The organism is Providencia sp. AGC89, assembly GCF_053543535.1.
The window spans coordinates 1-57671 of record NZ_JBIXLP010000001.1 but is presented as its reverse complement, the minus strand read 5'-3'; the positions used below and the strand labels follow the sequence as shown (position 1 = coordinate 57671).

Annotated in this window: 49 protein-coding genes and 1 pseudogene; 34 read left to right on the top strand and 16 right to left on the bottom strand. The window is 40.3% G+C overall.

Annotated features, from left to right (window positions below):
• Positions 1 to 345: 345 nt before the first annotated feature.
• From ACIPUA_RS00250 to ACIPUA_RS00235, 4 genes are read left to right on the top strand one after another with little or no spacing between them, the layout of a single operon-like run.
• Positions 346 to 645, top strand: coding sequence for a YtcA family lipoprotein (locus ACIPUA_RS00250; RefSeq protein ID WP_208291984.1), 300 nt, complete (start codon positions 346 to 348; stop codon positions 643 to 645).
• A gap of 3 nt (positions 646 to 648) precedes the next feature.
• The gene (gene mdtN / locus ACIPUA_RS00245; RefSeq protein WP_042846146.1) at positions 649 to 1689 is read left to right on the top strand and encodes a multidrug transporter subunit MdtN; all 1041 of its coding nucleotides are present in this window, start codon (positions 649 to 651) and stop codon (positions 1687 to 1689) included.
• Positions 1676 to 3544: an FUSC family protein gene (locus tag ACIPUA_RS00240; RefSeq protein ID WP_166685118.1), complete on the top strand. Its 1869-nt coding sequence runs from the start codon at positions 1676 to 1678 to the stop codon at positions 3542 to 3544. The genes mdtN and ACIPUA_RS00240 overlap by 14 nt, the downstream gene beginning before the upstream one ends.
• Before the next feature lie 2 nt (positions 3545 to 3546).
• A complete protein-coding gene (locus ACIPUA_RS00235) occupies positions 3547 to 5028 on the top strand; it encodes a TolC family protein (protein WP_449059182.1) in 1482 nt (493 codons plus the stop codon).
• A gap of 55 nt (positions 5029 to 5083) precedes the next feature.
• Here ACIPUA_RS00235 and ACIPUA_RS00230 read toward each other — a convergent pair whose 3' ends face one another.
• The 4 genes from ACIPUA_RS00230 to ACIPUA_RS00215 all read right to left on the bottom strand — a co-directional run bounded on the left by ACIPUA_RS00230 (position 5084) and on the right by ACIPUA_RS00215 (position 11726).
• Positions 5084 to 6100: a linear amide C-N hydrolase gene (locus ACIPUA_RS00230; RefSeq protein ID WP_449059181.1), complete on the bottom strand. Its 1017-nt coding sequence runs from the start codon at positions 6098 to 6100 to the stop codon at positions 5084 to 5086.
• Positions 6101 to 6505: 405 nt separating this feature from the next.
• Positions 6506 to 8053 carry a sulfatase family protein gene (locus ACIPUA_RS00225; RefSeq protein ID WP_052219337.1) on the bottom strand — a complete coding sequence of 516 codons (1548 nt, stop codon included), beginning with the start codon at positions 8051 to 8053 and terminating at the stop codon, positions 6506 to 6508.
• Between the two features lie 254 nt (positions 8054 to 8307).
• The gene (locus ACIPUA_RS00220; protein ID WP_042846141.1) at positions 8308 to 9789 is read right to left on the bottom strand and encodes a glycoside hydrolase family 1 protein; all 1482 of its coding nucleotides are present in this window, start codon (positions 9787 to 9789) and stop codon (positions 8308 to 8310) included.
• Positions 9790 to 9806: 17 nt separating this feature from the next.
• Positions 9807 to 11726 carry a beta-glucoside-specific PTS transporter subunit IIABC gene (locus ACIPUA_RS00215; protein ID WP_071548601.1) on the bottom strand — a complete coding sequence of 640 codons (1920 nt, stop codon included), beginning with the start codon at positions 11724 to 11726 and terminating at the stop codon, positions 9807 to 9809.
• A 714-nt stretch (positions 11727 to 12440) separates the two neighbouring features.
• Here ACIPUA_RS00215 and ACIPUA_RS00210 point away from each other — a divergent pair.
• Both ACIPUA_RS00210 and yidA read left to right on the top strand, forming a co-directional pair.
• A complete protein-coding gene (locus tag ACIPUA_RS00210) occupies positions 12441 to 13268 on the top strand; it encodes a PRD domain-containing protein (RefSeq protein ID WP_042846138.1) in 828 nt (275 codons plus the stop codon).
• Positions 13269 to 13343: 75 nt separating this feature from the next.
• A complete protein-coding gene (gene yidA / locus ACIPUA_RS00205; RefSeq protein WP_225833052.1) occupies positions 13344 to 14204 on the top strand; it encodes a sugar-phosphatase in 861 nt (286 codons plus the stop codon).
• A gap of 72 nt (positions 14205 to 14276) precedes the next feature.
• Here the strand turns inward: yidA and ACIPUA_RS00200 are convergent, their stop codons facing one another.
• The 3 genes from ACIPUA_RS00200 to ACIPUA_RS00190 are packed head-to-tail and all read right to left on the bottom strand — an operon-like array spanning position 14277 to position 17737.
• Positions 14277 to 15455 (bottom strand): anaerobic sulfatase maturase, encoded by a 1179-nt coding sequence (locus ACIPUA_RS00200; protein ID WP_449059180.1) that lies wholly within the window; start codon positions 15453 to 15455, stop codon positions 14277 to 14279.
• Positions 15456 to 15487: 32 nt separating this feature from the next.
• Positions 15488 to 16369: a 5'/3'-nucleotidase SurE gene (gene surE, locus ACIPUA_RS00195; protein WP_042846133.1), complete on the bottom strand. Its 882-nt coding sequence runs from the start codon at positions 16367 to 16369 to the stop codon at positions 15488 to 15490.
• 27 nt (positions 16370 to 16396) lie between these two features.
• Positions 16397 to 17737, bottom strand: a complete 1341-nt coding sequence (locus tag ACIPUA_RS00190) for a hypothetical protein (RefSeq protein WP_042846131.1) — start codon at positions 17735 to 17737, stop codon at positions 16397 to 16399.
• 634 nt (positions 17738 to 18371) lie between these two features.
• Between ACIPUA_RS00190 and ACIPUA_RS00185 the strand changes: the two genes are divergently transcribed.
• From ACIPUA_RS00185 to hypE, 13 genes are all read left to right on the top strand, one after another.
• Entirely contained in the window at positions 18372 to 20171 is a 1800-nt protein-coding gene (locus ACIPUA_RS00185; RefSeq protein ID WP_449059179.1) for an arylsulfatase, read from the top strand.
• Between the two features lie 165 nt (positions 20172 to 20336).
• Positions 20337 to 22613: a carbamoyltransferase HypF gene (gene hypF / locus ACIPUA_RS00180; RefSeq protein ID WP_048606205.1), complete on the top strand. Its 2277-nt coding sequence runs from the start codon at positions 20337 to 20339 to the stop codon at positions 22611 to 22613.
• Positions 22614 to 23218: 605 nt separating this feature from the next.
• A complete protein-coding gene (hybO, locus tag ACIPUA_RS00175) occupies positions 23219 to 24337 on the top strand; it encodes a hydrogenase 2 small subunit (RefSeq protein WP_042846126.1) in 1119 nt (372 codons plus the stop codon).
• Between the two features lie 2 nt (positions 24338 to 24339).
• Positions 24340 to 25326, top strand: coding sequence for a hydrogenase 2 operon protein HybA (gene hybA, locus ACIPUA_RS00170; RefSeq protein WP_048606208.1), 987 nt, complete (start codon positions 24340 to 24342; stop codon positions 25324 to 25326).
• On the top strand, positions 25310 to 26497 hold the full coding sequence (gene hybB, locus ACIPUA_RS00165) for a Ni/Fe-hydrogenase cytochrome b subunit (RefSeq protein WP_042846124.1): 1188 nt from the start codon (positions 25310 to 25312) through the stop codon (positions 26495 to 26497). Before hybA ends, hybB begins: the two co-directional genes overlap by 17 nt.
• Positions 26494 to 28197, top strand: coding sequence for a hydrogenase 2 large subunit (gene hybC, locus ACIPUA_RS00160; protein WP_449059178.1), 1704 nt, complete (start codon positions 26494 to 26496; stop codon positions 28195 to 28197). The genes hybB and hybC overlap by 4 nt, the downstream gene beginning before the upstream one ends.
• Entirely contained in the window at positions 28197 to 28691 is a 495-nt protein-coding gene (locus tag ACIPUA_RS00155; protein ID WP_042846121.1) for a HyaD/HybD family hydrogenase maturation endopeptidase, read from the top strand. The genes hybC and ACIPUA_RS00155 overlap by 1 nt, the downstream gene beginning before the upstream one ends.
• A complete protein-coding gene (gene hybE, locus ACIPUA_RS00150; RefSeq protein WP_048606210.1) occupies positions 28684 to 29169 on the top strand; it encodes a hydrogenase-2 assembly chaperone in 486 nt (161 codons plus the stop codon). The genes ACIPUA_RS00155 and hybE overlap by 8 nt, the downstream gene beginning before the upstream one ends.
• The gene (hypA, locus tag ACIPUA_RS00145) at positions 29169 to 29510 is read left to right on the top strand and encodes a hydrogenase maturation nickel metallochaperone HypA (protein ID WP_042846119.1); all 342 of its coding nucleotides are present in this window, start codon (positions 29169 to 29171) and stop codon (positions 29508 to 29510) included. The genes hybE and hypA overlap by 1 nt, the downstream gene beginning before the upstream one ends.
• A 90-nt stretch (positions 29511 to 29600) precedes the next feature.
• Positions 29601 to 30653, top strand: coding sequence for a hydrogenase nickel incorporation protein HypB (hypB, locus tag ACIPUA_RS00140; RefSeq protein ID WP_042846118.1), 1053 nt, complete (start codon positions 29601 to 29603; stop codon positions 30651 to 30653).
• The gene (hybG, locus tag ACIPUA_RS00135) at positions 30644 to 30940 is read left to right on the top strand and encodes a hydrogenase maturation factor HybG (protein ID WP_042846117.1); all 297 of its coding nucleotides are present in this window, start codon (positions 30644 to 30646) and stop codon (positions 30938 to 30940) included. The genes hypB and hybG overlap by 10 nt, the downstream gene beginning before the upstream one ends.
• Positions 30924 to 32036: a hydrogenase formation protein HypD gene (gene hypD, locus ACIPUA_RS00130; protein ID WP_071548597.1), complete on the top strand. Its 1113-nt coding sequence runs from the start codon at positions 30924 to 30926 to the stop codon at positions 32034 to 32036. Before hybG ends, hypD begins: the two co-directional genes overlap by 17 nt.
• A complete protein-coding gene (hypE, locus tag ACIPUA_RS00125; RefSeq protein WP_072065734.1) occupies positions 32037 to 33062 on the top strand; it encodes a hydrogenase expression/formation protein HypE in 1026 nt (341 codons plus the stop codon).
• 43 nt (positions 33063 to 33105) lie between these two features.
• Here hypE and ureG read toward each other — a convergent pair whose 3' ends face one another.
• From ureG to ACIPUA_RS00090, 7 genes are read right to left on the bottom strand one after another with little or no spacing between them, the layout of a single operon-like run.
• Positions 33106 to 33723, bottom strand: coding sequence for an urease accessory protein UreG (ureG, locus tag ACIPUA_RS00120; protein WP_449059177.1), 618 nt, complete (start codon positions 33721 to 33723; stop codon positions 33106 to 33108).
• 10 nt (positions 33724 to 33733) lie between these two features.
• Positions 33734 to 34399 (bottom strand): urease accessory protein UreF, encoded by a 666-nt coding sequence (locus ACIPUA_RS00115; protein WP_449059176.1) that lies wholly within the window; start codon positions 34397 to 34399, stop codon positions 33734 to 33736.
• A gap of 21 nt (positions 34400 to 34420) precedes the next feature.
• On the bottom strand, positions 34421 to 34906 hold the full coding sequence (gene ureE / locus ACIPUA_RS00110) for an urease accessory protein UreE (protein WP_449059175.1): 486 nt from the start codon (positions 34904 to 34906) through the stop codon (positions 34421 to 34423).
• A gap of 22 nt (positions 34907 to 34928) precedes the next feature.
• Positions 34929 to 36632 carry an urease subunit alpha gene (ureC, locus tag ACIPUA_RS00105; RefSeq protein WP_048606220.1) on the bottom strand — a complete coding sequence of 568 codons (1704 nt, stop codon included), beginning with the start codon at positions 36630 to 36632 and terminating at the stop codon, positions 34929 to 34931.
• A 2-nt stretch (positions 36633 to 36634) separates the two neighbouring features.
• Positions 36635 to 36958 (bottom strand): urease subunit beta, encoded by a 324-nt coding sequence (locus ACIPUA_RS00100; protein WP_042846109.1) that lies wholly within the window; start codon positions 36956 to 36958, stop codon positions 36635 to 36637.
• Positions 36959 to 36966: 8 nt separating this feature from the next.
• Positions 36967 to 37269, bottom strand: coding sequence for an urease subunit gamma (locus tag ACIPUA_RS00095; RefSeq protein WP_042846107.1), 303 nt, complete (start codon positions 37267 to 37269; stop codon positions 36967 to 36969).
• 21 nt (positions 37270 to 37290) lie between these two features.
• Positions 37291 to 38127 (bottom strand): urease accessory protein UreD, encoded by an 837-nt coding sequence (locus ACIPUA_RS00090; protein WP_042846104.1) that lies wholly within the window; start codon positions 38125 to 38127, stop codon positions 37291 to 37293.
• A gap of 597 nt (positions 38128 to 38724) precedes the next feature.
• Here ACIPUA_RS00090 and ACIPUA_RS00085 point away from each other — a divergent pair.
• The 6 genes from ACIPUA_RS00085 (at position 38725) to ACIPUA_RS00060 (ending at position 44543) form a co-directional block, all read left to right on the top strand.
• The gene (locus ACIPUA_RS00085) at positions 38725 to 39582 is read left to right on the top strand and encodes a helix-turn-helix transcriptional regulator (protein ID WP_261984862.1); all 858 of its coding nucleotides are present in this window, start codon (positions 38725 to 38727) and stop codon (positions 39580 to 39582) included.
• A 219-nt stretch (positions 39583 to 39801) separates the two neighbouring features.
• Positions 39802 to 41379 carry an ABC transporter substrate-binding protein gene (locus ACIPUA_RS00080; RefSeq protein WP_071548593.1) on the top strand — a complete coding sequence of 526 codons (1578 nt, stop codon included), beginning with the start codon at positions 39802 to 39804 and terminating at the stop codon, positions 41377 to 41379.
• Positions 41364 to 42347: an ABC transporter permease gene (locus tag ACIPUA_RS00075; protein WP_410054833.1), complete on the top strand. Its 984-nt coding sequence runs from the start codon at positions 41364 to 41366 to the stop codon at positions 42345 to 42347. The genes ACIPUA_RS00080 and ACIPUA_RS00075 overlap by 16 nt, the downstream gene beginning before the upstream one ends.
• Positions 42344 to 43156 carry an ABC transporter permease gene (locus tag ACIPUA_RS00070; protein ID WP_449059174.1) on the top strand — a complete coding sequence of 271 codons (813 nt, stop codon included), beginning with the start codon at positions 42344 to 42346 and terminating at the stop codon, positions 43154 to 43156. The genes ACIPUA_RS00075 and ACIPUA_RS00070 overlap by 4 nt, the downstream gene beginning before the upstream one ends.
• The gene (locus tag ACIPUA_RS00065) at positions 43150 to 43926 is read left to right on the top strand and encodes an ATP-binding cassette domain-containing protein (protein WP_042846095.1); all 777 of its coding nucleotides are present in this window, start codon (positions 43150 to 43152) and stop codon (positions 43924 to 43926) included. Before ACIPUA_RS00070 ends, ACIPUA_RS00065 begins: the two co-directional genes overlap by 7 nt.
• Positions 43923 to 44543: an ATP-binding cassette domain-containing protein gene (locus ACIPUA_RS00060; protein WP_048606227.1), complete on the top strand. Its 621-nt coding sequence runs from the start codon at positions 43923 to 43925 to the stop codon at positions 44541 to 44543. The genes ACIPUA_RS00065 and ACIPUA_RS00060 overlap by 4 nt, the downstream gene beginning before the upstream one ends.
• 9 nt (positions 44544 to 44552) lie before the next feature.
• On the opposite strand, the gene ACIPUA_RS00055 is transcribed toward ACIPUA_RS00060, so the two are convergent.
• Positions 44553 to 46115, bottom strand: coding sequence for a S8 family serine peptidase (locus ACIPUA_RS00055; RefSeq protein ID WP_449059173.1), 1563 nt, complete (start codon positions 46113 to 46115; stop codon positions 44553 to 44555).
• A 238-nt stretch (positions 46116 to 46353) separates the two neighbouring features.
• On the opposite strand from ACIPUA_RS00055, the gene ACIPUA_RS00050 reads away from it, so the two are divergent.
• A complete protein-coding gene (locus ACIPUA_RS00050; RefSeq protein WP_181468740.1) occupies positions 46354 to 48414 on the top strand; it encodes a TonB-dependent receptor family protein in 2061 nt (686 codons plus the stop codon).
• Between the two features lie 39 nt (positions 48415 to 48453).
• On the opposite strand, the gene ACIPUA_RS00045 is transcribed toward ACIPUA_RS00050, so the two are convergent.
• On the bottom strand, positions 48454 to 49170 hold the full coding sequence (locus tag ACIPUA_RS00045; RefSeq protein WP_071548590.1) for a Crp/Fnr family transcriptional regulator: 717 nt from the start codon (positions 49168 to 49170) through the stop codon (positions 48454 to 48456).
• 95 nt (positions 49171 to 49265) lie between these two features.
• On the opposite strand from ACIPUA_RS00045, the gene ACIPUA_RS00040 reads away from it, so the two are divergent.
• The 8 genes and pseudogenes from ACIPUA_RS00040 to ACIPUA_RS00005 all read left to right on the top strand — a co-directional run.
• On the top strand, positions 49266 to 50354 hold the full coding sequence (locus ACIPUA_RS00040) for an ABC transporter substrate-binding protein (protein WP_181468739.1): 1089 nt from the start codon (positions 49266 to 49268) through the stop codon (positions 50352 to 50354).
• Positions 50347 to 51366, top strand: a complete 1020-nt coding sequence (locus tag ACIPUA_RS00035) for a FecCD family ABC transporter permease (RefSeq protein ID WP_042846086.1) — start codon at positions 50347 to 50349, stop codon at positions 51364 to 51366. The genes ACIPUA_RS00040 and ACIPUA_RS00035 overlap by 8 nt, the downstream gene beginning before the upstream one ends.
• Positions 51363 to 52103: an ABC transporter ATP-binding protein gene (locus ACIPUA_RS00030; protein WP_449059172.1), complete on the top strand. Its 741-nt coding sequence runs from the start codon at positions 51363 to 51365 to the stop codon at positions 52101 to 52103. The genes ACIPUA_RS00035 and ACIPUA_RS00030 overlap by 4 nt, the downstream gene beginning before the upstream one ends.
• Positions 52104 to 52150: 47 nt before the next feature.
• A complete protein-coding gene (locus tag ACIPUA_RS00025; protein WP_042846082.1) occupies positions 52151 to 52501 on the top strand; it encodes a cupin domain-containing protein in 351 nt (116 codons plus the stop codon).
• A gap of 13 nt (positions 52502 to 52514) precedes the next feature.
• Positions 52515 to 53285, top strand: coding sequence for a class I SAM-dependent methyltransferase (locus ACIPUA_RS00020; RefSeq protein WP_449059171.1), 771 nt, complete (start codon positions 52515 to 52517; stop codon positions 53283 to 53285).
• Positions 53286 to 53513: 228 nt separating this feature from the next.
• The gene (locus ACIPUA_RS00015) at positions 53514 to 55715 is read left to right on the top strand and encodes a TonB-dependent siderophore receptor (protein ID WP_449059170.1); all 2202 of its coding nucleotides are present in this window, start codon (positions 53514 to 53516) and stop codon (positions 55713 to 55715) included.
• Positions 55716 to 55790: 75 nt separating this feature from the next.
• The gene (locus ACIPUA_RS00010) at positions 55791 to 56891 is read left to right on the top strand and encodes an ABC transporter substrate-binding protein (protein WP_042846076.1); all 1101 of its coding nucleotides are present in this window, start codon (positions 55791 to 55793) and stop codon (positions 56889 to 56891) included.
• A 589-nt stretch (positions 56892 to 57480) separates the two neighbouring features.
• Positions 57481 to 57671 (top strand): annotated as a pseudogene (locus ACIPUA_RS00005) (DUF3304 domain-containing protein); the annotation flags it as partial.

The window sequence follows — 57671 nt, the reverse complement described above, 5'->3', positions numbered from 1 at the left end:
TGTTTTAAATTTCTAGTGTTAAATCATATCGAGATAGTTAAATTAGTTCATATTTCCGTTTAATAGGCTTAGTTAATCAGTTTAAGCGGTTAATTTGATATTGAACTTTGCATAATATTGTACTTGTTCAACATTATAACCAGTATGGTCTTATACTGATTTGATTAATATATATGTTTATTAATCAATGTGTTGGGTTGTTATTGAGCTTTTTTTTGACGGGTGGGGTGTCGGTGAAACTCAGTTAATAAAAAATAAAACCAATGTTTATCTAGTTGAAATTTATTTATTTTATAATCATAAAAAAAACGCTATAGTAATAAGCAATCAATTAATAATCATATAATGATAGGTAATATTGATGTGAACTTGCTTAAAAAATATTGTCATCATTTTAGCATTAGCTTGCTAGCTTTTTTATTAGTAGGCTGTACACAGGGAAACTCCCCACTATTTCCCATGCTAGGTGCTTATTTTCCTTATTGGATGTTGTGTGTCTTAATTGGACTAATAGGCGCAGTGTTATTACGTGTTCTTCTGGTCCGCTTAGAAATCGATGATAAGTTACCGTTGCCCTTGCTGTTTTACTTTGGTGTCTTGCTATCGATTGCCATTACAATATCTTTACTTTATTTCTCTCATTAAATTATGAATACAGAAAATAAAAAAAAGCTCGCAATCATTATCACAATCGGTGTGTTTGTGGCTCTATTGCTTTTGCTATGGAAAAGCCTGCAATCATCAGTTTTGAACCCATTAAGTGAAGATGCGGTGATTGAGGCAAATAAAATCAATATATCTTCTGTGGTACCTGGGCGGATCAGCCAATTTCATGTTAAAGAAAACATGGAGGTCAAGGAAGGTGACCTATTATTTACGATCGACCCTACCATGTACCAGTTGCGAGTGGATCAAGCTCGAGCTGAATTACTTGTTGCAGAAGCAGCCCTCAGTAATAAAAAGAGGATCATCGTTGCTGAAACTTCAAATTCTGAAGTAGCAGAAGAACAAATCAAACGTGCACAAGTTAATCTTGCTCTTGCCACACAGTCATTAAAACGTTTAGAGCCTTTATTAGCTAAAGGTTTCGTGACTGCTCAACAGGTTGATGATGCACGTACTTTAAAACGTGATGCAGAAGTCAGCTTAAAACAAGCCCAAAAACAAAATGTAGCTTCTGAAGCATTAATTAATAATACCAAATCCGAAGAGGCTCTCGTTCAGTCATTAAAAATGTCATTGGCTATGGCGGAGTGGGAATTAAGTAATACGGAAATCAAAGCACCGAGTAATGGTTATATCGTCGGGTTAACCATGTCTGCTGGTGAGTTTGTGTTATCAGGCCAGTCTATATTTACATTAATAGATACTGATACATGGTTTGCATCTGCTTACTTTAAAGAAACGGAGTTAGGCAATATTCAGATGGGGAGCTGTGCAGTAGTTTACTCTATGATCAATAATAAGCAGCCAATTAAAGGTAAAGTGCAAGGTACAGGTTGGGGGGTTATGTCTACTGATTTGCTCAATATTCCTAGGGATTTGCCTTATGTGCCTAAATCACTAAATTGGGTACGAGTCGAACAACGTTTTCCTGTCAGGGTGATTTTAAATAATCCACCTAAGGAATTAATGCGAATAGGTGCCACAGCTACTGTTAATATAGTATCTAAAGATGATGACTGCTAAAACTTCACTAGTTTTTCAACAAATAAAGCAGGATTTGTTGCCATTCGAGTTTCGGTTTTCGACGGCGTGGCGTATTTCTCTACTCTGCGCATTAATGGCAGGTATTGCCATGTTATACGAAATACCAGAGTCGGCGATCAGTTGTTACCTGATTATTTACCTTGTTAAGTCTGACGCAGTTGAAAACATACTATTGTGTATCGGTGTCATAGTCTTATGCAGTATTGCTGTTTGTGTGATTTTTATATTATTTAACTTAACCATTCAAAATGTGATGTTACGCTTTTTCTTTATGGCGTTATTTTCTGGCTTATTTATGTATTTATCTTCTGCCAGTAGTTTGGGCGATATTGGTAATTTAATCGCGCTTGTGATCGCATTTTTAATGACATTAATTGATGATATTCCTTTTGGCGATGCTGCAACTAGGGGGCTGCTGTATGCTCTCTTAATGGCAGTATCACCTATGTTACTGGTTATTATCTTTAATTATTTTTTTGGTATTAGCCCAAGAAAATTATTACTCAATAAATTGTCAGAGCGCTTTTTAAGTGCGCATCAATTTTTTTTAGGGGATAAGCTCCAGCCAATTAAAATAACCGAAGCTTTAGCTACTCAGTCTGAATGCAAACGTTATTTAATGTTTATTAAGCTTTTTTTCCTAAAAGGGAAAAAAGAAATACAATGGCTAGATAGCATGATTGATAATTCCTATGAAATACTGATCATGTCTTTGAATTTACCGGATGATACATCATCAGCAGTGCGTATTGAGCTATCAGAAAAATGCCAATTTATTGCACAGTGTTTATCTACAAATCAACTTGAACAGTTAGAAAACCTTAAAGATAGCAAACCAACTAATAAGAGCAATCAACAGTTATTGGATGATTTCCTAAATATTTTATTTAAGAATAAAACATTCAGTGACCCAAAAACGAAAATGCCGTTTTTTGTTGAGGATGCTTTTACTAATCCTAATCATAAATATTTTGCAATAAAAACCACTTGCGCAGCACTGATATGTTACGTTCTTTATGACTTTTTTGAATGGCAAGGCATCCATACGGCGATGATCACTTGCTATGTTGTCGCATTAACATCAGTTGGTGAAACTGTGCATAAACTGACACTGCGTATCACGGGGTGTTTAATTGGTGCACTGATTGGGATTATTTCGTTACTTTATATTATTCCTCATTTATCCGATATTTTTAGCTTAATGGTATTGATTTTCTTCTGTATTTTACCCGCAGCATGGGTGGCTGCCGGTAATGAGCGTATTTCCTATGCAGGAGTCCAAGTTGGACTTGCATTTTTGCTAACGGTATTACATGGGTTTAAACCTAGTTTTGATATGGATGTCGCTTCCGATAGGATTTTAGGCATCTTATTAGGCAATATAGTGATGTATATTATGTTCACTAAAGTGTGGCCCGTATCCATCATGACCACGATTAATAAGCAAATTAAGAATATCTTAGATAGTTATGCGGCACTTAAATTAGGCAATTATGAGAATAATGTGCAAGCGCTCAGTTTAGTCTCAACAATTAATGAAGGCGTAATAAAAGCAAAAGATGATATAGACTTGTTAATCTTTGAAACTCACTCTAAAGATAAAGGTGATGCTTTAACTCGCTTCTTTAAACAGCTGTTAGCTGAAGCCTCAGTGGACAGTTATCAAAATTATGCTTCTAAATTTATCTATTTTAATCATAAAGATAATTTAGATCCCCATGCATGCGCTAAATCAATTAGTGACTTTAAACGTGATGTATTAAATTCGCTACCGATAATATTATCAGCTCAAGAAAAAGAGCAAGTCATGCAAGAACTCATTAGTGAGAAGTAATAATGACGGCACAATTAACAAAAAGTAAAAACAAACAGTATTTGCTCACTACTTTTCTGAGCGTATTTCTTATCGGATGTGTCGATACCAGCCGCTCATTTATGGAAAAAGCCCAGCAGCCGCTACGATATGAATCCGAAAAATACCTTTCTTCTCCTGAAGAGAATTTGTATGCCGAACATAATGAAACACTTAAAGAGCAGTATGACTTGGCTGATCTTATCGATATTGCGCAAAAAAATAACCCTGAAACACGTATTGCTTGGGAATTAGCCAAAAAGGCGGCGGTTGATGTTGGAATGGTTGAAAGCACCTATTTGCCTGTTATTACAGCAACAGCATTAAGTGGTTATCAACGAGGGACTGTAAAGCTTCCGCATAATGATCTTGTTGATAAAATCGATGTTTCTAACCATGTTTTTATCCCAGCGGTGACGTTTCAGTGGTTGTTGTTTGATTTCGGTAAGCGTGAATCTCTCGCGAATGCAGCAAAACATGCGGCTCTAGCTTCCGATTTGAACTTTAATTTACTTCATCAAAAGGTCATTCATGATGTTACTACGGCTTACTATACTTACGGAGCCGCACAGAAAAAAAACAAAATTACTGCTGAATCCTTAGCGCGCAGTAAAAATGTCCTTTATGCGGTGGAACAGAAAAAGGCGCGAGGTCTTGCGACCGTGCTTGATGTTGCATTAGCTAAGCAACAGGTTGCTCAATTAGAATTCCAAAGCGTATTAGCCGCAGGGAAAGAAAAAGACCAGTACCAATTATTGCTATCATCCATTGGTATGTCTCCACTTCAGTCTATCAACATCCAATATAGTGACAAAGATGTTCTCCCTGATGATATCGCGCCATTGACCCATGAAAGGATCAGGAATGCATTAGCTCAACGCCCTGATGTACTTTCTAATTATGAGCTTATGCAAGCAGCGATGAAAACGACTCAATCCGTTGAGTCTGATTATTTTCCTAAAGTCTATTTGGCCGGCGCTGTTGCTGGGGGAAATAGTAGCTTAGATGTACAGGGGTTACCCGGTATCAATCAAAGTACTTCCTCTTCAAATATTTTACTTGGAGTGAGTATTCCGCTTTATGAAGGGGGGATCAGGCAAGCCCGTATGAAGAATGCACAATCAGATATTCTGATTGCTCAAGAAAATTTACGAAAAAGCCAAGAGTTAGCGATCCGAGAAATGAGCTTAACTGAGAACGCGTTAAAATCAGCATTGGAAGCGCATAAAGCGGCAAAAAATTTAGTTGAAACAACTCAGTTAAGTTATACCGCAAGCGTTGATTTTTATCATAATGGGCTAGGCACGGTGACTGAAATTAATGCGGCAGAAATAGCATTATTTACAGCAGAACTTGCCCGTATTGATGCTTATACTGGCTCAGTTATTGCTGCTGTTGATTTAGCTTTTTCATTAGGGGAAATAGAAAAAGCATTACCTCGTTATGAACAGGCTAAAGCTAAATAAATAGTTTTAAATTGTAGAAGATAGGGATTACTATCTTCTACAATTGGTGATTAAATTAATAAATATCGAGTTGTTTAAAAATAGCTTTACCTTCATGGCTAAATTGGTCAATCGAATATTGAGTATAATTCATTTCACCATACCCTCTAATATAGATAGTTCCATTAGATAAATCAGATAAGCAAGTCCAGACAGTATATTCAGACAGTAAAATATCACCTTTCCCTTCACCTTCTCCGATATTATCAACAGTGATATTTTTAGTGCGATCAAAGTTATTCATTATATGGGCAAGGGTATTTATTGCCTCTTTTGCATTATTAGCTTGCGGTGCGTAAGTACTATAAAAAACGGCACGAACAAAACGCCCAACCGAGGTATCTGAAGAAGGGAGGTTTGCAGTTGCAATTCCGCTATCTGGCTGAGTCACTCGGATATTACCTAATAGATTGGTTGACTTATCAAGGTTAGATAATTGGCTATAATTATTGAGGTTTTTTAAATGCCATTGAAAATCAGGCCCATTAGTCATTACACGAGTTGGGTTATCAAAGACTTGTAATTTGCCGTTAACAGCTTCAACGACGATACTGCCACCTTGTTTATCATAAAAAGCATAATGGAATGGTGATTTTAAATTCCTAAAGTTGACGAGGATTGGGGACCAAAAGAAGCCACTTTCAATAGCTTTTTTCACTTCGTTAACATTGCTAAAACTAGATAAAGCCCATTCACCTATCGAGGTGACAGGTAATGACTTGGAATAATTTTCAGGTTCAATCGGTGAGAGTTCTGCTTCTGTGATCATATTGGCACTAAAAGTTAACCCCTCACTATTTAAACCTTGAAACATATTATGGTTATCACCATCAAAATAAATTTCAGTTGTTATAGCAAGAATGTCGAATTTAGATGTATAACTAATACCATTTTGACCATCAGGTGATTTTTTCTGAAAGAAGGTATTTACTGGGTAATATGTTATCCAAGAAGGTAAGTTTTCAGTTAATTCTAGTGTTCGTCCTTGGTAAATATGATTTTGACTATCTACTATTGATAAGCTTGTGCACATTTTATTAGTCTCTTATTGATAACATGTCAGTAAATTAGTAAATAATAATGACGTATACTATAAACTTATATTAGCTTCACTGAATAAACAATAATAATCATTAAAATATCTGACTTAGGCTTAATCTAATAAAATAGGTGAGTTTATAGGTAGGGGAATTATTAAATAATTGAACTGGACTTATTTCTAGATTAATGTCAGTAAAAAATGATTGAGAACACTCAGAATATTAAATAATAAAGTCATTGTATGGCATGAAGATCTAGTACAGAGAATAGGGGAGAATGTCAGTATTTTTGTAACCCCCTACATACTTTTCAATAACTTATATTACTATGAAGGGGGATGGTTTTGGCTAAATTGTCTATTTTGACTAATTAATAATATATTAAAGCGTTAGTGTTATTAGCTTCGTTTACCATAATTAGCGAAGTCTTCAGGCTTAGGAAATCCATAACTAGGGTCACTATTACGAGTCGGAAGGCGCTTTTTCATACTCGCTACTATTTCTGGTTGCTGGCTTGCTATATTATTACTTTCATTCGGATCTTCTTGAAGATCAAATAGGACAATGGGGCGCTTGGTACCTTTAGGCACGCTACCATAGCTTTTCATTAAGGATGGGTCAAAGCCCTCAATGAGTTTATAACGTTTATCTCGTACCATACGCCAATTAAGTAGGCCAGAAGTTACATATTCTCGGTGATCATTGGTTCTGCCTTCCAATAAAGGCCTAAAAGAGAGGGCTGTCATGCCGTCAGGGATCTCTGCCTTAGCATAATCTAAAAATGTTGCGGCAATATCAATAAGGCTAACTAATGCATCACTAGTGCGGTGTTGAATATTAGGCCCTGCAACGACTAATGGAACACCAACAGATGCATCATAAGGGACGTTTTTACCCCATCGGTTATGATCACCGAGCATTTCTCCATGATCACTTGAAAATACAATGATTGTATTTTCAAGTTCCCCCCTTTGTTTTAACTCATCAAGGTAGATCCCTAACCAGCGATCAATATTTTCTACCATTGCAGTGTAATTTTGTCGAATAGCTTCATGTTGTTCTGGATCGAGTTGGGTTGAATTAAAGGGTTGAGGAAATTTACGTCCGCGAACAGTTTTTTCCATTCTTTGAGTGATATCCTCAGGGTCATGAGGGCCTGCAAAATTTACTACCATATGCCATGGCCGATCTTTAGGAAAACGGCGTATCATTTCAATTCCAGTACGTCCAATCCAGTTATCAGCATAGTCTTCATCGTCAATAGGTGTCGGGTAAGTTTTTGCGTACGCTTCTGGACCTTTTGCTCGTCCACCTCCTCGAGAGGTGATATCTGCAGCATGAATATCTGCAACACCACGCTTAAGCATGTAAGCCATGTAAGGTTCAAATGGTGTTTTAAATTTATCCCATTCTAATACGGCATCACCTTTACCTGCACAGTTCACCATGTCTGAAAAGCCCCACTCGGACATATGGTTGCGGCCATCAATACCGTTATCAAATGTCGGTTTCGCGAGATCTAATTTCCCACAAGCCCCTACGTAATAGCCGGCATCGCGTAGTTTTTCATAATAGGTCGCTTGTGTTGTTGGATAAACAGTAAAGTTATCACCTACGCCACACCGGTCGTACTCACGACCAGAGGCAAGGCAAGCACGAGAAGGGCCACACACAGGGGAAGGAACAAACGCTTGCTGAAAGCGTGTTCCCCGAGCAATTAATGAATCTAAATTGGGGGTTTTAACTTCGAGGTTAGGGTTTGCGCCTATCCAGTCAAAGCGGTGTTGGTCTGGTAGAATAAATAAAAAATTAGGACGTTTATTGTTCGACGTGGTCCCTTGCGCTTGAGCTGAAGTAATTGACCCCATTACTGCAGGAGCTATCATGGGCGTTAAGACAGTCGCTAATAGGAAATCTCGGCGTGTCAATTCATTAATTTTACTCATAGACATGCTTCCTCATTGATCGAAAATAGTTCACTTATAATAAGAATGTAAAATCGATCTCACCTTGTGGAGACAGAGAAACTGATCAATTGGCAACATTCTTGATTCGCTTTCTTAATAGGCAACTACCTGAAAAATAAATGCGTATAACTTGAATTCTTATGATTTTTAAAACTCATGGCTTATAAAAGTAAGAGTGCACCTTAATTGTTATCACTAATGATTTAAGGTGCATTTATATTTCAATTTATTGATTAATCAAGATTTTCTCCATTTGAAGCGATCACGCGTTGATACCAATAGAATGATTCTTTCGGAATACGTTTTAGCGAACCATGACCTTCATCGTCTTGTTCTACATAGATGAAACCGTAACGCTTGGTCATTTGTGATGTTCCACAACTAATCAGGTCAATACAGCCCCATGTGGTGTATCCGATTAAATCAACGCCATCACGAATTGCTTCTTTCATCGCTATAACGTGCTCTTTAATATAGTCAATACGGTATGGGTCAGAAATCGTACCGTCTGGATTGAGCGTATCACGAGCTCCTAAACCATTTTCTACAACAAACAGGGGGATACCATAGCGATCCCACAGCTTATTCAGTGTGATGCGTAATCCCGTTGGGTCAATTGGCCAGCCCCACTCAGATTGTTTTAAGTATGGGTTTTTGATTTTACTCACTAAGTGACCTGATAATTCTTTTGCATCAGGTCCGCCTTTGGTGACATAAGTCATGTAATAGCTTAGCGAGATAAAATCTGCTACACCTTCTTTAAGCACTTTGAAATCTTCCGGTTCTACCTGAATATGAATATTATTTTCTTCAAAATAACGCAGCATATAAGTCGGATATACACCTCGGACGCTGACATCTGGATAGAACAGATTGATTTGGTCTTCTTTCAATGCTTGTAATTGGTCTTCTGGATTACAACTTTCTGCATAAGTTTCTAGTCGGCAAATCATGCAACCAATTTTTGCGTTAGGCATCATTTGTTTGCCTAGCTTAATAGAAATTGCACTGGCGACGAACTGGTTATGAGAGGCTTGGTATGCCGCTTGTTCGACATTTTTGACTGTGTCTGGTAGCGTACCTGCACCGGTATATAAACTATTGAGGTTCATGTTCATTTCGTTGAACGTGATCCAATATTTAACCTTCGATTTGTAGCGTTTATAGCAAGTTGTGGCAAATTTAACGAATAAGTCGATTAATCTGCGATCTTGCCAACCGTTGAATTTTTGCGTTAGCGTTAATGGCATTTCATAGTGAGATAGCGTAACAAGTGGTTCGATACCATATTTTGCTAACTCATCAAAAACGCGATCATAAAATGCTAAGCCTTCTTCATTGGCTTGCTCATCAATACCATTTGGAAATATACGCGCCCAAGAGATAGATAAGCGAAATACTTTAAAGCCCATTTCAGCAAATAATGCGATATCTTCTTCATAACGATGATAAAAATCGATACCCCAACGTTTAGGGAATAACGCTTTACATTCAGGTTTTAAATACTCTTCAAGTTCTTTTGATGTGACGTTAAAAGTAAAGTTATTGACTCCGCCATCTGCATAAGGGTCTTTATAAGCGGCAACATCTGAAGTAGAAAGCCCTTTTCCACCAAGGTCAAAAGCCCCTTCAATTTGGTTTGCAGCAGTAGCACCGCCCCATAAAAATCCTTCAGGAAAGCCAATTGTACTTGTGTTTTTAGTATTTAATTTCATAATTTCCTCTTTCTAAATCAATTAACGGTGAGCAGTGTGGTTTTATTACTCGTGACATATGGTTGATTTATCACTTGTAATTCACTGAATTCGTCAAAGTTGGTTATCAAAACCGGGGTGATTGTTGATAATGAATGTTTAGTTATATTTTCAATATCGAACTCGATGAGTAGGTCACCGGATTTAACGCTATCCTTTTCATTAACATGGAGGGTGAATCCTTCACCATTTAATGAAACAGTATCAATGCCTACATGAATAAGGATGTCTAACCCATCTGGGGTTGTAATTCCGATGGCGTGTTTACTTGGCGTGACCATTGAAATGGTGCCATCGATAGGTGCATAAACTTTGTTATCTGAAGGGATGATGGCAACGCCATCACCAATGATTTTATTGGCAAAAACGGTATCGGGAACTTGTTCAAGCGGTAAAGTTTCCCCGGAAATTGGCGCGAATAAACATAAATGTGGTGGTTGTTTATTATGGTTTGTTTCTTTTGATTGTGTTTTTTCTGGTATTTCTTGATGAGGTGGCGTGTTGTCGCGGCAAGTTGGCAAACTATCTTTACTCGGCTCAAGTCCTGACTCATCTAGTTTTAGAAATAGGGTGATAATAAAGGCCAAAGTAAAGCTAGATATCACCGCAAGGCAGATAAACATGAAGTTATTCGTGCCTGCTTCAACATAGGTTGGCAAGGCAGTGATCCCCGGAATACTAAACGCAAAGGCTTTTACGGCGAATGAGCCTATGATTCCGCCCCCTACTGCGCCACCAATTAATGCCGCGTAAAAAGGTTTCTTCAAGCACATGGTGACACCATAAATTGCAGGTTCAGTGATACCAAAAATGGCTGAAAGGGAAGAGGAATACGCAATAGATTTCAATTTTGTGTTTTTACTTTTGATAGCGACAGCCAGTGTTGCCCCTGCTTGGGCTAGGTTACTGGATAGGCTAATAGGTAATAAAACAAAGTCGTAACCTAATGTTTTAAAATTGGAAAATGTGGCCGGGAAAAAGGCATAGTGCATACCAGTTATCACTAATAATGATAAACAGCCCCCCATAATAAAGCCTGCGACAGGGCCTGCGATATTAAATAAAGCTGAGAATGTTTGCTGTAAATATTCACCAACGTAATAGCCTAACGGTGCGAGTAGTGAAAGGGTGATAATTGAAGAGATTATCAGCACCAATAGCGGCACAAAAATAATTTTAATACTCGCGGGGATGATTTTTTCAACCCATCGATTGATATAGCTTAATAACCAAACCCCAAGAATAATTGGAATAACAGTAAAGTTATAAGTAATGTTAGGAATAGTAATACCAAAGAAAGACAGCGTAGGTTCACCTTGGAATATAGGGTAAACCAGAATGAAGGCTAGGGTTACGGCAATATATTCATTGGTTTTAAATTTCCGAGCAACGGAAAAAGCCAGCAAAATAGGTAAAAAATAGAAGGCCGAGTCTGAAATGGTGTAAAGGATTCGGTACTCTGAGCTCCCATTTGGAATAAGGCCGGACATATCAAATAGAGCTAGCAACCCTTTGAGTAACCCCGTTCCAATGATAGCCGGTAATATTGGGGTAAAAATACCCGACAGAAAATCAAAAAATGTATTAACAATATTTTGTTTAGTCTCTGATATTTCTGGTGGTGACGCCTCATTGGTTATTGCTGAGCCATGAGGTTCAACTATTTTATGTAGCTCAGTGAAAACATGTGTAACGTGGCTGCCTAAGATAACTTGTAACTGATTACCTAGGAAATTAACACCTAGTACCCATGGGATGTCACGGAGTTTATCTACATTAACTAATTCATTGTTATGAAGATTGAAACGCAAGCGTGTAATACAATGCCAATGTTGACTGATATTATTTTTCCCACCGATAAGAGTGATAATTTGTTCTGCGACTTGTCTACTTTCCATAAGTATACCTATAAAAAAACCTGAACAACGGCCTCCAATTTAATTTTGGAAGTGTTGTTCAGGTTAATGCCTAGTCTTGCCAGTTACACACCTGTTATATTTCAAGCCGAAGTTTATGCCTGACTTATTTTGTTTTATTTTATAAATAATCCAATGAGTAATGCTAAAATCATTGATGAATAATAATACGTTTTTACATATAAAAGCATTATTATTCACGATTCCAGAGTCTGTAACTCAAAATGTAGACATAAAAAAACCTGAAACTATTGAATAATAAAATTCAATACATTTCAGGTTATTGCCTAGTCGAACTAGTTACAGACCTACCATTACTTTATAGAATTTTTATACCTGAAAGACAATGTGAGAATAATGGATTTGTGATCTGTACGACAGAGATATACATTTGCCTTAAGTTTGCGTTATCATTTTGATTCAAGAAATAAAAAATTATTTAGTTTTTATTTTATTCAAAAATGAAGTGCTATTAAAATAATCGCCGTTCTTGAGAGCAAGAAGAACCGATTGCTTACTTCGGTATTGATCACAAAAAATAGGCATAAATCTTGCCTTTTTTGTAGAAAAGATATATCTATATCAATTGGTGTGTTACTAGCTAGACTAGGCAAAAACCTGAAAATGCTGAAGTATTACTTCATGTCATTTCAGGTTTTTTTTCGTTTATAACGTATAATAATGGAAGTCGCCTATATGTACCTAATAAAAAAAGTTATAAATAATAATGTGATACTTGTAGACAACGAAGCCCAACAAGAGGTTGTTATTATTGGTAAAGGCATAGGCTTTAACTCTAAAGCAGGTCAAAACTACCATTGTAATGAAAGCGATGAGCTTTTTATCAAGCCTCAAGACCATGATATCCATAATTTTCTTGATAATATTCCTATTGATATTATCAAATTGACTATTGAAGTTATCAATAAATGTAAGCCCATTTTAAATGCGGATTTAAGTGATAGCTTAGTTATTACACTCTCTGAACATATAACTTTTGCCATTGAGAGAAGCAAAAGTCGGGAAATGAATGTTTCTCTGTATGAAGTGCCTTATTTATATCATCTTGAATTTATTGCAGGAAAGGTTGCAGTTGATTATATTAATGAAAAATTTGATGTAAGTTTACCAGCAAGTGAAGCATCTCTTATTGCACTTCATTTTGTTAATGCAAAATTAAATAACAAAAGTGTTGGAGATACACTCAGGTTTACACAGATAGTTTATAAAATTGTTAATATTGTAAATTACTCATTTCATATCCAAGTCAATACTGAGTCGGATATTTTCTCTAGATTTATTAATCATTTAAAATATTTATTGATCCGCTGTCAGGCAAATCATGACAAAAGTAGTCAATTTAATTCTATTCTTGAAGAGTTGGTAGAGAAAGAATTAATGAAAAATTTTGTATGTGCAAAAAAAATAGCGGAATTGATACAATCTGAATATAACCTTCCAGTTTCTCGTGAGGAAATTATTTATTTAGCATTACATATAGAAAGACTTTTAAATGCAGTTTAGGGCTGAATTTTAACTATTATTTAGCATGGGTGTGTCACTAGCAAAACTAGGCATTAACCTAATTGGAATTATCCCTTGGCAAAACTTTTATTGCCATTAAAAATGGGAATAAAAAAGGAAAATTGTATGGCGATAAAGCTCATTGCTATCGATCTTGATGGCACGTTATTAAATACTCATCATCAAATTAGTGATAATGTTCAAAATGTTCTTCAACAAGCTCAAAGAAATAATATACATATTATCCTTGCATCAGGCAGGCCTTACTCAGGAATACAACCTTATTTACAACAGTTAGCTTTAGATAAGCCTGGTAACTACTGTATTAGTAACAATGGTAGTGTTATTCACGATGCTTCTAACGGTAACCACCTTATCGATTTTTTATTAGATATTGATGATTATAAAAAAATTTATGCTCAAACTGAAGAGTTAGATCTTTCATTACATGCTCTTGGAGATAATAAAATCTTCACTGCAAATAAGATTATTGGTTTTTATACGACACATGAAGCTTATCTTTCGAATACGTTAATCCATTATGTCCCAATGAATGAAATGCCTACTAATATCTTATTTACTAAATTGATGATTTCTTCTGAAGAGAACTATTTATCGAGTATTATCAAAAAAATACCATCTTCTTATTTTCAACAGTACACTTTAGTCAGAAGTACCCCGTATTTTTTAGAAGTGTTAAATAAAAATGCGAATAAGGGCTTGGCAATACAAGCACTGGCACAACAATTGGATTTACATAAGTATGAAATTATGTGCATTGGTGATCAAAATAATGATCTGCCTATGTTTGATGTGGCTGGAACTTGTATTGCGATGGAAAATGCAACCGATGAATTAAAGTCACGGGCTACTGGTGTGACAAGCTGTAATGATACTGATGGGGTTGCAAGGGCGATAGAAAAATATGCCCTATAAGGTTTCTTTTTCATTAAAAACCGAGTTTAGCGTTGCCACTCGGTTTTTAATTTTACTCTAATTTATTATTTCTTAATTTCCATGAATTTCTTTTAGTATCCCTTTCATTTTCCCTAACGAATGCGATAGGTGAATTTTATAGGCATCACAAAAATAGTTTTTTCGAGGAAGCCCTTTCGAGTCAATTAAAAAACGATGCTTTGGGCAACCGCCATGGCATAGTGGCTTAAACTTACAGGTTAAACAGTCTTGGCTGATCTTCTCTTTTTTTAGCGATGAAAAACGTTGATGATTTTCTGATCCCAACATATGAGAAATGCTATCGACCATCAAGTTGCCAATTTTATTTTCAGGATAAACAAAGTGATCACAAGAATAAATATCGCCATTGGCCTCGACAATTAAATTTGCTCCGCAAGTTTCACTCGTGACACAGCTGCTTGGGAATCCAAGGCTTTGGCTCATAGTCTGTTCAAAATTCATGACAAAGACTTTACCAATGTCATTTTTTTGCCAGTGGTCAAACAGGGTATTTAAAAAATGGCCATATTCTGCGGCGTTGACTGACCAGTCTGTCACTTCCGCATTTCCTGTAAATTCAGGGGAAATGAGTGATAGCCCTTCCGTCGTTGTTTGTTGTGCCTGCCGTTCAACTACTGGGATAAACTGCATGTAATAGCTGCCAATACTCTTTAAAAACTCATAAATTTCAATCGGCTTTTTTACGTTATAGTTATTTACAACGGTTAGCGTATTAAAGTCCACCCGGTATTTATTGAGTCTCTCGATACTGGCAATTAAGCGATCAAACGTGCTTTTTGCTGATCGTGTTAGTCGGTATTGATCGTTACAAGATTGATCGCCATCGATGGAAACCCCTAATAAGAAATTATGCTGTTTAAAGAATTGGCACCAGTCATCATCAAGGTTTAAAGCATTTGTTTGAAATGAATTATTGATCCTTTTCTTACCTGCATAATTTTGCTGAAGTGCAACAGCTTTTTTGTAGAACCCTAGTCCAAGTAAAGTCGGCTCGCCACCTTGCCAAATAAAATCAATTACATCAGTAGGTTGCTGCTCAATATTAGTGCGAATGTATTGATCTAGAACCTCATCATTCATTCGCCATTGGTTTTTTCTATTAGGATAAAGTTTTGATTTTTCTAAATAGAAGCAATAAGTACAATCAATATTGCACACTGAACCAGAAGGTTTAGCCATTAATTGGAAATTTGGGTTTGCATTACTCATGCCTTACGCCTCTACTTATTAAAATGATAAGATTATTTTTTGTTGAGAATATTTTTATATTCTTTCACTTTTTCTTCAGGTGCATTCCAATCACCATCGAATACAGTATAGGTAATATAGCCTTTATCAAGGTATCCAGTATCAGAATTATCATTTCTCATTTTTAATGCTTCAGGGTTAATAACTTGTTTAGCTTTTCCTTCAGCAGTTATTTCATATAAAATTTGTGGTGAAACCGCATACTCGTTTTCAACAAATTTTACGCCTTTAATTTTATCTTTAGGTAATGCGGGGTAATTAATACTCAACCCAGATCTAATGGGTAGCACTGTCTCACCAGGTATCCATTTTTTATTTAAATCATCAACTAGCTCAACAACATAAGTGACTGAATCAGGCCAATACTTCTGAGTGCTAGGCCAACCTGATTTCATTTCTTCTTCAGTCATGATGTAGCCAATACTAGCCGCAATGGCTGGGTAGCCTAAGCGTACGGCACGCGATGCAGCTGATACCGTTCCTGAATTTAATTGTGATGTTCCCGTGTTTGGCCCATCATTAACCCCTGAAATAACTAAGTCAGGCGGTGTTTCTCGTAATAACGCCTGTAAACCAAAATCCAGTGAATCAGCAGGTGTACCAGGGAAACAATAAGTGCGCTCATTTATTTTTTTTATATCGAACTCTTTGCCTGCTTTAAATGTAATTGCAGTACCAATTCCGCTTTGGTTGGTCGAAGGGCCAACTAGCCAAACATCATAACCTTTTGCATCTAATTGCGATTTTAATTCAGTGAGACCAAATGCTTCACATCCGTCGTCATTAACTAATAGAATACGCATTTTATCGTTACTAGCTTGGGCTTGAAGTCCAAATAAAGATAATAGGCTAATAGCTAAAATTGTTTTTTTCATTTTTACCTCTATGTGTGTTCAGCAGTACTAAAATATATTAAATTTATAGTCAAAAATAATATCTACGGCGATAGCATTTCTACGAATATAGTGCCCGTTATCATCAAAAACAGGTTGAACTCTATTTCCTTCAGCTTGGTATAGCCAAGCTTTAGTTAATTTAGTAAATACCGTAAAGTTTTTTAAACTCGGATCATTCGGTTGCCATGCATTAATAAGATTAAGCTCACCAGTTTTAATTTTGTTATTTTTAAAATCAAACTGGCCGTAATTTAATTGTATTGCAGAATAAAAATCTTCAGCATATTTATAGTCAATGAGGCCAGTGAGGGCGAGTTCACCATCTCGCTGGTAATGATAAGCGGCTGAAGACATAGGGTCTAAACGCCAACGAGCGTTTTTAACTGGATGCCTGTCAAAATAACCAAGCGAACCATTATTTTTAGCCGCATCGGTGTATCCAACACCAACTTTCATGCCTAGGCTGTCATATTGCCATTTGACGGTTCCTTCATATACCCACGAGCTGCCATTTGCAGCTTGTCGTGATGCCGGCATATTTTTATACATTTCCTGAGGGACATTACCAACGGCTCGAAAACCAAGAGTAATGTCGGAATATGGCATATAGTTAAAATCAATAAAATGGCGATCGATATAGTCTTTAGCATATCCGTAATTATAGGTCGCTTTCAGTGCTTTAGTTTTATAGTTGAGGCCACCTGCTGCAATATACTCAACAGATTCATTATTTCTGCTACGAAGATTTTCTTTGTTAGGAGAAAAACGTTCCATAACACTATCAACGTACAATGTATCGATTGAGAAATCATGGTAAGTAAGCGTGCCCGTATAACCTAAATAGCTATTTTGTGCCGATTCATAAGGGCTTTTTAATACCGTATACATATGTGCGGGTTGCCAGCCATATCTTGCTTTATAATTTATCCCTTGTTCATCACCTAAATGCAACTTGATATTGCGCTTATTAAATTTTGTGAAACCTTTGGCATTTGATGATTTAAATCCAGGGCCATCATTCCATAATAGGTCGCGGCTAGCAAAATAATCACTGGCTCCTAATTTAGTCACAGTAGTGTAGGAAATATCGAAACCCAGAGTTTCCTTCCATAAGCCTGATTCATAATTTAGCCCGATGGTTTGAGCCCAAGCTGTATGAATATACGTTGGACCAACTTCGTTTTCATTCAGATATTTTAGTCTATTCCGAAGGAATAACTCTAGTTTGCTATCTTTTATTAATGGTTCATTTAGGGTATCAGCCAGCTTATATTCCTGGGCTTTTAATACTGAGGAAAATAATATAGGGATGAGTAGTGAGCCTTTTAGTAGTCGACTTATTTTCATATACCAACCTTTATTTATTAGTATTTAATTTTTATTGTTAATTTTATTTTTATAGATTAATTGACATTGAGTTACTGAGCAGAAATTTTAGGTAAAAAAAAACCTGAATTTTTATACGTTTTAAAGACGCATAAAAATTCAGGTTCTTGCCTAGTCAAGCTAGTAACACACCATTCGCTATATATTTAAAACGGGTTGATTTTTTTTACAATATTAATTTATGAGAACTGTGATCTGATACCTGTTTTTATAAATATATCTGCTATGTTAAATCTGCAGTAATTTAATTGTAACTACATGAATTTATTTTTTATATTTAATTATTTTCATTTTTTTTATATTCGTTTCTAGGTAAATAGTAGGTTTTATTTGACACTAATCACAATTATTCTTATTTAAATAATTTGGTTATATGAGACCTTGATGTTGTTCACAAAAACCTAAATTATAGATTGTGAATTTAATTTATTTTGATTAGATAGATATACTTTGGGTGTGTTACTAGCTTGACTAGGCAAAAACCTGAGACTTATAGCGTTGCAGTTATAGGTCTCAGGTTTTTTTGTTTTTATACCTTTCATTAAAAATATAAGTTAGCACTTTTCGTTAGCGAATGTCTTATAAGCGAGGTTTTATGTTTAACAAAGAAAAAAGAAAAATTAAGAAACAGTTTCTTTCGCGGCTACCACATAAGCACAAAATACTTAGTCAGTGTGTGAGTGCTGCATTTGGTGGTGCATTGCTACTGTCAACATCAGTTACTGCCAGCGCTGCTACGGATAACGTTGTGGCGGCTAAAAAGCAGCCGAACGTGATTCTAATTGTGCTTGATGATGTTGGGTTTGCTGATTTTGGGGCATTTGGTTCAGAGATTAAAACGCCAAATATTGATGCATTAGCTGAATCTGGGGTTCGTTACAACCGTTTTGATACCAGTGCTATCAGTGCTCCAACACGAGCAGCTATTGTGACTGGGCGTAATAACCAAACCGTTAATATGGAAGATTTACCGCCTGATAACGTCAATGCACCATCGAAAGAAACACCTAAAGGTTCAGGACCTGCCACCAGTGGGGAAATTCCTGAAAATGCACAAAACATTGCACAAGCGCTGAAGTCTGCGGGTTACGATACCTATGCGCTAGGCAAGTGGCATTTAGCACCAAACTATAAAGATGATTTAGCGCGTAGTCAAAGTTTTTGGCCAAGGCAGCGGGGATTTGATTATTTTTATGGTTTTTTAAGTGGCCATACAAATCAGTATAAACCAGCACTAGTTGAAAATAATCAAAAGATTACACCACCTAATAACCCTGAATATCATTTGTCGGTTGATTTAGTTGATCATGCGATTCAACGTATTGACCAAAAATCAGAGCAGCCGAAGTTTATTTATTTGGCTTTAGGAGCCGCTCACTCACCTTATCATGTACCAAAATCATATATCCAAGACTACAATGGCAAGTATGATCAAGGGTGGGATAAGCTACGTTTAGACCGTTTTGAGAAACAGAAAAAACTCGGTGTTATCCCGGCAAATACAATTTTGCCGTCAAGGGAAAAAGGGGATGCCGCATGGGATTCATTAAATGCTGAGCAGAAAAAAGTCTATGCGAGGTTTATGGAAACCTATGCAGGTTTCATGACGCATACGGATGAACAAATTGGCCGTTTAGTGGGTCACTTAAAAGAAACAGGTCAATACGATGATACGCTAATTATTCTATTATCTGACAATGGAGCCGCACCAGAAGGCGGAGTTAATGGCGGTTTTAGAACAGCATATATGGATAAAACCACGGTTAAGGAAATGTATGATAACCTTAACGATGCGGGTGGACCAAAAACGGATATGTTGTATCAACGCCCATGGGCATATGCGGGTGCCACGCCATTTAAGCGTTATAAATTGTGGCCTTATTTAGGAGGGGTTCGCACACCTCTGATTGTTTCATGGCCAAGTCAGATCCAAGAACCAAATAGTATTCGTTCCCAATATGTCAGTGTGATTGACATTGCGCCTACTATTTTAGACGCTGCTGGAACCTCGTTTGCCACTGAAATTGATGGCGTTAAACAAGTTCCTGTTGCTGGAAAATCATTCTTAGCTACATTGAATTCTGCTGATGCAAAAACACGTGATGTTCAGTATTTCCAATTACGTAGTCAAAGAGCGATCACCCAAGGTGACTGGCGTGCAGTTGCATTACACCGCTATAACACTAGCTACGATGATGACCAATGGCAGTTGTTTAATACAGCTGAAGATTTTTCTGAATCAACCGACTTAGCGAAAAAGTACCCAGAAAAATTGAAAGAGTTACAGCAATTATGGTGGGATGAAGCGAGAAAATACAGTGATCCTGCTGTTGTCGACCCATCCGAGTTTTTCTATAACTTCAACCGTATGGAAGATGGTTTTATCAGCGATTAAATAAGTAAACTCATTTTTTAGCTAAAATAGCCACAAAAGTTGTTTTGTGGCTATTTCTATTGAGCGTGTATTGTTAATATTTTCCTATACTTTTTTGATCTTAAGTGAAGTTTTCTTTAACTATTAGCGTGAAAATATACCCTTAGTAATAAAGAGGGTGTGTAAGTGGAAAACGGAATACAGCTTCGTATAAAAGGTAAGGTTCAGGGGGTAGGGTTTCGGCCATATATTTGGCAACTTGCTCATCAATGCCATCTTTATGGTGATGTTTGTAATGACGGTGAAGGGGTGCTAGTTCGTTTATGTGCAGGCACTAATTTAAGCGAGTTCATACAATTACTACATCAACACTGCCCGCCTTTAGCACACATTGAAAGCGTACAATCAAGTTCATTTCAATGGCAGATATTACCTGAGAGCTTTACTATTCGCCGTAGTGGCGAAGGTCGAATGGATACACAAGTGATCCCCGATGCGGCAACTTGTGATGCGTGCTTGCAAGAACTTTTTACTCCCTCAAATAGGCGTTTTCATTACCCATTTACTAACTGCACCCATTGTGGTCCAAGGTTTACCATTATCCGCCATATGCCGTACGACCGACCAAACACGGCAATGGCTAACTTCCCATTATGCGCACATTGTTTATCTGAATATCAATCACCAGCCGATAGGCGCTTTCATGCTCAACCCAATGCTTGTGCGCAGTGTGGTCCAGAAATTAAGCTTTGCGATGGTTTAGGGCAAACTTTAGCGCAAAAAGAGGATGCTCTGTTATTGGCAACGGAGCAAATATTGCTTGGCAAAATTATTGCAATAAAGGGGTTAGGCGGTTTTCATCTAGCTTGTGATGCGACGAACGATGACGCGGTGAAACAATTACGCCAACGTAAGCGGCGGCCTACAAAACCGTTTGCAGTGATGGTCCCGTCCATAGGTTGGCTAGAGGATGAAAATATAAAGGTTAACAATGGGTTAAAGGCATTATTAAAAAGTCCTGCGGCACCTATTGTCTTAATTCATAAATGGGCGAATAACTCACTGAGTGCAGCGGTTGCTCCTGAACTGACAGAGTTAGGTGTGATGTTACCTTCCAACCCTTTACAGCACCTATTGATGGCAAAAGTGAAACGGCCATTAATTATGACTTCTGGTAATGCCTCTGGAAAACCCCCCGTATTAACTGAGGCAGATGCATTTACTGATTTAGCGAATGTCGCTGACTTTTGGTTGACACATAACCGAGACATTGTGCAGCGAGCTGATGACTCCTTAGTCCGTTACCACGATGGGCAGGCTGAAATGTTAAGGCGTGCAAGGGGTTATGTCCCTGATGCATTGGCCTTACCTAAAGGGTTTGAAAATGCGCCCTCAATACTCGGTTTAGGTGCGGATCTAAAAAATACTTTTTGCTTGTTGCGGGGCAATAGTGCAGTGATGAGCCAGCATTTTGGCGATCTTGATGACATGGATATTTGCCAACAATATCAAGATACGATTACTTTATTTGAGTCAATTTATCGCTTTATACCGAGTGTCATTGTGGGGGATATGCACCCAAACTATGTGAGTTACCGTTACGGAGAAACATTGGCGCAACAACGACAAATTCCCTTCATTAAGGTACAGCATCACCATGCTCATATCGCTGCTGTAATGGTAGAACATGGCTTGCCGTTAGATGGTAGTAAAGTGATTGGCTTAGCCCTAGATGGCTTAGGTTATGGCGATGATAATCGACTATGGGGAGGGGAATGTTTATTAGTCGATTACAACACTAGCCAGCATTTAGGGGGGCTACCGCCAGTAGCGCTACCCGGAGGTGAATTAGCATCGCGGCAGCCTTGGCGCAATTTATTGGCCCATTGGTTACAGTTTGTTCCACAGTGGCAGCAACAGGAAATGGCATTGCAGTTAAAGGAATTTCCTTGGCAGGGTTTGCAAAAAGCGATTCAACGAGGAGTTAACAGCCCCGTAGCTTCATCGGTAGGTCGGTTGTTTGATGCAGTTGCCGCTGCGTTAGGGATTTGTACGGCGGCGACCAGTTGGGAAGGGGAAGCTGCGTGTCAGCTCGAAGCATTAGCTTCGCAATGTGATGTTATGACGCACCCAGTCAGTATGCCTTTAATTGGCCAGCAATTGGATTTAAAAACGTTTTGGCAACAATGGGTTGCTTATCAAGCCCCTAAAGTGCAGCGTGCCCATGCATTTCATGTTGCTCTAGCACAAGGTTTTGCCGAACTTGCTAGAAAGTCAGCTCACCAATATGGTATTCACCGGATAGTGCTGTCTGGAGGGGTTATTCATAATCAGTTATTAAGGCGGTTGCTGGTCAGTAATTTGAACGAATTTGATGTACTGTATGCTAAACAATTACCCATGGGGGATGGGGGGTTATCATTAGGGCAAGTAGCTATTGCAGCAGCAAGATTAAAAGTTTAATTTAATATAGATACGATGATAATGAAATTATATAAGTGGATGGTAATATCTTCTTATACACCCATATTCTATTATTATCTTTATTATTTTTTGATATTGATTCTTATTTACTTTATTTCTCTGTATTAAAAATAGGCTTTTTATTAATACGCAAATTTCGGTTAATTAATTTAATTTAAAATAATGGTTTTCATTATCCTTATGAAAATAAATAAATTTTATATTTAAATTAATGTGATATGTAGCGCAATATTGAATTAAACAGACTATTTGTTTCTATGGTTATATTTTTTAATCCTCACGAACTGAATCGATTTTTCTAACAAATATATAAAAAAGATAAATTTTCTTATTACCTCTTGATAAAGATCAAGCGATAAAAAGCAAGTAGGAATAGGATCTTGTTTTATATTTATGCATCAGGTTACTTAAATAAGAACTTATTTCATTAGGCATGGTTTTATTTTCAATCTTACGGTAACAATACTAGCCAAAGGCGTATGCACATTAGGGCATAGGCGTGGTGGTATTTATAACCTCAAGATAATAAAAAAAATTTGCCTAATGAATAGGTTCTAAGCCACCCATAATAATAGGAAAAAAGAATGATAGGAGATAACTCTATTATTTCTTCTCATGGTATAAACCGCCGTGATTTTATGAAGTTATGTACAGCATTGGCAGCAACAATGGGGCTAAGCGCGAATGCGGCCGCTCAAATTGCTGAATCTATTAGTGACCCATCACGTCCCCCCGTTATTTGGATTGGGGCTCAAGAGTGTACGGGCTGCACAGAGTCTTTGCTGTGTTCTACTCACCCCACCTTGGAAAACTTAATTCTTGATACGATTTCACTGGAATACCATGAGGTATTGTCCGCCGCTTTTGGAGAACAGGTCGAACAGAACAAGCATGCTGCGATAGAGAAGTATAAAGGCAAGTATGTATTAGTCGTTGATGGTTCTATCCCATTGAAAGATGGTGGTATTTACTGCATGGTTGCAGGAAAACCGATTGTTGAGCATATCCGTGAAGTGGCTGAACATGCGGCGGCGGTAATTGCTATTGGTTCTTGTGCATCATGGGGCGGTGTTGCGGCTGCTGGGGATAACCCAACAGGTGCAGTTGGCCTCAACCAAGTAATTAAAGATAAAACGGTTATTAATATCCCTGGTTGCCCACCAAACCCACATAACTTCCTTGCGACAGTTGCTCATTTAATTACCTTTAACAGACCTCCAAAACTAGACAGTAAAAATCGCCCAATGTTCGCGTACGGTCGATTAATTCATGAACACTGTGAACGTCGTCCTCACTTTGATGCGGGACGCTTCGCAAAAGAGTTCGGGGATGATGGTCACCGTGAAGGTTGGTGTTTATACCATTTAGGTTGTAAAGGGCCCGAAACTTACGGTAATTGCTCCACATTACAATTTTGTGATGTCGGTGGCGTGTGGCCAGTGGCAATTGGTCATCCTTGCTATGGTTGTAATGAGGAAAATGTGGGTTTTCATAAAGCTATCCACCAACTTGCGAGTGTTGAAAACCCAACACCGCGTGCGGACAAGCCTGATGTGAATAACCGTGAAGGTGGGCAAATATCATCAACCGCAGTGGGGTTAATTGGTGGCGTTGTAGGGCTAGTGGCTGGTGTGAGTGTGATGGCTGTGCGTGAATTAGGTCGTCAAAAACGCCAACAAGATACTGACTCACGGGGAGAATAACCGTGAATAGACGAAATTTTCTTAAACTCTCCGCTGGGGGAGCACTATTAGCTGGTAGCTCGCCTAGTTTAGCTGGGGCAGAGAACCGGCCGCCAATTCCGAATTCTCTTGGCATGCTGTATGACTCGACGCTATGCATTGGTTGTCAGGCTTGTGTCACTAAGTGCCAAGATATTAACCACCCTGAGCGCAACCCTGTTGGGGAGCAAACGTGGTCAAATAACGACAAACTGACCCCTTATACCAATAATATTATTCAGGTCTGGAGTAGCGGGACTGGGGTTAATAAAGATCAGGAAAAAGACGGCTACGCTTACATCAAAAAACAATGCATGCATTGCGTTGACCCTAATTGTGTGTCGGTTTGTCCTGTTCAAGCATTAAAGAAAGATCCGAAAACAGGCATTGTCCATTACGACGCTAGTGTGTGTACCGGTTGCCGTTATTGCATGGTGGCATGTCCATTCAATATTCCTAAATATGCCTACGATGACAAATTTGGTGCAATTCATAAATGTGAGCTATGTAACCAAAAAGGTGTAGAGCGTTTAGATAAAGGGGGGTTACCGGGGTGTGTAGAGGTTTGCCCTACAGGAGCAGTGATTTTCGGTACGCGTGAAGAACTGCTGGCAGAAGCAAAAAAACGTTTAACACTCAAAGCAGGGGATGAATACGGTTACCCTCGCCAAACTTTGCATAGTAATGACCCGAATGTCATTAAAGTACCTAAATATGAGTCGCACATATATGGCGAGCTTGAAGGTGGCGGTACGCAGGTGATAGTGCTTTCAGGGGTGCCTTATCAGAATCTTGGGTTACCTGAACTAGACCAGCTTTCTACCGGCGCTCGCTCTGAATATGTGCAGCATACCCTTTATAAAGGCATGGTGTTGCCATTAGCCGCACTAGCAGGGCTGAGCTTCTTGGTATACCGCAATACCAAGAATGACAAACACGAAGGAGATGACTCAAATGACGACGCATCATAAAGAACAGCCGCTCGGTGGGCGTTTAGTCAGTTGGCCAATAATGGTCTTTGGGCCGTTGGTTCTAATTTGTGTCATTCTGATTATAAAACGTCTGGTTTTTGGACTCGGTTCCGTTTCTGACTTAAATGGCGGCTATCCATGGGGAATTTGGATTGCTTTTGATCTGCTGATTGGTACAGGGTTTGCTTGTGGCGGTTGGGCACTGGCTTGGGCAGTGTACGTATTTAATCGCGGAGAATATCATCCGTTGGTACGTCCTGCATTACTCGCTAGTTTGTTCGGTTATTCGCTTGGTGGTTTATCGATAACTATCGATGTGGGGCGTTACTGGAACTTACCTTATTTCTATATTCCCGGCTTCTTCAATACCAATTCGGTGCTGTTTGAAACGGCAGTATGCATGACGATTTATATCGGGGTCATGGCCTTAGAGTTTGCCCCAGCATTGTGTGAGCGTTTTGGTTGGAAGGTCTCGTTAAAACGCTTGAATAAAGTCATGTTTTTCATTATTGCATTAGGAGCCTTGTTACCCATGATGCACCAATCCTCAATGGGGTCATTGATGATTTCTGCGGGATATAAAGTTCATCCTATTTGGCAAAGTTATGAAATGCTGCCGCTGCTCTCGCTGTTGACCGCGTTCATTATGGGTTTTTCGATTGTTATTTTTGAAGGTTCATTGCTGCAAGCTGCCTTAAAGGGGCAGGGGGCTGACGAACGACCATTATTTGTGCGATTAACGCAAATTCTGCAAGTGCTCTTGATATTGTTCTTAGCCTGCCGATTTGGTGAGTTGATTTACCGCGAAAAATTACATCACATTTTTAATGGCGATTTTTACGCCATGATGTTCTGGATAGAAACCGTGTTAATGGTGATCCCTCTGGTTATTTTCCGTATTCCATCGCTGAGAAATGACTCGCGTTGGTTATATATCAGTGGGTTGAGCATGTTAATCGGGGCGGCAATGTGGCGGATGAGCTACTCCCTTGTCGCGTTCAATCCGGGGGGCGGTTACGACTACTTCCCAACAACAGAAGAACTTTTAATTTCAATAGGTTTTGTGGCAATTGAGGTATGCGCTTATATCTTATTGGTCCGCTTACTACCTGTTATCCCAGCATTGAAAAAAACAACGATGAGCCATTCACAGGCCCGAGGTAAAGCATGAGCCAATGTATAACAATAGATCCAGTCACTCGTATCGAAGGTCACTTACGCATTGATTGTGAAATTGAAGATGGAAAGGTCACTAAGGCTTGGGCTTCAGGCACTATGTGGCGCGGTATGGAGGAAATCGTCAAAGGGAAAGACCCTCGTGATGCATGGATGATCATGCAGCGTATTTGCGGGGTTTGTACGACTGTCCACGGTATTGTATCTGTCCGCACGATTGAAAGCGCTTTGAATATTGATGTACCTGTTAATGCGCAGTACATCCGTAATATGATTTTAGCCGCGCATACTATTCAAGACCATATTGTCCATTTTTATCAGTTATCTGCATTAGATTGGGTGGATATCACCTCCGCATTAAATGCCGACCCAAATAAAGCCGCTGAAATCTTAAGCGGTATTTCAACTTGGCCGCTCAATAGCGCCGCAGAATTTACACGCGTGCAAGATAAAATTAAAAAATTAGTCGCAAGTGGTCAATTAGGCATTTTTGCTAATGGTTATTGGGGGCACCCAGCGATGAAATTGTCGCCAGAGGTAAACTTAATTGCGGTGGCTCACTATTTACAAGCCCTTGAGTGCCAAAGGGATGCAAACCGTATTGTGGCATTGTTAGGGGGGAAAACACCGCATATTCAAAACCTTGCTGTTGGTGGTGTGGCAAACCCAATCAACCTTGATGGGGTTGGTGTACTTAACCTTGAACGCTTGATGTATGTGAAATCTTTTATCGATCGTTTGGGGGATTTTATTGAGCAAGTGTACAAAATCGATGCGGCTGTTATTGCTGCGGGTTATCCAGAGTGGTTAGAAGTTGGTCAAGGTGCTCAAAATTATATGTGTATGCCTGAAATGCCAATGGATGGTAAAAATGGTAGCTTCTTATTGCCCGGTGGTTACTTAGAAAATAGTGACTTTAGTACTTATCGCCCAATTACCAGCCATACAGATGAGTATTTGATCAATGGTATTAAAGAAAGTAGCAAACATGCATGGTACAAAGAAAACGAACCACAAGCGCCATGGGAAGGAACCACTAACCCTGACTACACTGGTTGGGATGATGACGGTAAATATTCATGGGTAAAAGCACCGACTTTCTACGATAAAACTGTTGAAGTGGGACCGTTGGCAGACTTACTGTGCAAACTGGCAGCAAAACATGAGCCAACGGAAAAACATTTTAACGATGTAGTGAACCTGTACCAAACTCTGTCAGGTAACAGTATTAGCATCGACCAACTGCATTCCACATTAGGTCGTATTATTGGTCGTAGCGTGCGTTGCTGTGTATTGAATGAAACGTTGTCGATTCAGTGGCAAGCGCTGGTGGATAACATCGGCAAAGGGGACTTTACCACCTTTGTTAAACCGAACTTCCCAGAAAATGCCACCATCAAAGGGGTTGGCTTTGGGGAAGTACCTCGTGGGCTACTTTCCCACTGGGTGGTTATCAAAGACGGTAAAATTGAAAATTACCAAGCCGTTGTGCCATCGACATGGAACTCAGGCCCACGTAACTTTAACGATGAACCGGGTCCGTACGAACAAGCCCTTGTGGGAACACCCGTTGCTGACCCAACAAAACCTTTAGAAGTAGTCAGGACCATTCACTCCTTTGACCCTTGTATGTCTTGTGCTGTACATATTGTGGACACTGAAGGTGGTGAAGTCACTAAGGTTAAGGTGCTGTAATGCGTATTTTAGTCTTGGGTGTTGGCAATATCTTATTGAGTGACGAAGGGATAGGTGTGCGTATAGTGGAAGCGTTAGAAGAACGTTATCACTTGCCCGAATGTGTAGAAGTGCTAGATGGTGGTACTGCTGGTATGGAATTGATCGGCCCAATGGCCGACCGTGACCATTTGATTATTGCGGATGTGGTGTTATCGAGCCAGCAGGCTGGCTCAATTTTAGTACTACGCGATGACGAAGTGCCCGCATTATTTACCCGAAAAATTTCCCCTCATCAACTTGGCCTATCAGATGTGCTATCGGCTTTGCATTTAACGGATGAATTCCCCCAACGTCTAACCTTAGTCGGTGTGGTACCTGAATCCCTTGAACCGCATATTGGCTTAACGTTAACGGGGCAAGCTGCCCTTGAGCCCGCGTTGAGAAAAGTGGTTGAAGTGCTGCGCAGCGAAGGCCTAGAGGTGATTGCCAAAGAAGAGAGTTTACATGTCTGATGATATTAAAGGCTATGAAGCCAATCCCCGGCCTCTTGTTGAGGCCGCATTTCAGCGTGTTGTAGAGCAATCGATGCATGATTTATCTTTTTTACATCCGACTATGCCTGTTTACGCCAGTGATTTTGTCTTGTTTGAACATCAATGGGTAGGCGTTGTTATCACTCCATGGATGTTAAGCGCTGTTATTTTGCCCGGCCCTGAACAATATTGGCAGCGGCGTAGTGTGGGGGACAAATTAGGGTTAATTCTGCCTTACGGTGAAATGACTTACACCGTAGGGGAACTTGAGGGGTTAACGCAATATTTGGCTTGCTCTTTAATGTCACCATTAGATAAAGGCTTGAGCATTGAGCAAGGTATTCACCTTGTGGATGATTGCCGCCGGATTTTGCTGTCATTGCCTGTTAGCGACCCAAATATTCCGCAATCACCTGCACGTCGCGCTTTATTTGCTCGTCATTTGAAGGGGGCATAATGCATGAGGTTGCTCTGTGCCAAAGCACAGTAGACATTATTGAGCAGCAAGCCAAGCTAAATGCGGTAACACGAGTTTCAGGGGTTTGGTTAGAAATTGGAGCGCTCTCTTGTATTGAAGAGGGGGCTTTTCGCTTTTGTTTTGATATTGCTTGCCGCGGTACGGTGGCGGAGGGGTGTCAACTTCATGTTATCCATACTCCTGCGCAGGCTTGGTGTTGGGATTGCAGTAAAATGGTGGAAGTCGAAAGCCACCAATCAGGCTGCCCGCAATGTCAGAGTTTTAATTTAAAGGTTGAGAATGGCGACAGTTTACGCATCAAAGAGCTCGAAGTTGAATAGTTTTTCAGGTTGGGCTTGAGGTGCATCAACCAGTCTCAATGGATTATGTATTAACCTAATTTAACAATCTCATTGTTGGGAGTGAAACTTATGTGTAGTACTTGTGGGTGTGCTTCAGGGGAGCGCAAGATCGAGGGCGATGACCCTCATCACGACCATAATCATCACCATGACCACCCTCATGATCATCATCACGACAATGATCACCATCATGGACACGATCATCATGATCATGGGCTTTCGCACCAAGACGATAACCAAGGGCAAACGGTTATTATCCATCATCATTATTACCATCAAGGTGATGTGCATAATCACTATCACCAATATGAACCGGCTCCCGTCGAGGCGAAATCAAAAAAACATAAACATAAGCATAAGCACAAACATGTTTATCAAACTCTAGAATCAAGCTTTAAACCTGCGGGGGAGCATCACGATCTGGATTATGGCCACGGGGAGGCAGGGACTCATGCACCGGGGATTAGTCAAAAACGCATGCTGCAAATCGAAATGGATGTATTAGATAAAAACAATCATCTTGCAGAGCATAACCGTGATGGGTTTAACCAAAAAAATATTTTAGCGTTAAATTTAGTTTCCAGCCCCGGTTCGGGTAAAACAACGTTATTAACTGAAACCCTATTAAAAATGCGGGGTAAAGTAAATTGCGCAGTCATCGAGGGGGATCAGCAAACCACCAATGATGCGCAGCGTATCCGTGAAACGGGAGTACCTGCTATTCAAGTGAATACAGGTAAAGGTTGCCATTTAGATGCACAAATGGTGCATGATGCGGCCGCACGTTTAGGTCTAGAAGATAATAGTTTGTTATTTATTGAAAATGTGGGGAATTTAGTATGCCCTGCAAGTTTTGATTTAGGGGAACGTCATAAAGTCGCAGTGCTTTCGGTAACGGAAGGGGAAGATAAACCCTTAAAATACCCACATATGTTTGCGGCTGCAGACATTATGTTACTGAATAAAATCGACTTACTGCCTTATTTACATTTTGATGTGGACGCTTGTATTGCCAATGCCAAACAAGTGAATCCAAACATCCAAGTGATCCAAGTCTCTGCGACGCAAGGAGATGGTATGGACGCATGGCTAGCGTGGCTGGAGACTCAGTTATGTGCTTAGGCATTCCGGGAAAAATTGTCGCAGTGGGTGAAGATATTCACCAATTGGCGCAAGTGGATGTGTGTGGTGTAAAGCGGGACGTTAATATTGGTTTAATTTGTGAAGGGGAAACTTCAGATTTATTAGGCCAATGGGTATTAGTACACGTCGGCTTTGCCATGAGTATCATTAATGAAGAAGAAGCACAATCGACGTTAGATGCGTTAACGGCAATGAGCCAATTAGATCATGAAGTGAGCGATTTTAGTGGGTTAACAGTAGGAGACTCTGATGCAGTACGTCGATGAGTTTCGAGACCCAACGTTAGCGCAGGCATTATTAAGCCATATCCGTAAACGAGTGAGTGACATTCCACAAGCGAAGTTCCGCCCATTACAACTCATGGAAGTGTGCGGCGGCCATACCCATGCTATTTTCAAATTTGGTATTGACCAACTTTTACCTGATGAAATTGAATTTGTGCATGGGCCGGGCTGCCCTGTCTGCGTATTACCGATGGGGCGTATCGATGGCTGCATTGAAATTGCGGAGCGCCCAGAAGTGATTTTTTGTACTTATGGGGATGCCATGCGAGTGCCTGGTCAAAAAGGCTCATTATTAGATGCCAAAAGACGTGGGGCTGATGTACGTATTGTTTATTCTCCTCTTGATGCGCTAGCGTTAGCTGAACAGCAGCCTGAACGCCAAGTGGTTTTCTTTGGCTTAGGCTTTGAAACCACCATGCCGAGTACGGCGATCACCTTGCAGCAGGCAAAACGCCGTCAGCTCAATAATTTTACGGTATTTTGTCAACATATTACTATTATCCCAACGCTTAAAAGCCTGTTAGAACAACCTGATGTACGTATTGATGGCTTTTTAGCACCGGGGCATGTCAGCATGGTGATTGGCTCTCAGCCTTATCAATTTATTACGGATGACTTTCATAAACCGCTGGTGGTAACGGGGTTTGAACCACTTGATATTCTGCAATCCATAGCGATGCTTGTTGACCAACTTGCAGATGGCCGCTGTGAAGTAGAAAACCAATATAAGCGTATTGTATCTGATCATGGCAATATGTTGGCATTAAAAGCATTGGGTGATGTTTTTGAATTAAAAACAACGAGCGAATGGCGTGGACTTGGGGAGATTGCGGGTTCAGGTGTTCAGCTCTCGAAAGCTTATCAAAGTTTTGATGCAGAATTACGTTTCCAAATACAGCCTCATCAAGTGGCTGATGACCCGCAAGCTCGTTGTGGTGATGTCTTAACGGGGCGTTGTAAACCGAATGAATGTGCTCTATTTGGCAAACGTTGCACGCCTCAAACAGCATTTGGTGCATTAATGGTTTCTTCAGAAGGCGCTTGTGCGGCTTATTATCAATATCGTCGGGAGGCATAAATGAGTCGTGATGCTAACAATGTGGTGACGATGGCACATGGGAGCGGCGGGCAGGCTATGCAGCAACTGATAGAACAGTTGTTTTTGCAGGCATTTGCCAATCAAGCACTTAATGAAAGGGAGGACCAAGCGCGGTTATCATTGGCGGAGTTAACGGCTTTAGGTGACCGTTTAGCTTTTAGTACTGACAGCTATGTGATTGATCCTATATTTTTCCCTGGTGGCAATATTGGTAAGCTTGCCGTGTGTGGTACGGTTAATGACGTAGCGGTGAGTGGCGCTATTCCTAAATATCTTTCTTGCGGTTTTATATTGGAAGAAGGTTTCCTTCTATCTGAATTACAAACTATTGTTGAATCCATGGCAGCAACAGCTGCCGCCGCAGGCGTAGAGATTGTGACCGGAGATACTAAAGTGGTGCAGCGTGGAGCTGCCGATAAAGTCTTTATTAACACTGCTGGTATTGGGGTGATCCCAAGTGAGATCCGTTGGGGGGCCCAGCAAATTCAAGCGGGTGACAAGGTAATAGTGAGTGGCACTTTGGGCGATCACGGCGCAACCATCTTAAACTTACGAGAACAGCTTGGTTTGGAAGCTGAGCTAAATAGTGATTGCGCGGTATTAACGCCATTGATTGAACCACTGCGCAATATTGAGGGGGTTCGTGCATTACGGGATGCCACCCGTGGCGGGGTTACTGCTATTTTGCATGAATTTTCACAGGCCAGTGGGTGCGGAATCGCGGTGAATGAAGGGGATTTACCCGTTTCTTCTGCTGTTAGAGGGGTTTGTGAGCTATTAGGTTTAGAGCCACTTAACTTCGCTAATGAAGGTAAATTGGTGATTGTGGTTAAACCTGACGCAGAAAGTGCAGTACTCGGCGCGTTGCGCAGCCATCCATTAGGCGAAAATGCTGCTACCATTGGTTGTGTCACAGAGCAAAAACAAGTGAAATTAGTCGGGGTTTTTGGTGCCTCAAGGCTGTTAGATTTACCACACAGTGAGCCATTACCACGTATTTGTTAATCAGATGCCCTATAGGCAAAAAACTATAGGGCAAACTAACAGACTAACGCCTTAGCATACCTTTATCGATAATAAACTCGATAATGGTCTCTAAGCCTACTTTTTTCTTCAAGTTGGTGAAAACATAAGGTTTGATTGGGCGCATTCTTGCGGTATCTGCTTCCATAACCTCTAATGATGCCCCAACATACGGAGCGAGGTCTATTTTATTGATCACCAATAAATCAGAATGGGTAATACCCGGGTCGCCCTTACGTGGGATTTTTTCCCCTTCAGCGACATCAATAACATAGATCGTTAAATCGGCGAGCTCAGGGCTAAAAGTTGCACTTAGATTGTCGCCACCGCTTTCCACAAATACGACATCGAGGTTTTTGTGGCGCATTGCCAGTTCCTCAATTGCCGCAAGGTTCATGGAGGCATCTTCACGAATGGCAGTGTGAGGGCAACCGCCTGTTTCTACGCCGATAATGCGGTCAGCGTCTAAGGCTTCTGCACGCGTGAGTATTTTTGCATCTTCTTGGGTATAAATATCATTGGTGACGACCGCAATTTGGTAGGTATCGCGCATCGCTTTGCATAAAACTTCGAGTAATGCCGTTTTTCCTGAGCCTACTGGCCCACCGACACCAATTCGTAGGGGTTGGTTATATTCTTGCATTGTATATTTCTCATGAACGAAAAAGTCGTGTGTATTGGGTTTCATGCTGACTACTGGCAATAATTTGGGCAGGAGTAAAACTGCCGATATCTTCTAAAGGCCAAGTGGCTGATTGCGCGACAATGGTTGGGATGCGTTCTGTCAGGGTAAATAGGATGTTCTGTCCAGCACTTTGCCCAAGAGGGATTAGCTTAACACCAGACATGACGGTGTTTTCCAGCCAACCCCATGCATAGGCACTGCACAGCTTTTCAATATCAATATTCCAACTGACTGCCGCAAGAGCAAACGCCATTAACTGTGTTTGCTTAACGCAGGTCTGTGTGGTTGTATCAAGCTCAATCCCTAGCTGAGGTAGCAAGCGGGCGAAAGCAATACCTCGCTGGCGCTCCTCTAAGCGTAGCTCCTTCGTTTCACGGCTGGCGATCATAAAATCACACCAATAGGTGACTTTTTCTATATCGGAACATAGCAAATGTGTATGAATTTGCCGCAAAACAGGAAGTTCTAATGTCGCAATTGCGTGGGTCATTTGTGCTGTTAACCAGCTTGCAAGAGTATCCGGCGTGGTGACCCAGCCGTTTTCAATCGCCCATTCCAAGCCTTGGGAATAAGTGAATGACCCAACAGGTAAAGAGGGACTGACAAGTTGATATAAGCGCAAATCTGCTAACATGGATAAACTTCCCCAGTGTTATTAATGGTGGTGATGTTCATCGTAGTCATGTTGATGGTGATGATGCCCACCGGATGACCCACCATAAGCCCCCGGCTCAGGTTGGTATTTTTCCAGCCCCACACTGACCGTTGCACCTAATCCACGGGCCATATCATCTAACACATGGTCGTGAAAATAACGGCACCAACCCGCTTCAATTTGCAGAGGAACGTGGCGGTTGCCTAAGTGATAGCAAACACGCGCCAACAGCAGTGGGTCATCACTGTAAACCGTCGAAACTTGCTCTTTTGCGGCTTCGATAGTGACGAATTCCCCAGTTTCCGTGGCTAATACATCACCTTCCTTAAGTATTGTTCCACGGGGAAGGAACAACCCCGCTTCTTGTCCATCACTTAAGGTGACTTTTAAACGGCTCTTAGTGCGCTCATCCATGGTTAAACACAATGATAATAAATGCATATCAGGTGCCTCATGGTTATCTATAACTTTAATAAATTTTTTCATGCACTGGCTCTTCAATTAGGGGTCAGAATAAAAAGTAACGTTGTGCCATGGGGAGTTCAGTGGCTGGCTCACAAACCAATGGAATACCATCAGCTTTGACAATGTAAGTTTGTGGGTCGAGCTCAATATGAGGCACATAGTTATTGTGGATCATGGATGCTTTGGTGATGTTACGGCAGCCCTCAACTCGGCCAATTTGACTTTGTAAGCCTAGTTTCTCAGGCACGCCTGCATCGATACCGGCTTTCGACATAAAAATCATCGAAGTGTGGTATTTGGCTTTACCTAATGCGCCAAACATTGGGCGGTAATGGACAGGTTGAGGCGTTGGAATAGCCGCATTAATATCCCCCATAGGGGCATAAGCCACCATGCCACCCTTCATAATCAAGGCCGGTTTAATGGCAAAAAAGGCAGGGTCCCACAACACGATATCCGCGAGTTTACCTTTTTCAATCGACCCGACTTCATGGGCAATGCCATGGGCGATAGCGGGGTTAATTGTGTATTTAGCGACATAGCGTTTAATTCGGTTATTGTCACTTTCCGGTGTATCCCCTTCTAGGGTGCCACGCTGCAATTTCATTTTATGAGCGCATTGCCAAGTGCGAATGATAACCTCGCCAACACGCCCCATTGCTTGCGAATCAGAGGACATGACAGAAATTGCTCCCATGTCATGCAAAATATCTTCTGCTGCAATGGTTTCACGCCGAATTCGCGACTCGGCAAAAGCGACATCTTCAGGAATAGAAGGGTCGAGATGATGGCAAACCATCAACATATCCAAATGTTCGTCCACCGTGTTGATGGTATACGGCATAGTTGGGTTGGTTGAAGCGGGTAGAATATTGGGCTCACCCACAGATTTGATCACATCAGGGGCATGACCACCCCCAGCACCTTCAGTATGGAATACGTGGATCACTCGTCCAGCAATGGCTTTGACGGTTTCCTCATAAAACCCACCTTCATTTAAGGTATCTGAGTGGATAGCGACTTGCACATCCATTTCATCTGCGACATTTAGGCAGTTATCAATTGCCATTGGGGTTGCGCCCCAGTCCTCATGGATTTTAAGGCCAATTGCACCTGCTTCGATTTGTTCGCGGATAGCTTCAGGTTTGCTTACGCAGCCTTTACCAAACAGGCCCACATTGATGGGTAACTCGTCTACTGCTTCTAACATGCGGTACATGTTCCAGATACCGGGCGTTACTGTCGTCGCATTGGTACCAGCTACAGGGCCCGTTCCACCGCCTATAAATGTAGTAACTCCAGATACCAAACCTTCTTCTGCTTGCTGTGGGCAAATGAAGTGAATATGGGTATCGACACCGCCTGCGGTAATAATTTTACCTTCACCGGCAACCACTTCTGTTCCCGGGCCAATAACAATATCTACGTTGGGTTGAACGTCAGGGTTACCTGCTTTACCAATACCGGCAATACGGCCATTTTTAATACCGATATCTGCTTTGACTATCCCCCAATGGTCTAAAATAATGGCGTTGGTGATTAGGACATCAACACATTGGTCACTCGTGACTTGGCTTTGCCCCATGCCGTCACGGATGACTTTACCACCGCCAAATTTAACTTCCTCACCGTAAGTGGTGAAATCTTTTTCGATCTCTAAAAATAACTCGGTATCTGCTAAGCGTAAGCGGTCACCTGTTGTTGGACCAAACATATCAGCGTAAGCTTGCCGTGAGATAGTTTTCATTATTAATTCTCACTCTTTAACTTGCCCATGACTTTGCCATGGAAGCCATAAATTTCTCTTTTGCCACTAAATGCGACTAACTCAACCGTACGGCTTTGGCCTGGTTCAAAACGAACGGCCATACCCGCAGGGATATTTAAACGAAAGCCTAACGTCGCTTCCCGCTCAAATTTAAGGGCGTCGTTCACTTCATAAAAATGGTAATGAGAGCCAATCTGAATAGGGCGATCACCATGGTTAGCGACTTGGACGGTTTGGGTTTCTCGACCTGCATTGAGTACGATGTCACCTAAAGCTGAGTTAACTTTAATTTCACCGGGGATCATATTGCTACCTATACAATTGGGTCATGAATGGAAACAAGTTTAGTGCCGTCAGGGAATGTGCATTCCACTTGGACGTCTTTGATCATTTCGGGGACACCTTCCATGACTTGATCGGCGGTTAAGATGGTACGGCCTTCACTCATTAATTGTGCGACGGTTTTACCATCGCGAGCGCCTTCCATAATCTCACAACTGATCAACGCAACCGCTTCTGGATAGTTGAGTTTTAATCCACGATCTAAGCGCTTTTGCGCAACAAGCCCGGCGGTAAAAAGCAATAATTTATCTTTCTCTCTTGGTGTTAGTTCCATTTTTGCTCCTAAAAATAACGTTTAAGTTGCCCAAATTCGTGGTGGTTCAGGGCAATAACCTAGCCAGTGCTGCCTTGTTGCTTGCCAAATTTGCACAAAGCAAGCCATCATAGGTTCAGTTTGAGAACCTAATAACCGCAATACTAAAATGCCATCAACATCCGTTAAGCCATATTCGATAGGTTTATTCTTTGAAACGAAAAGCGGGTTTAAACTTTGATGAATAACTTCTTTCAATTCATCCGTTGCGGGGTATATATATAATGAACCGAGCATTGGATATTCATGCATTATCGCTAATTGGTTTTGTAGACCATTGATCCATAAGGATTCAGTTAGCGTTAGTTTGTTATCAATATAGAAATTTAGTCGCCCTCTGATATCGCCATCTTCAAACCACTCATTTAATACTGGTCGCCCTAGGCATTGCATTTCCCAACCAATAAACCTTGCCTGTAAACCAAGGTGAATATGGGTTTCTAGCCGAGCTTGGGCTTTCGGGAAAAAAATATTTTCCTGCGGTAACCATTCAAGAAAACCATCGTTGGCGACAGTTAGCGTCTGTACTTGACGCGCAACGCCACCAGCACTACGGTAAAATTTTGTCGCTCCAGGTGTTGTAAGTAGTGCATGAGCATTGGGTTGAACATCAATATTGATAAGTAGTTTATCCCCCCCGACGACACCTCCTGGGGGATGAAGTAAATACGTGTGTGCAATCCCTTGCTCGGGATAGAATGGCCGCTGTACCATTAAAGGGCCGATATGTTGTTTATCCGTTAAACGGGTTATTCCACGTTTTAATTCATATCGTAAAAAAATTTCAGCTAACCAGCCTGATCCTGAAAAATCAGACATACTTTCTCCTGCAAATCAGCCAACTAAAAATACGCGAACATGTTTAGCTATACCCCTAATCTCAAGGATTGGTGTATATGAAGTATATACTCGTGATACTGCAAGCCTGAGCGTCGTTAACGAGGTACTTTTGCCCTTGTCACACACTTAAGTATGCGACGAAAAGCCTGTTCGCTTGTCATCTAGCTACAACTTGGATCATTAAGAATATAAGCTAATGCAAGTAGGGTAGGGTGTGAATAAACGCCAGAAAAGTGATTCTTTAAACCGGAGTAGATTCATCTGCCGCGCGATTTTACACCTTATAGTGAAAATTACCTTTCAATTAAATAGCAATTTATTTAGAAAAAGTAACAAGCATAAAAATAACAGTAAAAAATGAACGTATATCTATATTGCGATTTTTCAGCAACAGGACTATATTCTGAGCCGCAAGCAGGTAGGGTATGTGTACAATCAATTTATGGCGTTTTACTGTTCATCAAAAATGTTATGTTCTGACTTATTCAATCGCTCCTTTTTCTAGGGATATTTTTCACATGTTGACTGCAGTGTATTGAGATTATGGAATACAAGTATTTTCTTTCAGAGAGCCAAATGGTGCTAAAAGCGTTTTATATTGAAAGCGCGATGATTGCCATGCTGTGTGGCGCGAAAGGGAATGTGGTGATCAATGGGCAATCTATTGATATTTCATCGGATATCACATTAATTATGCCTAAATACAGCCAAGTTTCTTGTAATATTGTTTGTAACACTGTGAATCAACCGATTGAAATTCATACTCTATCGATGACAGAGTTTGAGTTACAAGCCGTTTTTTTATTACTGATCACCTTGATGAAGTCTAGTGCACCGTTGACGAGCCATCAGCCAATTTACCATGTTTCACCCCCTGAAACTGTCAGAGATAACTTTAGTTTATTAAAACAATGCTTACCATTGAAAAAACAAAGTGAATCTCAAGAAGCGCTGTTGATGAAGCAAAGCCTATATTTTATTTTAATGGCGATATATCAAGAGGGTGTTGATATCCTTACTATTTTTCGTTTCAATTATGATGAACCGAAAAACCAAGCAATTACCCATTTGATCACCCAAGAACCCCAGAAGAAATGGAGTTTGGATGATGTTGCAAAGGCGTTATTTACAACCCCTTCAACTTTACGCCGTCATTTAAACCGTGAAGGTGTGTCATTTCGCCAATTATTATTAGATGTTCGAATGGGGATGGCTCTTAATTATTTAACGTTTTCGAATTACTCTGTATATCAAATTAGCCATCGTTGCGGGTTTGGTAGTAATGCCTATTTTTGTGATGTATTTAAGAGAAAATATAATATGACGCCTTCTCAATTTCGTTTGCAATCAAGGCAATCTAATGACCCAGCTTTTATTACTACCTTATTGTCGAGTTCAAATCCTATTGAATTTGATAAAGAAATTGAAGAATAGCCATTACCGAATTTATTCGGCATAGCCAAGGTGTGTTACCGTTTTAATAAGTTTTTCATTAAATTCGAAGTTCTCTTGATATAGAACGTAGAAAATAATGGCTTTAAATTTAATATGACTCACTACACACAGTGAATATCTCACCAATAGCAATAATTAATGAAATAAAGCTCATTAATTGTATGAAATAAAAAATAAAACCAGTCTATAGAGGGATGTATGATTAAAAATATCATTGCAGCAATGTGCCTTATGGGGCTAAGCCTGCAAGTCCAAGCCGCAGAACCTATTCACTCGCAAACCTTACGTTTAGCAATCGGTGCTGAACCCACAGAAGGTTTTGACCCAATGTTGGGGTGGAGTCACGGTAGCTACCTCTTACTGCATAGCCCGTTATTAAAACAAAAAGCAGACCTTTCATGGCATAGCTATATGCTTGAAAGCTATCAACATAATGCTGATGGTAAACAATGGACGCTAAAACTAAAAAAAGATTTAAAATTTTCTGATGGCTCACCGTTAACAGCTAAAGATGTGGTATTTACCTATAATAATGCGGCGGCAAGTGGGGGTAAGGTGGATATGGGGAATTTTGCTCAAGCAGAAGAAATTGACCCATTAACCGTCAAAATTACCTTATCTTCTCCCCAAAGCACTTTTGTTAACGTCCTCGGTTCATTAGGGATTGTTTGTGCCGATAAATATGATGCGAAAACCTATGCTCATAACCCAATTGGGGCAGGTCCTTATCGCTTGGTTGCGTTCCAACCGGGTCAGCAGTTGATTGTTGAACGAAACCCATACTATGCGGGGCCAAAAAATGATTTTGGCAAAATGGTATTTGTGTTCCTTGATGAAGATGCTGCGTTTGCTGCTGCACAAAGTAATCAATTAGACATTGTCCGTATTCCTGCTGCGGTTGCTACGAATGCGAATAACGTAAAAAACATGAAACTGATTGAGCGCTATAGTGTGGAAAATAGGGGGATTTCCTTCCCAATTCCACCAGGAGGTGAAAAAGATGCCCAAGGTAACCCTATAGGTAACGATATTACGTCAGATATCGCAATTCGTAGGGCTATAAACTATGCCCTTGATCGTAAATTATTAGCAGAGTCTGTACTTGAAGGGTTTGCTGTGCCGGCTTATACCGGTGTTGCGGGTTTACCTTGGAATAACCCAGACTCAGCATTTAAAGACGGTGATTTAGCAAAGGCTAAGTCGATTCTAGAAGCCGCAGGTTGGTCACTAAATAAAGATGGCTTAAGAGAAAAAGACGGTAAGGTTGCTAAATTGACTTTATGGTATGCCAGTGGCGATACCACACGCCGTGATTTAGCGCAGGCTATTCGTTCAAGTTTGAAACCACTCGGTATTGAAATGGATTTAAAATCAGGTAGCTGGGAAACTGTTGAACGTTATATGCACGCTAACCCGACTTTATTTGGGTGGGGGAGTTTAGACCCTATGGAATTGGTGCATAATTACAGCAGTAAAGCGGCGGGTGTTGGGTTTTATAACCCAGGTTATTATAAAAACAGCGCAGTTGATGAGCTGATTGAAGACGCGCTTCGTCAACCTGACCAAACAGCCGCTATCCCTCTTTGGCAAAAAGTTGACTGGAATGGCACGACAGGAGTGGGGGTTAAAGGGGACGCAGCTTGGGCTTGGTTAATGAATCTACAACATATTTACTTGCTGAATAATTGTGTGGATTTAGGCGCGAGTGCACCCGAAATTCACGGTTCTTGGTCAGTATTAAATAACGTTGATGAATGGGCATGGACTTGCCAGTAATGCGAACCACACTTGGGCTTTTATTGCGGTTTATTTGTTTGTTAACCGTCACTGCAGCGGGGATTTTTATCCTACTGAGTTACTCGCCTATTGACCCAATAAAAGCCTATATTGGCAATGATTTGATGCATGTCCCCCCTGAACAATATGCGTTAATTGCAGCTCGTTGGGGGCTAGATCAACCATTATGGCTGCAATTTTGGCGCTGGTTTTCGCAAATGTTACAAGGGGATATGGGGTATTCCATGCTTTATAATACCCCTGTTGTCCAAGTGATATCAGACCGCCTTGTGCCTTCCCTTGCCCTTCTAATTTGTGCTTGGCTTTTTTCTGGGGTTGTGGGTTTTGCTTTAGGGGTTATTGCAGGGCGTTATTTAAACCGTTGGCCTGATAAGCTGATTTCAACCTTATGTTACTTGCTTGCGTCACTACCTGTTTTTTGGGTTGGTCTTTTATTACTTTCTTTATTTGCGGTTTCACTACAATGGGCGCCAATTTGTTGTGCATGGCCGATAGGGTTGGATGAACAAACTGCCACTTTTACACAGAAGCTTCATCACCTAGTTTTACCTGTTATTGCTTTGGGTATGCTAGGCATTGGTAACATAGCTCTACATACGCGTGCGAAAGTTGTTGAAGTATTGAATAGTGAGTTTATTCATTATGCACAGGCACAGGGTGATAAAGGTTGGTCAATGATCTGCTTTCATGTGTTAAAACATGCGATTACCCCAGCAATTTGTTTACAGTTCGCTTCCGTAGGGGAGTTACTTAGCGGAGCACTATTAGCAGAAAAAGTCTTTGCTTATCCAGGGCTTGGTCAGGCAACCATCGACGCTGGGTTACGGGGGGATATCCCCTTGCTGATGGGGATAGTTATGTTATGTGCAGCACTGATTTTCTTTAGTAACACGATTGCTGATGTACTGCTAAAAAAGGTGAATAAGGGAGTGATGAGAACCTCATGACATATAACCCAAATCGTGCTTTGTTTAAGTTGGTCATTTCTTTGCTTTTATTGTCTATTTTGGCTATTTACGCTTTTGGGTTTTCCATCAATGATGTTGAAATGAGCTTACTCGATAGGCGGCAAGCACCTTCTTGGCAACATGTCTTTGGAACGGATAATTTAGGGCGTGATTTATTCGAGAGAACTTTTCAAGGTGTTGCTACAAGCTTGCAAATTGGTTTGATTGCCGCTTTTTCAAGTGGGTTAATTGCTGTGGTGATGGCAGGTTTATCCTCTTTAAATAAAACAATGGATTACGCTGTCCGAGGCATAATTGATGCCTTACTTGCTTTGCCTCATTTACTCCTATTGGTATTAATTTGTTTTACATTAGGTGGCGGTAAAATGGGGGTGATTTGGGCGGTGGCTCTGACACATTGGCCAAAACTGACGCTAATTTTACGTGCTGAATTGCAGCGTGTAAGCCAATCAGACTACATTATGCTCTCTCAACGTATTGGTAACAGCGCTATTTACCGCTGGCGTTATCACTATTTACCTATGATTTTACCTCAGTGGATAGTTGGGACTCTACTGATGTTTCTTCATGCGGTGTTGCACAGTGCGGCATTGAGCTTTTTAGGGTTTGGTTTATCCCCCCACGAGCCTTCTCTTGGCATTTTACTTTCTGATGCACTGCGTTATTTGAGCACTGGAGCATGGTGGTTGGTGGTATTCCCTGGTGTTGCTTTAATGGGGTTGGTACTGTTATTTGACCAGTTCGCTAAAGCCGTGCAGCAGTTATGGTTAAAGGGGGTTGCATGTTGAGTTTAGACAATTTAACGATTGATGTGGCTCAATTCCGTTGGTTAGGGCGTAAGCGCTGGTCACCTTTATTAAAAGGCATTTCATTAGATATTCAACCGGGTGAAATGGTAGCACTGGTTGGTGGGAGTGGGGAAGGGAAAAGCCTGTTATTGCAAAGTGTTTTAGGGTTACTCCCTGAAAATATGCGTTGTCGTGGCGATATTAATCTTAATGGCAAACGGCTAACAGAAAAAAATAAGCCACAACATCGTGGGAGTTCCTTATGTTATATACCTCAGGGGGTGAGTGCCCTTAACCCGTTGATCAGAATTGGCCCTCAGTTAGAGCGTGCAGCTATACTCAGTGGGCAGCATATTAAAATGCATGATGTGGCTCGCCATTTACAGAAATATAACTTACAAAGCTCGTTAGTCGGCCATTATCCAAGCCAATTATCAGGCGGAATGGCAAAGCGAGTGTTAGCGAGCAGCGCCACGCTATCTTGTGCGGAATATATTTTAGCTGATGAAATTTCATCGTGGCTGGATGATGAACATGCTGTTCAACTTCTTGAAAATATACAAACGCTTTGTCACGATGGGCGAGGTGTTTTATGGGTCACTCATGATCTCTCCATGGCAGTACGTTTTGCAGACCGCATTGCACTATTGCGCAATGGGGAGATGGAAGAAGTATTGAGTAGCCAAAAATTAAAGCAAGGTGGTGGTGGCAAGTGGTTGCAATCACTATGGAATGCACTACCTGAACACCAATTTATGGCAATGAAATGAGTGTAATTGAAAGCGTTTTAGATGTTAAAAACTTATGTATTGAGCAAGGTAACCAAGTATTATGGGATAACTTTAGCTTTTCACTTGGTCATCATGAACGCCTTGGGATTTCAGCGCCAAGTGGTTTTGGAAAAACGACATTAGGGCGGGTATTAGCGAAGTGGCAAAAGCCAACCCAAGGGCATATTCTATTTGAAGGCAAGCCATTAAATAACCAGGGGTATTGCCCAATCCAGCTAGTTCCTCAACACCCTGAAAAAAGTTTTAATCCTTACCGTACTGTCGGTGCCAGTTTATATGATGCATGGCGACCAGAAGCTGATTGGTTAGCACAATTTTCAATAAAGCCCGAATGGCTAGACAGGCGGCCAAACGAGCTTTCTGGTGGGGAGCTTGCTCGGATTGCACTATTACGTGCTTTAGACCCTCGAACTAAAATTTTAATCGCAGATGAAATAACGGCTCAATTAGATGCCAATTTACAAAAACAGATTTGGCAGCGTTTAATCACATTATCGCAAGAGCGCCCATTAGCTATGATTATTTTTAGCCATAACAGAGCACTATTAGAGAAAGTTTGCTGCCGTGTTATCACATTAGGTCAATTATCAAAATGATGGGTTAATTTAATTGGCCCCAGTGATTTGGCTAAGCTTATCAATTTCTGCTAATAAATCATCTACATTAGGGCGATAACCGATCCCATAATCAACCCCCTCGGTATATGTCGACTTTTTGATAATTTCTCGCATTCCCCACGCAGATAAAACGATTTCATTTTGTTTGGCGTAGTCTTGGATTAATGCAAGGGCGCCAGAACACAAAGGTGTTGCACTTGAGGTCCCTGAGTAATCTTTTGAATAATTACGATTATTACCGGGTAATTTCTGCAATGAGCTATACCCCGTGGTGGTGACACTCCAGTCTCCCCATGAATTTATCAATGAGGTTTTTTGGTTGTAGTTTGAGAAATAAGCGCGTGTCCCCGAAAGATGATTACAAGCGCCCACTAACATGCTGCCGCTATCCCCATAGTCAGCCATCACGCCCGGTAAATTTAAGTCTAAACCACCGTTACCAGCAGCAAGGATTACAACTGCTCCTTTATCAACCATGATTTTAATGCGTTCCCACCAACTTCGAATGGCTGTTGCCGGAAGCAATTTCTCATTAATTTTAAATTGTATATCTAGGCTAACAATGTCTCCGGGGGCGACGTGTTTAGTTAATATATCGAGGTCTCCAGTATCGTAAAAGTAGTATTGGCAATCATAGGCGATCCCCGTCACACCGAATGCATTATTGGTGGCGACAATACAACCTGTTGATGCAGTTCCATGGTTGCAGTCTTCAGTTTCAGGGCGGCTATAGACTACTGTTATTTTTGAATCTTTTAGATCTTCATGGTTTTTATATACGCCAAAATCTAAATGTCGAACTACCGCTTTTGAACCATTGACATGTTTATTCCATGCGTTGCGAATATTCATGCCTTTTGGGGCATCTAAATAAGTTTGTAAGTGATTAAAATTTGGTGTTATGTCATCAACATTATCTACCTGCTCGGTATTTTCTGGGGGATTCTGATTAAATGGTAACTGCGGAGGTGTATATAACGCCGTATTTGGGGTAACACAACAATATTCAACATATTCAAAAGTTTCAATTAGATTAGCAAGTTGTAATAGGCTCTCAAAATCAGTTTCTTTGTCATAAGTTACATAATCATATTGGCTGATGGGCTGGCTATTAGTTGAATTAACTGGGGCAATATTAATAGGTATTAAGTCTATTAACAATTTAGTTTCAAGTAAAGTATACTTGCCTTTTAGTACTTTGATATCTAACTTATAATTATTTACCCCCGCTACTTTTTGATTAATTGTTTTTGTTTTTACTGGGCTGTTATATTCCTTAACCTGAGTTTGAATACTGTTTATATTGAAAGTGATCGCTTTTGAATTAAGTTTTTGCTTACTTTCACTTAGCGTTTCATATGTAACCTCAGCATGGTAATCTCCTGATTTATCTATATTAAATAGGTGGTGATTTTCTTTGGTAATTATAGAGTCTATTTTATTTTTATTTAAAAATAAACCAACCTCAACATTAGTTTCTTCTGTATTATTAAAATTAACTAAAATCCCACTTAAATTAAAGTCTATATATTTATAAATTTTTATACTCATCGTATCTCTTTATATTAATAGTTATTGGTTGTTCATTGAATTGGTATTCTATTTAAGGTTTGTTTTTTACTTGTTGCAATATTAATTATTTACTAGTTATTAATGAAAAAAATTCACAATATTAATTATGCTTTATTTATTTTTATTTTTGACAAATGTCATAGGGATATCTTCCTCCTTCAATTATTTTACCCTCACAAATGAAAATGATAACCATTACTATTTATGGGGTAAATATATGCCTTATCCATTAAAACAGCATAAATTAACGTACTATATTGCTTTAACCTTCAGTATCAGCACGTTAGCGACTACTAAAGTGGTGGCTGCTCAGCAACCGACAAAACCAGAGGTAATAATTGTCAATTCTTCTACGCAGCACAGCCGCTTAACCCCAAGCGAACAGCAAGAGAAAGAGAAACTTGAAAAAGTTGCTGGGGGAACAAACCTCGTGATGATAGAGAAAGACTCCCGCCTTGCCACATTACAGGATGCGCTTGATTACCAGCCAGGGTTAATTATTCAAAATTTTTTCGGTGGGATTGATCAGCCAAGACTAAATATCCGGGGGTCTGGGGTACAGAGTGCTCCTCTTGCTCGCGGTGTTTTATTATTACAAGACGGCTTACCAGCAACTGATGCAGATGGTAGTTTCCATATTAGTACACTAGAAATGCGGGATGCACGCATGGTCAGTGTACGTCGAGGAGCAAATAGCCTTAACCCTCAAAGTAATAGCCTTGGGGGGGAACTAGATGTTCTGTCTTATACCGGAAGAAATGAACAAGGTCGTTTACGCTATGAGTACGGCTCTCATGGGCGTGAAGCGCTACAAACGGCTTTTGGTGGTGTATCTGATAATGGGTTATTTGATGGGCGTGTTAATTTTACCTATGACCATTTTGATGGTTATCGTAAACATTCCTCCTCTCAACGAAAAACATTACGTAGTAATTTTGGCTATATTACTGATAATTTTGAGAATAGAACGTGGTTAAATTGGACGGACTTACGTTTTGATGTTGCTGGGCCTGTTTCTGAAGAAGTACTAAACGATAACCCTACCGAGGTCTACCCGATGGTATGGCTACGTGATCCGCATCGTAATGTTGAACAATTTCGGGTTGCTAACCGTTCCGATTGGCAGGTAGGTAACCAAGCCATAGGGGCAGGGCTATGGCATATTCGTACTCATGATAACTTCACTACGCCTGCATATTACCGTTTTAGCCGTAGTCACAGTGAAGGTTTACAGCTAACGTATAATATTGAAACTGAGCCTGTTACCTATCGCACGGCATTAGCGTGGGATCAAATGACGCTGCAAACAGAACTGATGCAAAATCGAAAAGGTACGCCAGCGGATAAGAAAAAAATAGGTAAATATGACGGACGTGCGCAAAATATCTATGGCAGTGTTGGTGTCGATATCCATATTACACCAGCCGTGACAGTGAATTTAGATATGAAAGGGACACATGCACGTCGTGATGTTGAAAAGCGGCAAAGCCATCTTTCACTTGATCAAAACTGGACATTTTGGACACCAAAGGCCGGTATTGTTTGGCGTCCAACGGAAAGTCAGCGCTATTTTGCGAATATTAGTGCTAGCGAAGAGCCTGCGACGTTCTGGGAGATTATCAACTCGGGTAATGGAAAGCTAACCAAACTTTCGCCACAAAAAGCGGTTACTTATGAGATTGGTGGTGAGGGCGATATAACAGAAGCCTTGAAGTGGAACCTTGCGCTATATCGTAGCCAAATTAAGGATGAATATATAACAACCTATGACAGTGCAGGGACGGTTGTGGGGGTATTCAACTATGCAGCTAAAACACGTCATCAAGGTTTAGAAGCCGGCTTGGCTGGGCGCATTGGAGCAGGCCCTGGCGATTTTAATTACCGAGTTTCTTGGACTTACAATGATTTTCGTTTTATGGGGGGAGAATATAATGGCAATTATATCGCAGGTATTCCCCGTAATATCATTGCTGCCGAGGTTTTGTATGAGATAGGCGATTGGAGCGTAGGCCCGAATATCCATTGGGCGCCTACGGATATGGCAGTTGATCATCAAAACAATCTTGATATTCAAAAACGCAAGCACTATGCGATATTGGGGCTCAAAGGGAGCTATAAACCAACCGAACAATGGTCCCTTTACTTATCAATGGATAATTTGACGGATGAACGCTATGCAACAACATCAGTTGCTAACCAAACGGTAACAGCGAGAGACAGCACATTATTCCCCGGAATGGGCTTTAATGTGAATGGTGGAGTGACCTTTAATTTCTGATAATTAATAAACGCATTAGCGCAAGTTAATGCGTTTTCCTTAAAATGGGCGCTGCGCAGAAATAGATAACTGTGTCAGGTAATTTTCGTTATAAATGTGCACCGTATCTTTTTCGATACCAATAAACCCTTTTTGACGCCAGCCAGAGACTAAACGGCTCAGTGTTTCATAACGTATTCCTAATTTTGCTGCTAATTGCCCTCGAGATAATGGCAGAACAATATTTAGGCTTAATTGTTTGTGTTTTAAATCAATAAGATAAGCGGCAAGCCTTTGCTCTGCTGAGCTGGAAGTCAGCCAATCAATATGATTGATATTTTCATAAAGCTTACTGCTAAAACGCATGAGTAACTTTTCCATGATGTGTGGGCATGCATGGCAAAGGCGCAGAATATCACGTTTATCTAGTAATAAAGCTTCCCCATCAGTTTTGGCTCGTAAGCTCATAGGGTAACGGTTGTGAGGCATAAACACGGCAGCAATTGCGACGATTTCCCCGACATCAAACAAACCAAAAACTTTCTCTTCGCCTAAATAGGTGTGCCGATATACCTCTATTTGGCCACTGATCATCAAAGGGCAATGTTTGAATGGTTCCCCTTCGTGGTTAATTATTTCACTACTTTTAAACCGTATATAGCCACAATTTTCCAGCAATAAAGATAATTTTTCATCTTCAACTGATTGAAATAAAGAACATATTTTTAGCGAGTCTAAAGATTGTGTATGGGGGAAAATATTTTTGACAAATGTCATAGGTCTTCCTCTTTTGCCGCCTTAGAATAGTCAGAGTATAAATGATAATCATACACATTATCAATTAAGATATTGGCGGGGAATTGAATAACCTTATGATAAATAATGCTTTTAGAATAGTGACAGTCTTCGTAACTTTTTTGGGGATGCTAAGCCCAGCCACTTCCCAATCAATTGATTTTACCGATATGTCAGGTGATAAAGTTCATTTATCTGCCCCTGCAAAACGTATTGTGGTGATCCCGATCCCTGCCGCTTCGATGCTAGTGGGGATGGACGAAAGTAGTGAGAAGCTGGTGGGGATGCACCCGTTTGCGAAGGTCGCCGCACGAGAGGGCATGCTGGGTCAAATGTTTTCACCGGTCTTACAGGTGAACTCTAATGTGGTGGGGAATAATTTTACACCAAATATTGAGGCATTGTTGAATGTTGAACCAGATTTAGTATGGCAATGGGGGCATCGAGGGGATGACATTATTTCACCAATGCGAAATGCAGGGTTGACGGTTGCTACACTTGATTATGGGCAAGAAAGTTATACCCAAGAATGGGTCCGCCTAATGGGGCAAACGTTAGGCCATAATGAAAAAGCGCAAAAGATGATCGAGTGGCGCCAACACGTCATCGCATTGCTTTCCTCAACCACCGCCAAAATTCCAGAATCCGAACAGCCTCGCGTTTTATATCTATCTCATTTTAAGCAGAGTATTCAAACCTTTGGCTCAACTTCACATAATAATGCAGATTTTGCTTTAGCAGGTGGTGTGAGTTTAAACCGCGACCTCACTGGGCCAAGAACCTTAAATATAGAGCAAATCTTAGTTTGGAACCCAGATATCATTTTATTGGGCAATTTTGAAGAGGGTTTATCCCCTGAGGATGTGTATCAAAATCCGATGCTAAGCGAAGTGACTGCGGTGAAAAACCAACGAGTCTATAAATTACCGATTGGTGGGTTCATTTGGGATGCGCCTAACCAAGAAACGCCTTTGTATTGGCAGTGGCTAGCAATGATCTTCCATCCAGAAACCGTAAAAGTACCAATACGAGAGGAAATTCGTCAACGTTATCAGCAACTTTACGGTTATAACGTTTCAGAGCAACAAATCGATGGTATTTTGCAAATGGGAATGAACAAAAAAAGCCTGCACTACCTTTCTTTGATGGGGAAACCTGATGCGTAATTCGCAAATTCTGTGGGGTGGCTTAGTTATTTGTTTATTACTCACTTTTTTATTGGCGCTGAGTTGTGGGCGTTATCCTGTTTCGTTTTCTGCTGTTTTTCATATTTTCTATGACACCATTTTAGGCAATGACACTGGTTTAGCATACAGTCGCACGGAACAGAATGTGGTATTAAATGTCCGTTTACCTCGGGTTTTGATTGCGGGGGTCGCAGGAGCAGGTCTTGCTGTGGCAGGGGCTGCGCTACAAGGTATTTTCCGCAACCCATTAGTTGGCCCGCAAATTATCGGGGTGTCATCGGGTGCGGCGTTAGGTGGTGCCTTAGCTATCTTGCTGTTTTCTTCATTATTTATAACTATTTCCTTTGCTTTTGTGGGGGGGTTATTGGCGATTGTATTGGTTTTCTTGTTAGGGTTGAATCGCCAAGGTAGCCAGTTATTAATGTTGATTTTAGCTGGTGTGATTATTAACGCTTTTTTTGCTGCTTTGATCTCATTAATTACGTATTTTGCCGACCCAAATAATACCTTACAAACAATTGTTTTTTGGCTAATGGGCAGCTTTGCTAGCGCGTCCTATTTAAAACTATCCATCATCTTTCCAGTAGTTCTAGTTGCTGTTCTGGTCATTTTTGCTCTTCGTTTTCGCATCAATGTGTTGTCTCTTGGTGAGGAAAATGCACAGGCTTTGGGGATGAAAATTAACCGTACACGCTGGGCGGTTTTACTTTGTGTAGCCTTGATCACCAGTGCAACCGTTGCGGTATCTGGAACGATTGGTTGGGTAGGCCTAATTGTTCCACATATTGCTCGGATTGTGGTAGGGCATGATCATCGTATCTTACTTCCGGCGAGTGCAGTGATTGGTGGGGGATATATGGTTGGTGTTGATACCTTCGCTCGAAGTATTACCAATGCGGAGATCCCGCTCAGTGTGATCACTGCATTAATTGGAGCCCCTATTTTTGCCTTACTTATTCACACGCTAAATAAAAGGGTGGCTGACTTATGATCGATGTTGAACAGCTCAATTTCACGATAGGTCAACGCCAACTATTTACTGATTTAAGCTTTAAACAGCCAAAAGGCAGTATTGGTGCAATTTTGGGGCCAAATGGCCGCGGGAAAACCACGTTATTGAGGTTATTACTCAGTTTACAACAAGGTGCGACAGGGAAAGTACGGATAAATGCTCCTGTTGCTTATGTGCCACAACTTAGTAGTTCATTATTTCATTATTCAGTGCGGACTATGGTGAGTCTTGGGCGCATTCGCCACTTACCTTGGTATTCCTCGCCCAGCAAAAAAGACCATCAGATAGTTGAGCAATGTTTAACCTATTTAGAATTGAATCACTTTGCTGATCAACCGTTTAACCGCCTTAGTGGGGGCGAGAAACAAATGGTGATGATTGCTAGAGCGTTAGCTAGTGAGCCAGAAATTCTCATTCTTGATGAGCCTACATCGGCTTTAGACCTAGCAAATCAAGACAATGTGCTTAGCGTATTGCGTGATTTAGCCGCGCACCGAGGAATGACCATCTTATTTACCAGCCATTACCCTCAGCATGCCCTGCATATTGCCGACCATTCCTTACTACTGTTTAACAGTGGCAGTTTTTTATTTGGCGGTTCTCAAACCATTCTAACGGAAGAAAACCTCGCAAAGCTTTACCAATTACCGGTGGCTATAACGGCTATTAATGACCAAGGTCGACAGACACATGGGGTCATTCCGTTATTTAGGTGATTATTTTCGAAGATAAATAAAATTATTAAATTGAGGAATATAAAACAATGAGTGATAACACAATAACTCCATCAGAAGCGCTTACCATCAGCACATTAATTAATTATACAGAACAGGGGATTGCCAGTCGTGTTCTGGCTAAAAATACTGGGGGCAATATGACCTTGTTTGCTTTTGATAAAGGCCAAGCACTTTCAGAACATAGCGCTCCCTTTGATGCTATCGTCATGGTTGTGGAAGGAAGTTTATTATTAACCATAGAAGGGAAGCCTGTCACCGCAAAGCCGGGGGAAATTGTCAGAATGCCAGCAAATATTCCCCATGCAGTTGATGCACCTGAGCCTGCAAAAATGTTGCTGGTAATGCTACGCGAACCTAATACTGATTGTACACATTAACTTAGAGGCGATTATGGATAAATCATTTACAGCTCATGAGGCTGGACATAAATTTTTAGCTCGCCTAGGGAAAAAACGCTTGCGGCCCGGCGGGAAAATAGCAACTGAATGGCTACTTAGTCAGTCTGGCTTACATGCAAAAAGCCACGTCCTTGAAATTGCCTGTAATATGGGGACAACTGCTATTGAAATTGCTTCACAATTTCGTTGCCACATCACTGGTATTGATATGGACAAACAAGCTTTGGTACAAGCTAAAAAAAATGTTGCGGATCATGGTTTAACTGATTTGATTACCATTCAAATGGCAGATGCCTCAAAATTACCATTTGCAGATAACAGCTTCGATGTGGTGATTAATGAGGCAATGCTAACGATGTATGGTGATAAAGCAAAAACAAAGCTATTACAAGAATACTATCGTGTATTAAAGCCGGGGGGCCGTTTATTAACCCATGATATTGCTTTGAAAGATGAACAGGATGTCCAGCAAGTAGCAGCTCAACTGCAGCAAGTTATTCATGTTAAAGCGCAACCTTTGCCACAAACTCAGTGGGTTAACTTATTCAAACAAACAGGCTTTCAAAATGTGATGTCGATAACGGGGCCAATGACATTATTGTCTCCGAAGGGGCTAATCTATGATGAAGGGCTATTAGGGGCGATGAAAATTATTAGAAATGCGTTAAAAAAAGAAAACCGCCCACAATTTTTGCAGATGTTCCGCCATTTTCGTCGAAACCGTGGAAAGTTAAACTACGTTGCCGTGGTTAGCATGAAATAATTAAAAGGAGCCGTTAAGCGCAAGGATGCGTGATTAACCCCTTCCGTCATCATTCTCTCTCTTATTAAGTATTGGTAATGATAATAATACTTATATACATCTTTATTATTAGTTATAATTGATGATAGTTTTTATACAAAATAATAAGCAATGATTTAATCATGCTTTGTGAATTGTTTGTAAATTGATCACGCTGACTTTTATGACCACATTTAAAGGCCTAATTTAATGAAAATAAAACACCTTTTCATTCTTTCACCATGTTTACTCCCTTTCGTTTCCCCCTCAGTATTCGCCGCCGATAAAAAAGAAGAACAAATTACGGTATCTGCAACTCGTGGTTATAAGGCTGTTTCTGAAATGGCACAAACCACTTGGGTGATTGATAATGCTGAAATTGAGCAACAAGCGGAGGGCGGGAAGGAGTTAAAAGATATTTTAGCTCAGTTAATCCCTGGGATGAGTGTTAGTGGCCAAGGTCGTACGAATTATGGTATGAACATGCGTGGTCGTTCGATGATTGTCATGGTAGATGGCGTGCGTTTAAACTCTTCTCGTAGTGATAGCCGCCAACTAGACTCTATCGACCCTTTTAATATCAATCATATTGAAGTGATCTCTGGCGCTACTGCGATGTACGGCGGTGGTAGCAGCGGTGGTTTGATTAATATTGTCACGAAAAAAGGCCAAGAAGAAAAACAAGTTTCTCTTCAGTTAGGTGGAAAAACAGGCTTTAACAATGGCAAAGATCATGATGAAAATGTTGCAGCGGCTGTCAGCGGTGGTAATGAAAACGCTCATGGACGTGTTGCTGTAGCTTATCAACGTTATGGTGGTTGGTATGATGGAAAAGGGAATGCGATCAATATCGATAATACGCAAACAGGTCTGCAATTTTCTGACCGTCTAGATATCATGGCATCAGGTACGATTAATGTGGATGAAAAACAGCAGATTCAAGCTGTATATCAACATTATAAAAGTGAGTCGGATGGTAAACATGGCCTATATTTAGGGAAAGATTTTTCTGCGGTAAAAGGGCAAAGTGATGCCTACAATAGCGGTAAATTAAATTCTGACCGTTTACCGGGTACTGAGCGTAACTTACTTAATTTGCAATATTCAAATGCGGATGTATTCGGGCAAGATTTTGTAGCGCAAGTTTATTATCGTGATGAATCACAAAAGTTTTATCCATTCCCAACCCTCAAAGGGAAAGAGGTGACAAGCATTAGTTCATCCGACCAGCAAACCAATTTCTATGGAACTAAGCTGACATTTAATAGCCAACCAATGGATGAGCTAACGTTAACTTATGGTGTGGATGCAGAACATGAGCAATTCCGTGCCAATCAAATGTTCTTTGATTTAGACAAAGCCAAAGAATCGGGGGGAATGGATTTAACCAAAGCTTTCCAAATTGGCCGATATCCGAGTTATACCACCACGAACATGGCGACATTTTTACAAAGCAGCTATGACATTTCGCCAATGTTTACATTAAGCGGTGGCGTGCGTTACCAATATACTGAAAATAAAGTGGATGATTTTATTGGTTATTCACAGCAAGAAGCTATTGCGAATGGTAACGGTAAATCCGCAGATACGGTTCCGGGCGGGAAAACGGATTATAACAACTTACTGTTTAATGCGGGGGTTTTAGTTAACCTAACGGAAGAGCAACAAACATGGTTTAACTTCTCACAAGGTTTTGAAATTCCTGATATTGCTAAATATTATGGTACAGGTACCTATTCATCTACTCCAGATGCAAATGGCCATTGGAATTTAAAGAATAGTGTGAATATTAATGATACCAAAGTTAAAGGTATCAAGGTTAACTCCTTTGAGTTAGGTTGGCGCTATACCGGTGAAAACTTACGCACGCAAATAGCCACCTATTATTCCCTATCTGATAGAAGCTATGGTATCAATAAAGATGATATGACCATCTATATGAAGACCGATAAACGTCGTATTTATGGGGTAGAAGGTGCCGTTGATTACTTCTTTGATGATTCAGACTGGAGTGTAGGAAGCAACTTCAATCTACAAAAATCAGAATCGAAAGTTAATGGTAGTTGGGAAAAATGGAGTGTTGATTTTGCTAGCCCATCTAAGGTTAACGCTTACGTTGGCTGGGAGCCAAATGACTGGGCATTACGTTTACAAAGCCAGCAGACATTTAACTTAACGGATGCAGCAGGCAAAAAATTAGATGGTTATAATACCGTTGATTTATTAGGAAGTTATATGTTGCCAGTCGGTAAGGTCAGCTTTGCTGTAGAGAACTTACTCGACAAAAATTACTCTACAATTTGGGGGCAGCGTGCTCAAGGATTGTATAGCCCTAAATACGGAGCTCCGAGCCTTTATGATTATAAAGGTCGCGGTAGAACCTTTGCGCTTAATTATAGCGTGACATTTTAAATGATTGACATAAAGCCACTTTAGAGTGGCTTTATGCTTATAGAATGATGCAGATTTAAGGTAAAGAGATATCCTATGAAATTATTTCTGGCAGGGTTATTGTGCTTATTTAGCGTTTGGGTACAGGCTAAAACGCCAACGCTGATCACCGATCTACAAGGCCGAGAGGTGATGGTAAATCTTCCGGTTGAAAAATTATTTCTAGTTGATGGTCGCGATATTTTGCCAATTGATATTGCTGGTGGTAAGGAGGGCATTTCACGTATTTCGGGGTGGAGTGATTCATTAACACAATATGCGCCAGACTTAAAACAAGCTTATTTTGCGGCGGTTCCTGAGCTCGAAAATATCCCAACATTGAAAAAAACACGAGAAGCGGGCATCCAAATTGAGAAATTAATAGAACTCGCGCCTGAAGTCGTGATTATGCATAAGGCTAATTATGGGTCGATGCGTGATAGCCAATTCTTACCACAATTAGAAGCCGCGGGTATTAAGGTTATTTTTATTGATTTTCGAATGGATATTGCGAAAAACACCCCGAAAAGTATCTTATTATTAGGGCAATTGTTAGGTACGCAAGAAAGAGCAGAGCAGTTTGCAACGTTGTACCAAGAAAAATTAAAGGCGATAGAGTCTCAGTTGGTTCAGCCGTTTCCTTCCGTGTTAATTGAAGCGAATGCAGGGCTATTTGCAGATAACTGCTGTCAGCTATATGGTCGTTCAGGCTATGGCGTTTTGGCATCGTTAGCGGGGGGAAATAACCTCGTTGCTGATAGCTTTCCAGCTAAAGGGGCAGAAAGTTCCATTGAGAATATTATTACATTAAACCCTGATTTTTATCTCTTAACAGGGGCGGATTGGCATAATTTTAACCGCCGTTCAATTGCAGTCAGCTTAGGATACCGTGCAAATAAATCTGATGCACAAAAGCAATTGGTGGTATTAGTCGATAGGCAAGGCATCTCCTCATTAACATCGGTAAAAGAAAAACGGGTGATGGCGATTTACCACAACTTTTACAATAACCCGATGAATATATTTGCTATTGAAGCAATGGCAAAATTTATGCACCCTGAGATATTTACTAAGTTAAACCCAGAGCAGAACTTAACGGATTTTCAAAAGCAGTTTACTCAATTGCGCTCGGAAGGCGTTTTCTGGGTTACATTATAACTTATCATCACATCTGACTTTTTGTTAGCAAGGATAGCTAACAAAAAGTTTGGTCATTTTTTATCATTATAAAATCAAGTGACATACCTCTAAGCCTTGTTATATCGGGCTCATTCATTGATTTATTTCTTCTTTATAAACGAACCTATTAAAGACCCTGCGGAAATGGAAGCAAAAACAGCATAATGCAATATTATAGCCACTTTTTATAAGTGGCTTTTTTTATAAATATTATCGCCCTCATTTATTCGGTTGGTAAAATCGGCAAAAGTCACAAAACAAGTTTGTGCCTTTTAGCGATTTCTCATCGTTTTACCTGTCAGTTTACATGATGTTAAAAACGCACTCAGAAGCTCGCAAGACCGTTCTAAACTTTCAGCATAGTTTAAGGGTGTTCGTGTCTTAAAATTGTTTTGAGTGGCTTTGATTGGGGGGAGCGGGCGATTTTAACTAACTGACTCACCCGTTTAACATAATGGATCTTGCTTATAAGAAACGAGAAAAAAATTGAATTAAATCCATTCAATAATAGATAATTTACCTTAAGTGTACGATACTATTTTTTATTTCCAATGAACAGGAACTGTACATGAGAGTGTGTACTTTAGCTTTTTTCATTCTTCCACTCTTTATTTTAGGGTGTTCGCCTGACGAGAAACCGAAAGAGAACATCGCCTATGTGGGGGCGAATTTATTGGGGTATAACCATGTGGCAGATACCAATATCAATTGGTTTTCAGTCAATGGCTATCGGGGTCGAACCGGGGGGTTTACGTGCTG

Bases quoted from the DNA above. Each gene is read 5' to 3' on its own strand.
- ACIPUA_RS00250 (WP_208291984.1), top strand. From the start codon at position 346: ATGATAGGTAATATTGATGTGAACTTGCTTAAAAAATATTGTCATCAT.
- mdtN (WP_042846146.1), top strand. From the start codon at position 649: ATGAATACAGAAAATAAAAAAAAGCTCGCAATCATTATCACAATCGGT.
- ACIPUA_RS00240 (WP_166685118.1), top strand. From the start codon at position 1,676: ATGATGACTGCTAAAACTTCACTAGTTTTTCAACAAATAAAGCAGGAT.
- ACIPUA_RS00235 (WP_449059182.1), top strand. From the start codon at position 3,547: ATGACGGCACAATTAACAAAAAGTAAAAACAAACAGTATTTGCTCACT.
- ACIPUA_RS00230 (WP_449059181.1), bottom strand. From the start codon at position 6,100: ATGTGCACAAGCTTATCAATAGTAGATAGTCAAAATCATATTTACCAA.
- ACIPUA_RS00225 (WP_052219337.1), bottom strand. From the start codon at position 8,053: ATGAGTAAAATTAATGAATTGACACGCCGAGATTTCCTATTAGCGACT.
- ACIPUA_RS00220 (WP_042846141.1), bottom strand. From the start codon at position 9,789: ATGAAATTAAATACTAAAAACACAAGTACAATTGGCTTTCCTGAAGGA.
- ACIPUA_RS00215 (WP_071548601.1), bottom strand. From the start codon at position 11,726: ATGGAAAGTAGACAAGTCGCAGAACAAATTATCACTCTTATCGGTGGG.
- ACIPUA_RS00210 (WP_042846138.1), top strand. From the start codon at position 12,441: ATGTACCTAATAAAAAAAGTTATAAATAATAATGTGATACTTGTAGAC.
- ACIPUA_RS00200 (WP_449059180.1), bottom strand. From the start codon at position 15,455: ATGAGTAATGCAAACCCAAATTTCCAATTAATGGCTAAACCTTCTGGT.
- surE (WP_042846133.1), bottom strand. From the start codon at position 16,369: ATGAAAAAAACAATTTTAGCTATTAGCCTATTATCTTTATTTGGACTT.
- ACIPUA_RS00190 (WP_042846131.1), bottom strand. From the start codon at position 17,737: ATGAAAATAAGTCGACTACTAAAAGGCTCACTACTCATCCCTATATTA.
- ACIPUA_RS00185 (WP_449059179.1), top strand. From the start codon at position 18,372: ATGTTTAACAAAGAAAAAAGAAAAATTAAGAAACAGTTTCTTTCGCGG.
- hybO (WP_042846126.1), top strand. From the start codon at position 23,219: ATGATAGGAGATAACTCTATTATTTCTTCTCATGGTATAAACCGCCGT.
- hybB (WP_042846124.1), top strand. From the start codon at position 25,310: ATGACGACGCATCATAAAGAACAGCCGCTCGGTGGGCGTTTAGTCAGT.
- hybC (WP_449059178.1), top strand. From the start codon at position 26,494: ATGAGCCAATGTATAACAATAGATCCAGTCACTCGTATCGAAGGTCAC.
- ACIPUA_RS00155 (WP_042846121.1), top strand. From the start codon at position 28,197: ATGCGTATTTTAGTCTTGGGTGTTGGCAATATCTTATTGAGTGACGAA.
- hybE (WP_048606210.1), top strand. From the start codon at position 28,684: ATGTCTGATGATATTAAAGGCTATGAAGCCAATCCCCGGCCTCTTGTT.
- hypA (WP_042846119.1), top strand. From the start codon at position 29,169: ATGCATGAGGTTGCTCTGTGCCAAAGCACAGTAGACATTATTGAGCAG.
- hypB (WP_042846118.1), top strand. From the start codon at position 29,601: ATGTGTAGTACTTGTGGGTGTGCTTCAGGGGAGCGCAAGATCGAGGGC.
- hybG (WP_042846117.1), top strand. From the start codon at position 30,644: ATGTGCTTAGGCATTCCGGGAAAAATTGTCGCAGTGGGTGAAGATATT.
- hypD (WP_071548597.1), top strand. From the start codon at position 30,924: ATGCAGTACGTCGATGAGTTTCGAGACCCAACGTTAGCGCAGGCATTA.
- hypE (WP_072065734.1), top strand. From the start codon at position 32,037: ATGAGTCGTGATGCTAACAATGTGGTGACGATGGCACATGGGAGCGGC.
- ureG (WP_449059177.1), bottom strand. From the start codon at position 33,723: ATGCAAGAATATAACCAACCCCTACGAATTGGTGTCGGTGGGCCAGTA.
- ACIPUA_RS00115 (WP_449059176.1), bottom strand. From the start codon at position 34,399: ATGTTAGCAGATTTGCGCTTATATCAACTTGTCAGTCCCTCTTTACCT.
- ureE (WP_449059175.1), bottom strand. From the start codon at position 34,906: ATGAAAAAATTTATTAAAGTTATAGATAACCATGAGGCACCTGATATG.
- ureC (WP_048606220.1), bottom strand. From the start codon at position 36,632: ATGAAAACTATCTCACGGCAAGCTTACGCTGATATGTTTGGTCCAACA.
- ACIPUA_RS00100 (WP_042846109.1), bottom strand. From the start codon at position 36,958: ATGATCCCCGGTGAAATTAAAGTTAACTCAGCTTTAGGTGACATCGTA.
- ACIPUA_RS00095 (WP_042846107.1), bottom strand. From the start codon at position 37,269: ATGGAACTAACACCAAGAGAGAAAGATAAATTATTGCTTTTTACCGCC.
- ACIPUA_RS00090 (WP_042846104.1), bottom strand. From the start codon at position 38,127: ATGTCTGATTTTTCAGGATCAGGCTGGTTAGCTGAAATTTTTTTACGA.
- ACIPUA_RS00085 (WP_261984862.1), top strand. From the start codon at position 38,725: ATGGTGCTAAAAGCGTTTTATATTGAAAGCGCGATGATTGCCATGCTG.
- ACIPUA_RS00080 (WP_071548593.1), top strand. From the start codon at position 39,802: ATGATTAAAAATATCATTGCAGCAATGTGCCTTATGGGGCTAAGCCTG.
- ACIPUA_RS00075 (WP_410054833.1), top strand. From the start codon at position 41,364: ATGGACTTGCCAGTAATGCGAACCACACTTGGGCTTTTATTGCGGTTT.
- ACIPUA_RS00070 (WP_449059174.1), top strand. From the start codon at position 42,344: ATGACATATAACCCAAATCGTGCTTTGTTTAAGTTGGTCATTTCTTTG.
- ACIPUA_RS00065 (WP_042846095.1), top strand. From the start codon at position 43,150: ATGTTGAGTTTAGACAATTTAACGATTGATGTGGCTCAATTCCGTTGG.
- ACIPUA_RS00060 (WP_048606227.1), top strand. From the start codon at position 43,923: ATGAGTGTAATTGAAAGCGTTTTAGATGTTAAAAACTTATGTATTGAG.
- ACIPUA_RS00055 (WP_449059173.1), bottom strand. From the start codon at position 46,115: ATGAGTATAAAAATTTATAAATATATAGACTTTAATTTAAGTGGGATT.
- ACIPUA_RS00050 (WP_181468740.1), top strand. From the start codon at position 46,354: ATGCCTTATCCATTAAAACAGCATAAATTAACGTACTATATTGCTTTA.
- ACIPUA_RS00045 (WP_071548590.1), bottom strand. From the start codon at position 49,170: ATGACATTTGTCAAAAATATTTTCCCCCATACACAATCTTTAGACTCG.
- ACIPUA_RS00040 (WP_181468739.1), top strand. From the start codon at position 49,266: ATGATAAATAATGCTTTTAGAATAGTGACAGTCTTCGTAACTTTTTTG.
- ACIPUA_RS00035 (WP_042846086.1), top strand. From the start codon at position 50,347: ATGCGTAATTCGCAAATTCTGTGGGGTGGCTTAGTTATTTGTTTATTA.
- ACIPUA_RS00030 (WP_449059172.1), top strand. From the start codon at position 51,363: ATGATCGATGTTGAACAGCTCAATTTCACGATAGGTCAACGCCAACTA.
- ACIPUA_RS00025 (WP_042846082.1), top strand. From the start codon at position 52,151: ATGAGTGATAACACAATAACTCCATCAGAAGCGCTTACCATCAGCACA.
- ACIPUA_RS00020 (WP_449059171.1), top strand. From the start codon at position 52,515: ATGGATAAATCATTTACAGCTCATGAGGCTGGACATAAATTTTTAGCT.
- ACIPUA_RS00015 (WP_449059170.1), top strand. From the start codon at position 53,514: ATGAAAATAAAACACCTTTTCATTCTTTCACCATGTTTACTCCCTTTC.
- ACIPUA_RS00010 (WP_042846076.1), top strand. From the start codon at position 55,791: ATGAAATTATTTCTGGCAGGGTTATTGTGCTTATTTAGCGTTTGGGTA.